Here is a 57671-nt window from a genome sequence, read left to right on the forward strand (position 1 = left end):
GCCGTGGTTATTTACAATAGCCTACAACGCCTTTATCGATTGGTATCGAAAAGAAAAAAAGTATAACACAACTACAGTGGAAGAATTCCATTTACCAAACGTGCCAAGTACAGAACATGAATATTTCGTAAAACATGAGATTGCTAGTTGGTTAGACAGTTTATCTTCTCTTCCGCTCGAAAGACGAAATGCCCTTCTACTACGAGATTACTATGGATTCTCCTATAAGGAAATAGCAGAAATGACTGGTCTCTCATTAGCGAAAGTGAAAATTGAATTACACAGGGGACGAAAAGAAATAAAAAGCATAAAGGAGTGATACAGATGGGCTGTGCAGAATTTAAAAAACTATGGAAGAAGTATGAAAATGGAACGCTCACGCATGATGAACAAGAACTGTTAGAAAGTCATATTGAGTCATGTGAAGAGTGTGAAGCTTACTTAGATGAGCTGTTAACAAAAACAGAACCAATTAAGAAAAAGTTACCTCCAAAAGATATTAAAATTCCTTTTTGGAGAATTAAGTGGAAACATCGTTTACAAACGTTTGGTTTTATATTATCAATTTGCATCGTTATCTATATAATCGGCGGGGTATTATCAGCCTTTTATTTTCAAGGTAATAATGATAAAAGGCTAAAAGAAATTAGAGAGGTTCCTTCTCTTGCACTTGAAGCAACTATCCCAAATAGCCGCGTTATGGGAGGCGGAACAAGTGTAGAAGCTTTTTTCCGTACGAATAGCCAATTTGATTTAGTAAGAACCGTCGGTAAAAAAGAAATGCCCCTCGGTACAATAGAAACAAAAAGCTTCTTATCATCTGTAGATATCACGAAGCAAACTTGGATGAATCCGTTCTATCAACCAAAACTCTTCTTTGTTCATCCAAAAACAGAGCAGGGTGATTATTTAAAGGATCCATCAAAAAAAGTATGGGATACACTTGCAAAAGTACATGATGGAACCGTTGCAGAAGTAGCAATTTCTTTTGATAAAGCTTACACTTTAAAAGAATTAGAACCGCTTTTATATAGCATATTCGAGGCACAAGAACTCCCTCCAACTCCTGTATGGTACGCTTTAGATACAGGACAAGAAAGAAAAAATGTAGATGACTATATCCTACATGGCGGAGAAGCTATAGGCTTTCCAGAACATGTAAGATTCCTCGATAATGAAACTGACGGGCAGAAAACGCAAGAAGACAAAGTAACCGAAATGATGCGCGTCCTTTCTATCCATAAAAAAACGGTAAGCAAAATAGCAGCGCTTTCTGAGAAAGAACTAAACTTAGATAAACGTTATCAATATGTAAAGGATAACGGTGTAAAAGTATACGGAATTGTTATTACTGGCCCATCGAAAGAGTTATTAAAATTACAAAACTCCCCGCACGTACGTTATGCGACTCTTGGAGATATTGAGATTTGGAATTGGTTTGATCATTAATAAAAAAGAAGTAGCGCTCTAAAAACGATGCGCTACTTCCTTTTTAATTCGAAATCACTTTCACATACATCCCTCTCACCGCTTTTTCATAAGCAATATCACTCATCTGTCTTATGTTTTCTGACACAACAGATGCTGGAATAACTTCATCTTCACGAAGTAACGGCGGATCAATAAGACGCACTTTATTTTTCTGATGTAAATCAAAATCGTTTCTATCTTCTTTTACTTTTACATTTCGATGAACTTTGCTTAATAAAGCTTCTACTTCGGGGTCATTACATTGTTGCAATTTCGAAATAAGCTCCTCATCTTCAAGAAGAAAATCATCTGCATGAATAATCCTTTTATGAAGAGCTACCTTTAACGTTTTCGCTAACATATCATTTCCGTAAATATTCATTGGTTCCATAAAGAAATCGATTACTTCCTTGTAATACGTTTCTGTAAACCATTCTGCCATTTCGACACTTTGAACAACCATTTTCCCATCTACAGCGATGACATCTTCTAAAAAACTGTGAACTTCTTCTAAAGAAACATACCCATATGTATACATATCTCGTAATGTATAATCCACTCTGTCTGCGCATAATTCTGGTGCTGACCTTTCGAGTAACGTCCATTTCGAATCATCTAACAAAATATCTTCATAGTTATAACCATACTTCGCAAGAATCGCTGGAATTTCTGAGTTTTTCACAACAGAACTAAATATCTCTTCATGATAACTTTCATCTTCATTATCAAAAACGTAATCAATCACATGAGAAAAAGCAGTATGTGATACGTCATGTAGTAAACTAGCGATCTGTTCTTCTACTGAACCACCTAGTTTTTTCACTAATAACATAACACCAACTGAATGATCAAAGCGCGTTACATTCCATTTCTCGTTCATTAAGTAACTTGCGCCTGCTTGATGAATTCCCTTTAGTCTTTGCATAGACTTACTTGAAATTAATTCTTCTACTACTTGATCCACTTCAAATTCTCCGTATAGTACATCTGATATGATCACTTACAATCCCCCTTTATTTTAATCGAGTCTTATAATCTTATCTCTTTTATGAAATTAGCACCAACATAAATATTTATTGTTATTTGTTTTTATTTAAAAAAATAGAGAGCCATCAGCTCTCTATTTCATAACCCCTATTCAAATGTAACTTCTACCTGCACAATTTCCGACCTACTACCAAGTCTAAGCGGTGGTCCCCAGAATCCAAATCCAGAAGAAACAATTGCGTGGAACGCGCCTTTTTGTGCGTATCCCCAGTCTAGCTCGTACATTCTTCTCGTTACAATATGATTGGGCGCCATTTGTCCGCGGTGTGTATGACCGGATAATAATAAATCTACACCTGCCGCTGCTGCTTGTTTCAACTCAAATGGCTGGTGATCCATTGCGATAACAGGCATCGATTTATCTACCGTACTCATTAATTGTTCAAAGCTTTGACGATCTCGCTCTGTTTTATCTCTTCTTCCAACGAGATAAAAGTCATCTTCAATTGTAATTACTTCATCTAAAAGAATACGAATATCAATCTTATCCATCTCTTGTAAAAACTCCGGAACCGCTCTACCGTAGTATTCATGGTTTCCTAATACGCCATATACGCCTAATGGTGCTTTCATTTGTTTCATGATTGGTCCCATATTCTTTTGAATGAACACACCTGGATGATCATCGATAATATCACCTGGTAGCAAAATAATATCGGGCTCCATCTCATTTACATGACGAACAAGTCTTTTTAAATGCGAAACGCCAGACAGTTTACCGAAATGCATATCAGAAGCCATCGCCATGCGTAAACTTTTACGCCCCTCTACCTTTTTCGGTATGTGCACCTCGTACTTTCTTACTACCGGACTATACGCATTAAATACTCCATACGCAAAGATAAAGATAAATGCAGCTATCACAGCCGCCCCTGTCCAAATAATTGCCGCTTCTTTCTCTACTGAAAACTGTAAAAGAAAGACCATAATATTAGCTAATGGCAACAGCATAAGCGCATATTGTATAACTGCAAACCAAATCGAACCTATCGTTCGCAGAAATGGCAAAAACTTAAACACTTGCACGAGAATGTACGCATATGAAATAAATGCAACTATGAAAGCATAATATCCCCAAGATTCCCAGCCAAATACCGCATGAAGCCAAACCCATCCGTTCCAGCCGATGTAAAACATAAGTAGTGTGTATATAATTAATATGGTAAATATATTGAGATAACGAAGATTCTTCACAGCCAGCCTCCTTATTGATTTCTTCTATTATAACTTGTTATGCACTTATAACGTAAATATTAAGCGCTTCAATCTTCAGAATAAGAACATTGATAAACATATTGTCTTAAAATTTTTAAGAACGGCTGTAATGGACATTTTTGAGTCTTAAGTGTTGGATGAAATTCTATTATCTTTATCCTTCAAAACTCATCTATGCAATTATGCATAACCATCCATTCCGTTTTATTTTCATGTTACGATATAAATGTAATACGACATATATCGACAAAGATAAAAGGAAGTGATTGTATGAAACGTTCTAAAACATACTTAAAATGTTTAGCATTATCCGCTGTTTTTGCTAGTAGCGCTGTAACTCTTTCAACACCTGCTGCTTATGCTCAAACAACATCGCAAGTTGTAACAGATATCGGGCAAAATGCAAAAACACATACGAGCTATAATACATTTAATAATGATCAAGCTGATAATATGACAATGTCTTTAAAGGTAACTTTTATCGATGACCCAAGCGCTGATAAACAGATTGCCGTTATTAATACAACTGGTAGTTTTCTAAAAGCAAATTCTACTATAAGTGATGCACCTATTGATAACTACCCAATCCCTGGCGCTAGTGCAACATTACGCTATCCTTCACAATATGATATTGCATTTAACCTTCAAGATAACAGCGCTCGTTTCTTTAACGTAGCGCCTACAAATGCTGTAGAAGAAACGACTGTAACATCTAGCGTATCTTATCAACTTGGTGGCTCTGTTAAAGCTTCTGCAACGCCAAATGGACCTAGCGCTGAAGCGGGTGCAACTGGCCAAGTAACTTGGTCTGACTCTGTAAGCTATAAACAAACTAGTTATAAAACAAATTTAATTGACCAAACAAACAAAAACGTAAAGTGGAACGTATTCTTTAACGGATATAACAATCAAAACTGGGGTATTTACACACGTGATTCCTACCATTCTTTATATGGAAACCAACTGTTCATGTACTCTCGCACATACCTATATGAATCTGATGCAAAAGGTAATTTAATACCGATGGATCAACTTCCAGCATTAACAAATAGCGGTTTCTCTCCTGGTATGATTGCTGTTGTTATCTCTGAAAAAAATACAGATCAATCTAACTTACAAGTCGCTTATACAAAACACGCCGACGATTACCAACTTCGTCCAGGCTTCACATTCGGAACTGCAAACTGGGTTGGAAACAACGTAAAAGACGTTGATCAAAAAACATTTAATAAATCATTTACACTAGATTGGAAGAATAAAAAATTAGTAGAGAAAAAATAAGTAAAAAAACGAAGGGACTATTTAGACTCTTCGTTTTTTTACTTATTCATAATAAGATCCCGCGAGTAATACCGTCGCTATGAAATTCCATGATATATTTTTAGGCATCTCTTCACCTTTATTTTGAAAAGCATCCATTAAAATATCAATGCTTTCGTCACTTATAATCAATTTATCCCCTTTTATTTCCTTTTTATAAAAAGACATATTTCCTCTCCTTTACTCTCTTATACATATCCCTTGAAGACTCTCTTTTTCTTTCTATCACACTAAAACACGTACCACTTCTTCTAATAATAAACCCAACCATTCATCCAATTTGTTTCAAAACACTCTAATACATTCAGCCTTCTTTCCATAGTACTATTTCAAGATCATACTCATTCTTTAGAAAAGTAAAACCACTTCTCATAGATTCATCTACTACAATAAGGCTAGAATAAATTAATGATCTTTGAGCATCATCATATCCAATGAAATGTAATACTTCTTTTGTATATAACATGAAATCTTCTAATTCTAATTGCACACCAAAGTCCCAATTTTCATGTGCATACCATACAATAATCTTCTTAGACAATAAACTAGTTAATTCACGTTCAAATTCTTTTATTTCATTGATAACTTGTTCAGCATTTAATTCACTCATAACTTTGATAGGATTCGGTGTTTCATCAATTAAAAAGTTTACTAATGAAGCAATTTTCTTCCCGCTAATAATCTCAAATTCTTTTATAGACGGACATAACATTAAAAACTTTTCTCTAGTAGCCTTTTCCTCTACCTTTTCTCTTAACATTGCAATTTTCTTTAGACGTTCATTCACATTTATCACCTCATACATTCAGTAAATTAACATAATAAAGCCTATCATCCGTTTGAAAATACATAACCGATCCGCGGCTATAATAATTAACAAATTGAATCGGCTCTCCAAAATGTTCATAGTACTTTTTCTGAATGTCACTTAATTTATTTTTTCGAAAAAAATTCATTTATGCTCTACAACCCTCTTTCTACTATACAACCTTGTTATTAAAGATAGATTTCTTCTTTCCAACTACTGGATTTAGATTGAACTACTATTAGATTTTCACTTTCCCATTTTAAGGTACCCAAAAATCTTGCATACACCATTTCATTCCCTACCTCTTCCACCAATAGTTGGTCTCGAATCTTTAATCCCTTTTCATCATACACTTCACATCGTAGTTGGAAACCTTTAACGCGATGAATCCCTTTTAGTATTGCTATTTTCTTACGGCTTGGACTTTTCTTAGGTGTCTTTCCAACTAAAAATATTCCTTCATAGTTTTGCTTCACAATTTCTTCTAAAGATTCTTCTGTATACCCTTTAACAATAGAGGGTGAAAGGATAGAGTTTTCTTCAAGTCCAGGGATAACATATTGGCGTACTAATTTACAAAACTCTTTGTATTTCTCTTCAACTGAATTTAATGCTAAAAAGTCCATAAAATCATATGGAACATATATACGAATTTCTCCCAAAGCTCTATTCACTTCATATGAAATATCAGTGTTTTCGTTAGCTAAACAAAAGATAGTTACTTTTTCAATCTCTCTTAATCCCATCTCAAACTCGCTAACTTTCTTTGAGAAAATTAGCTCAAAAATTCTAATTTCATGTACAAGCAAATAATGTTTTTTAGGACGTTTTTTTTTCCAATCGTAAAACTTTACTTCAAGCAATATAATTCACTCCTTTAAATTTATCACCATGGCATCGGGGACCTATGATACCTTTTATTAATTTATTAAACTGTACTCCTTTTTCATTCTACCTTATCTATATTTTTAATATGCTCTACTCACAATGCACGCGGTGACATAACAGCCATAAATACATCACTTCTCTCACCTGGTGCCATATACATTCCTTCTGCATCTAAATATTCAATCGAAAAGGCTGCTAGCTCATACGCCATTTCTTGAACGCATTCAAAAAGTGGATTTATAAAAACCTCACTTCCTGTAATCTTTTGTAAATCTTTCAAACAGTTAGACTTACTTCTTGCATAATCAGCCACATTCTCATTAGCCCAAGACCACATCCAACTGTTACTCTTTCCAGACCAAGACCCTATAAAAACAACACTAAATTCAAGTAACACTTGACCATTTTTTTTAAACTGTAATATACATTGATCTTGATCATACCAATACTCATCAAAGTTATCGATATTATAATCTGAAATGAATTTTTGCTGTTTACTTTCTAATTTGTCATAACACATAACAAGATAATTTTCGAATTGTTCATCCGTCATTGCCAATTATCACACGCTCCCTTCCTTCAAGATCTCCGCTACAAACAATATATCTTATATCTTACTCTCTCAAAACCTATATAAAGTGAAACTTTAATTAGCCCTTACCAATCGGGCTTTTACCAATAGCCCCCCGCCCACATATCATATACGTTTCTATCACTAAGATATCTTAATATATACAAAGAAAGAAGAACTTATATAAGCCCTTCTTTCCGTAAATAGTTTCTTTACTTCGTCTAATTTATTTTATCACGATAAATAAATTCAACATTACACAAATGCACCCCAACCATCTGTATATCCACCAAACTCTTCACCCAGTTTATTCAATTCCTTTTGCATCTCTACAATATCCTCATAAATTAAGAACATTTCTTTAGAACAAGTACACGTCCAATCTTCAAATTCTTCATTATAATCTAATTCACAATTTAAGCCCAGCTCTTGTAGTCTGCCAATTATTTTTTCTCCATTACCTTGATCAGGAATTGCAATAAAGAAATCTACTATATGTTTTTTATTAAAATCTATACCTTGTTTATATAATATATTTAATACTTGTCCATCTTCATCTTTTGGGAATTTCATTATTTCTCTCCTTTTTCTACAGCATATAATAAACCTTCATTTGGAACAAAAAATATTCCATTACTTAAAGTCCTCTTTACCCGTTATTTTTAAGTTTTTTCCATTCTGTATACCTAATATCAATCACTTCTTTTAATTTAAAGTAATTTTCCCAAGTATCTTGCACTTGATATAATGTATCACACTCTAAAAATACATCATCATAATCATCTAAATATAAACCTTTTTCAAAATCAAAATAATCTATTGCAAATTGATTCCCTTCATCATTTAACATGTCATCGCTTAAAACCCCATCCCAGAACATATAAACTTGAGTTCCAGTCATTTTTCTAAGCTTAAATTTATTAATTTCCTCTTCAGTCTCTTCTAAAAATTCATCACTAAATAAATTATTATCAATAATCCAACCTAAGAACATTCCAGTATGTACAAATGCTTGCTCCATCGGTAGTTCTTGTGGGAAATCTCCTTCATAATGATATTTAGCTTTATCGTAAATTATCGTTTGGAACAAAATTCTCACTCCTATTTCACATAATATAATTGAACTCAAATAAATTAAATTAATAAAAAGCGTCTCTCTAGCATTTTATAATAATACTTCTTTTTCATAATCGAAATAATGGTTCTTAATCATTTAATTTATAAAAATAAATAATTCTTTGATACACTCTTTAAAAAGGTAAGTTGACTAAACTCTGTGGGGGTTTTGCTATCAAAGGCTAAGTCTATCGCTACTGCTCAAGGTTACAGTGCACCATCATCACTCGCAGGCACTAAAATTCGATATGGACTTTCCAGCATTATAAAACCTGTAAATAAAAACCCCTATAAGTTACATTCGAAGTTTATGTCTAATCATAAAAACGTCGAATGTTTCCTTCTAGGGGCTACTAATATTTATAATTAATAGAAAATCTAGAGTTTAATGTTTTTCCAGCCAGAAAAACCAGATATAAACAATTAACCCCACTATACTCACGAAAATGAATAACTAACCTTGTTTATCCTAGATTCATATTAGAAAGAAAGTTTTCAAATAACTCCAATTCAAATTTATCCCTCGTCTTTAAATACTCTTTCTTTTTCTCAATGATTTGTTCTAACATCTCTTCTTTATTTAATAACAAGGCTAATCCAATAGCATTTTGTGCTCGAGCCCCATCAAATATTGTCCCTATTAATCCAGCCTCATCATCATCTCTTACACATAAATCAAATACATTTTCCATATCTACATACTTATCAATATATGGAATGAAGTATTCCTTAACTTCTTTTAAAATATCCATAGTAACAGGTAAAATATCTTCTTCCTTTTCAACACGCCACCTTTTTTGCTCCCTATGGACTAAATTCCCTAACTCAACCCCAATCGTATAGGTTTCCTTTTTCTCTTTAATTGTTAAACCTTCATCCCATTGATTTTTCATATTTTCTAATTCGTCAAACCGAATTCCCACATCCACCGTCACATGAAAATCTTCTGGGTGATTGATAAAGGCTAAATGTATACTGATTTTTCCTTTATCAAATTTTTTCACCAGGTCTTGTTGTGTAGTTCTAGTCTTATAACCGTTTTCTTTTAATGCTTCACCTAGATCTTGCAATAACTTTAATTTTAGTTCTTTTTTATTCATAATAACTATCCTCCTTACTTAGGGGTGACAACAACGGTTCGTATTTTACGAACTTGGTCTTTCAATCTACGAGGGGGCATTCTTCCCTATAATCTTTCCTCCCTGTTTCCTCATTAGCTTATCCTTTTTTAACTGCATCGCAGTTCTTCTAGCATTACCAGCTTTAACTTCTACTGCCAATAATTTGCCACGAGGTGTTCTAACTAAATGATCAACCCTTCTAATACCTTTAGAAGTACGAACACTAACTTGACTTCCTAATACATCATATCCCTTTTTCTTTAATGCCGATTTTGCAAGTTCCTCAGCCCTTGCTCCTGCTCTTTTTTTCGCTGCTAATGTAGCTCTTTTTTTCGCTTTTCTTGCTGCTTGTTTTGCTGCTTGTTTTGCTGCATAACGTGCTATATGAGGGGCAGCCATCCTTGCACCCGCTATTACAAGTGGAGCAACAGGTATATTACCATCTGGATCTATCAACATTACTGGATTATTATCTACATACGTATACCCATTCATTGTAACCGGATCATCTTCATCACCCGGATCTGGATCCACCGATAAGAACACACCATGATCTGGATTATAATAACGCGCAATTAGATAATACATGCCAATCTCTTTATCATACATGTATCCCGCATATCCAAATGGATTATCTGCTGCGATACCTTTTGCGCCGCTCTTTAATACGTTACCCCATGCATCATATTCATACGTTGCTACAACTTCTCTATTTTGGTCTGTCATCGCAACTACATCGCCACGTGGGTTGTAGTGATAGTATAGCGTTTGCCCTTTTGATTTCATCGCTAAGCGTGTACCACTTGTAGAGTATACATATTGACGTAGAACAGTTCCACTACCATCTGTCTCATACAACGGATTAATGCTATCTCCATCATAGAAATAACGTGTTACTTGACCATTTACACTCTTTTCAATACGACGATTATTTTCATCATATTTATACGTTGCGAATGCATTGCTCTCACCTTGTTTTGTGATAGCTACAATTTGATCGTTTTCGTTCCACGTATACTTGTACTTTCCATCTGATGTACGATTACCATTTGCATCATACGTTAATGATTCATTTCCGAACTTTACAAGCTGATTTCCATCATTGAATGTTGCCGCTATAGACTTTGTTTCTTTTCCATTCTCTACAACTTTCACACTCGTACGATTTCCAAATCCATCATATGTGTATGATTTAGTTGTTCCGTTTGGTAATGCTTCATTTAATAGTTGGTTGATCGGGTCATATACAAAGTTTGTTTCCGTTACTTTTCCGCCCGCACCTTCATGTTTAATCTTCGTACGGTTACCCGCTTGGTCATATTCATATCGTTCAGAAAGTAGAATACTATTTGACGTACCTACTACTAAATCTTTAATTTTGTTCGCATGATCATAGTTGAAAGTAGAGCCTGAACCATTTCCAGCTGTATACGTACGAACATTGCCTTGATCGTCATAATCAAATCGATACGTTTGAGAACCGTCTGTCACACGAATGTTTTGATCTAACGTGTTGTAGTCATACGATACTTTATTTGTGTATCCGCCTTGCGTTACTGTTTATTCTTTTAGTTTTTCTGTCTTACTGTTTGCTTTATCGTGATATGCCCAATCAATTTTTCCGCCTCGGCTATCTGTTGCACTTGTGACGCGGTCTGCCTTGTCGTATGTTTTTGTTCGTTCTACACCGTTGACATGGTCTTTCACTTTCGTAACTTGTCCATTTTGATCACGTTCAAATGTAAATGAATCTTTTCCGTTGCGCTTTTCACCAACGACGCGATCTGCTGTATCATAAACAGATTCTAGAACCGAGCCGTTTGGCATTTTTGTTTTAATCTTGTTTGCATTTTCATCATACGTATGTTCAATACGGCGATTTAACGCATCGATATACACTGTATTTTTATTATCTACATCATATTCATATTTGTGTGTTTGTGTTTTCCCACCAAACATGACAGATTTCTCTGTTGTATTTCCATTATGATCAAATACTCAATTAAAGAAATTGTAGAAGGAACTGATATATCACAAGGATCTCTCTATCGAACGAACAATCAAAGAAAATTTGAAGAAACACAGAGGTGACAAATTTCTATATTTTTACTTTATGGTCTATGACAGTAACCCTGTCACTCCCCAATTTACTTGGATAGCTTGATGTGCATGACGTGCTACCCCGTATATAAAAGAAACCGAAGTCTTGGCTCAGACTTCGGTTGTTCAACTTACAATGAATGACACCAATTACTAGTGGTCACATAATATTTAGTCATACATGTTTATTTATGGATATCTTTTAAGAAACCTCGCAACAAATCCACATAGTGTCTTCATTGATCTTACTAGTTATTTCTGTTAGCCTTCTTGAACTTATTATGTGTAGATGATTAAACAAATACCAATGAATACTGTTACTATACACAATATAATAGTTGTTGCTGTATCTAGCAAAATGCTTACGACCAGGAAAACTATTAGTTTAAGAGTAAAAGAAGGTCCTTTTTCTTTCCATTGTCGATAAATTTGTACCATTGCATAAATTAATGGAATCATACCACCTATAATCAGAATAATTCCTATTATTTTTTCCATGTCTCTCCTCCCGTTAAAGATTCGAATCAATAAATATAATATATAATTATACGTTCTCAAAATATATTCTTACATTTTTGAAGTTATTTATATCTGTAAAACTCTCTAATCAATTAACAATATTTTATTATCTTCTTTTTTTACTTATTTTTCTACTTATTTTTTTACTTGTTTTTTTACCTTTCTTTGCACCAAAGAGGAAAACCCCTACTCCATATCTAACTCCCCCTGAAATAGAACCACTTATTGCACCAGCATGCATTCCAAAAATCGTCCCACCTATTACTCCTACTTTACCGGCTGCTTGGTAGGTTGATGGTTTAACTCCCGTCATACCTAGTGAGGTAATGATCCCTCCTGTAGCTCCTCCAAATGCACCCCAGGTAATAGCTTTGGTTCTTATATGTTTTCCGACCCATTTCGAATCGTTTGGAAACACCTTCCTAAGTGTTTTCTTCACTGGCGCTGGAAGACGCTTAACAGTTCCTCGAACAAACTTTTTAATTGCATAATGTCCATCTGGATCCACCATCATCACCGGATTATTATCACCATACGTATATCCATTCATGGTAATCGGGTCATCTTCATCACCCGGATCAGGGTCCACTGATAAGAACACACCATGCTCCGGACTATAGTAACGCGCAATTAGATAATACATACCAATTTCTTTATCATACATGTATCCCGCATATCCAAATGGGTTGTCTGCTGCGATACCTTTTGCGTCGCTCTTTAATACGTTACCCCATGCATCATATTCATACGTTGCTAAAACTTCTCTATTTTGATCTGTCATTGCGACTACATCACCGCGTGGGTTATAGTGGTAGTATAACGTTTGTCCTTTTGATTTCATCGCTAAGCGCGTGCCACTTGTTGAGTATACATATTGACGGAGTACAGTTCCACTACCATCTGTCTCATATAACGGATTAATGCTATCTCCATCATAGAAATAACGTGTTACTTGACCATTTACACTCTTTTCAATACGACGATTATCTTCATCATACTTATAAGTTGCGAATGCATTGCTCTCACCTTGTTTTGTAATAGCTACAATTTGGTCATCTTCATTCCATGTATACTTGTACTTTCCATCAGATGTACGATTTCCATTCGCATCATACGTTAACGATTCGTTCCCGAATTTTACAAGTTGATTTCCTTCATTGAATGTTGCTGCTATAGATTTTGTTTCTTTTCCATTCTCTACAACTTTCACACTCGTACGGTTTCCAAATCCATCATATGTGTATGATTTAGTTGTTCCGTTTGGTAATGCTTCATTTAATAGTTGGTTGATCGGGTCATATACAAAGTTTGTTTCCGTTACTTTTCCGCCCGCACCTTCATGTTTAATCTTCGTACGGTTACCCGCTTGGTCATATTCATATCGTTCAGAAAGTAGAATACTATTTGACGTACCTACTACTAAATCTTTAATTTTGTTCGCATGATCATAGTTGAAAGTAGAGCCTGAACCATTTCCAGCTGTATACGTACGAACATTGCCTTGATCGTCATAATCAAATCGATACGTTTGAGAACCGTCTGTCACACGAATGTTTTGATCTAACGTGTTGTAGTCATACGATACTTTATTTGTGTATCCGCCTTGCGTTACTGTTTGTTCTTTTAGTTTTTCTGTCTTACTGTTTGCTTTGTCGTGATATGCCCAGTCAACTTTTCCGCCTCGGCTATCTGTTGCGCTTGTAACGCGGTCAGCCTTGTCGTATGTTTTCGTGCGTTCTACGCCGTTAACAAGATCTTTCACTTTCGTAACTTGTCCATTTTGATCACGTTCAAATGTAAATGAATCTTTTCCGTTGCGCTTTTCGCCAACGACGCGATCTGCTGTATCATATACAGATTCTAAAATCGAACCATTTGGCATTGTTGTTTTAATCTTGTTTGCATTTTCATCGTACGTATTTTCAATACGACGGTTTAATGCATCGATATAGACTGTATTTTTATTATCTACATCATATTCATATTTGTGTGTTTGCGTTTTCCCACCAAACATGACAGATTTCTCTGTTGTATTTCCATTATGATCATACAGATAATTTACAGAAGTACCATTTTTTAATGTAACCTTCGTTAATAGATTATCTTTGTTGTAATCATATAGTTTTGTATTTCCTTTTTCATCTGTTTCGCTCTTTTTATTTCCTGATGCATCATATGTGAAGGTGTTTTTCTGTCCTTCTTCATCATACGTCGCAACAACATTTCCATCGTTGTCGTACTCGTTTTTAATAAGAGCGTTTCCTTCTAATAGGCGTATATCATCAAACCAAACTTTTCCTTTATTCTCTCTTCTAAAGAGCATATAAACTTCCATACGTTTAATTGGTTTAGTGGCAGGGATTACAACCGCACTACGATTCCAATCATTTGTCCCACTTGGGAATTTCGCTTGGAAATTTTCCCCACTACCATCTTGATAATGTACATCTGCCCAAATAGAGTAATCTCGAGAGAGTTTATCTGGTGCAGTATTTTCTACATTTACTGATTTAGACATTCCTGTTAGCGTAATTGGTTCTGCTTTTTTCTGATTTATAGTGATATGCTTGCCATATCCTACATCTGAACCACCATATTGGCTACGCTCTAATACAATAGATGAATGTCCCGTAAAGCTCTCTTGCTGAGAAACATCTTTCGGATCACAGCTTGTTCCATCTCCTCTAATCCAACCTGGCATACAGCCATTTCCCGCCATATTTTCTAAACTACTATTTTCAATTGGGTTAAAGCTAGAAGAAACTTCACCTTTTTCTAGTTGAATCTTATCAAACCAGACTGAACCACTCGTAGCAGAACCGCCATTTTCTACTTGTAAATAGATTTTTACTTTTCTCGTTTGTTCTGTTGTTTTAAAAGTAACTTGACGGTTAACCCAATCCCTCGTTCCTTGAACTTTATTGTGACGAGTATCATGCCATCCACCATCTACACCAGCACCGTTTTCATTTAATAACTGTACATTGAAGAAAGCGGCACCATTGGCTAAATCCGTTTTCATCATACCACTTAACGTATACGTTGTATTTGGTTCTAACGTTACTTCTTGAATTGCAGCAATATAGCCCCAATCATTATTCGTTGCTTTTGTTGAAATTTTAAGTGATGATTCTCCGCCCAGACCACCTGGTGCTGATGTTGCATCTTTTGTAATAGCTCCGGAATTATTCACATTTACTGGTACCCATTTTTCCGTACCATTCATTTCAAAGCTTGGATTTTGAATCAGGTTTTCTCCTGTTCCCAGCTCTCTAGTTGTCGCAATTGGATTTCCAAACTGATCATACTGCATGAAAGATGATGTATTTGCTGCTTGGTCTGTTTCAGATACTTCTGTATTTGCAGCCTTATAAGCAACTGTTGTTTCACGATTTTCGTTATCTGTCGCTTTTATAAGCCCGTTGTCTTTATTGTACTCAAACTTTTCTGTTCCCATTTCATCAGTAACAGAAGTTACATTCCCATTACCATCATAGGTCGCTGTTTCTGTTTGATTTTTAGGAGTTGTTGTTTTTACTAAGTTATTTGCATTATATTCATATGTTGTTGTTAAATTTAGACGTCCGGAATCTTCAACTGTTTTGACTGGGTTTCCAGCATCGTTATACGTATAAACAGTTTTACGTCCTTTAGGATTCGTTAACGTAACTTCTTTCGTATCTGTATTATATGCTAATGTCGTAGCTTTTCCTAATGGGTCCGTTACTTTTACTAATCTATTATTCTCGTATGCATACGATGTTTTATATGGTTTGGCATCTGTATGTTGCGGATCATAAATAGATGTTAGTAATCCATTATCATATCCGTATTTATATACTTTTCCTTCTGGTGTTGTAGAAGAAACGAGTAAATCTCCATCATATTTAAATGTAATCGTTTTGCTATCTGGGCCGATTACTCTTGCTGCTTTTTTATTATTTCCATCATATTGTACGACTAACTCTTTACCAGAAGCGTTCTTTACTTTTGATAAACGGAATTCCCCATCATACTCATATGTCGTCGTATTTCCGTATTTATCTTTTGTATACTGGATACGACCTTGTGCATCTCCAGATTTATAGAAAGTAACCGTTTGGTCTTTATCTTTTATTTCATACCCGCCTGATACTTGTTTAATTTCTAAATATATACCAGTAGGGGCTTGATACGTATTATCTCCCGTTCTAGTAAAAGTAATATTTGCGCCATCGGCAGAAATTAATAGTAAGTTTCCGTTTCCTTCAGCCAAAATTCTTTCTTCTAATCTACTAGACCAACCCGTACCAAATAAACCTACTTTTTTACTTTGGCTATTATACGTTCTTTCCACTGATACATCCGGTCCGCGCCCAGATAACGTAATATCTTTCTCACTCATGATAAAGTTACCATTTGTAGCATTTACTTTACCATTTAGTACCGGAACTGATGCCCAGTAATCAAACATCCCTATAAACCCAAAGTCTTGAGCAAATTTAGGTACAAACTCATGCGAAATTTCACTTTCAGCATGTCCGGCTTTACTATACGCTGTTACACGGAACCAATAATTTTTAAAGCCAGCATAAATTCCGCCAGAATTCTTATACACAGGTGATGGATCAACTGCTAATTCTGCACCTTTTTTATCATGATGAAGTAAATATTGGCCTTTTGCAATTTCATCTTTCGTTGGCCAAATTTTCTCATTTTGCGTTGTCCAATTTGTTTTATTCCCTACATCGAACGCTTCGTAATCTTTTCCGTTATAAATCCAAACTTTATAGCCTGCAGCCGCTGGAACTGCATCCCACTTTAATGTGACATATCCTGTTTCTTTATCTGTCGCATTAATATAGGCCGATCCATCTGGCTTTTTCACTTGTTCTAATGGAATAAATGGAACTATTTCATCTGAAAGTGGACTATCCCCAAACGGATACTCTGCTACAATACGAATCCAGTAGCTACTTCTTCCGCTATAATCCCCGTACGGACCTCCTGACTCGTAAGCATTTTTATATATTTGTCCTGGGTTAGTAGGCGCTTCTGCACCTTTTCCATCATCATGTATCCAGTAACGCCCTTGTGCAATTTCTTCTGGCGTCGGGAATATTTTTTTATCTTTCGTCGTCCAGCTTGTCACATTCCCAACAGGAATATATTCATAGTCATATCCATTAAAAATGGCAACTTTATAACCTGTTGCTCCTGGAACTGCGTCCCATTGTACATTGAAGTGACCTGAACCACTCCCACTCCCATTTGAGTAAGCTTGTACTCTTGGCTTATTTGGTTTTGCGTAGGAATATTTCACTTCCAAGAATGGTGCATTCGTTCCATTTTCAGCTGCAATGAATTTCTTCCAATGGTTTTGACCATTACCATTTGCATGTAGCTTAAAGCCATTGTTTGGTCTCGCGCCTTCTACCCATGCTTTCACTGTATTCGTTACATTGAACTGGGCCCATTTTCCGCGGCCCACATCAGCGTGTGCAATGTTGTTAGAACCTGGTTTGTTATTCCAGTTTACACTTCCAACATTCCATCCACTTGTTACTTCATCTAACCAAACACCATTTGGTTGATTCGCATAATAATGCCAAACTGCATAGGCATGGAATGTTGCACTTTCAATCTTTGCACCCTTTAAGTTTGAAACATCTGGTTTAATAAATGAAAAGTTGGTGCCAATCGATGCGTCATAATACCCAACTTTTAACGTGTAAGCATTTTGGCCTGAATCCCAAAGTTTTCCTCCTGAATAATTAACATTAGCGAATACACTTGAAGCATAAGCATTTTCAAAGTTATCCAATTCAATTGAAGGATCTACATATACCGGATATTTTCGCTCTGGTGCTTGTAGCCACTGCGGGTCGGCAGTAACAGTTAATGTATATGTTTTTTCATCTTTCTTCTCAATATTGTAGCGAACCGCATCTGACGTTACAGCCTCACCTGATTGCTGATCCACATTGGAATCATTCATATATGGTTTCGGCAATGTGAATACTTTTTCTTTTTTCTCATCTTGGAAGTCGATTGAACCATCTTCCTGTAAGCTAGGTGTTAAATCTGTTTCTAATGCAAATGTAAAAATGTGGTGTCCTGTATACTCACGTAATACAAAATCTTCTTTTACATTTTCATTGAATGTCGTACTCTTTAAATCAATATTTGGGAAGACCCCTTTATACCATACTGTATTATTTTCATGTGTTGCGGTTACTGGTGATGGCTTCATTTCACCTTTTTCACCATTTGCACTTATTAGTTTATACTGAATAGTATGATCTTTTACTTTAAATTGAACGTACTTTCCATCTTTTGTCGCTTTCTCAAACTCTGGTTCTAATGTTGTATTTTCCGTTACAATTTTTTCATTTGGTGCTTCTACTAATTTTGGCGAAACCTCTTCTAGCTTTCCATCTTTCTCTGCATGAATCGGTTCCGTATATACCCTCTTTGTAAAAGTACCATCATTGTTATCAAAAACCTTTTCGGTTTCCGTTCTTTCTTCTACAATCTCAGTCGGACTCGCCTGTGTTTTAGCCTTATCCTTCTTTAATTGATCTGGATGTGGAGCTGGTAATTCCTGCTCCTCTTTCTTTTCCACTTCTGGAGTTTGTTCTGAATTTGGAGATGGTGTAAACGGTGGTGCCGTTTCTGCCAACCCATTCAGTGGTATAGAAGTAACAATTAATGCAACTACGATAAGTTGTATTAAATACTGATACCACTTTCTTTGTTTCTTACCTTCCATAAACTCACCTCACTGAAATATTTTTAACATATATAATGTTACATATCAAAATTTATATAAACTAAAGAGTAAAGTAAATACAGTTTTAAAGTTTTGAAGATTTTGTGCACAAAATACGACAATTCAATAACAATTTTTAAAATATCATTACAGATAATTATTTCTGTTATATAATTTAAGATTACAATAATCACATCTATTATTATTTACTAACGACAGAATATGAACATGATTCAACTAAACTTTTACATTCACTTTTGTTCTAGTATTCCAATGAAGCTAATACATTGAGTTTCATTGGAATAGCATAAATGTGGGTCTTCTAATTGTAATAACTGTGTTTAAGAAAGTAAGAGAAATATCTTCATTACTACTCGTATCAAATAGTTGAACACGCTCCGCTATTATATATACAAACTTCCTACTACATTTCATATGAGAAAAAGTTATTACGATAAACAAAGAAAAGGTCTCCTAAAAGATATTTTAGGAGACCTTTTCTTATTAATAGATTTTGTGATTTAAGAGTAAACACTCTTAAATTACAAAATCCTCCGGAATAAACACTTTCACTTCTTTCGGCTGTATGTATACGAAATCACCCGCTTGAATGTTCAGCTGCTTGAACTGTTCTTTCGTAATTTCTGCTTCTAAATATTCATCTGTTCCGTCTCGTTTTAATTCTACATATACGACAGGTCCGACTGCGTGAGAATAAGATACTTTTGCCGGGATTGCATCTATGCTTTGTTTCGTACGAGAGATTGATAAGTCATGCGGCCTTACGTAGGCTATTCCGTCTACGTTGGAAACGTGCTTATGCTCTGGTGCTTCTAGTTCGACCGATCCTACATTTAGCTTTCCTTTATGAACGCGGCCGTGAAATAAATTTACATTTCCTAAAAAATCGTAAACGAACGGGCTTGCTGGGTTTTCATATACTTCTTCCGGTGTTCCCATTTGTTCAATGCGACCTTCATTCATTACAACGATACGGTCTGCAACGTCTAACGCTTCTTCTTGGTCATGCGTTACGAATACGCTCGTAATTTGAAATTCGTCATGTAATTTTCGGAGCCATCTTCGTAATTCTTTTCTCACCTTTGCATCGAGTGCACCGAACGGTTCATCAAGTAATAAAATTTTCGGTTCGACTGCAAGTGCCCGGGCTAGTGCAATACGTTGACGTTGTCCACCAGATAATTGCGCTGGATAACGTTTAGCAAAGTCATCCATTTTTACGAGCTTTAATAATTCTGTTACCTTTTCTTCTATCGCTTCTGCTGACGGTCTTAAGCTTTTCTTTCTTACTTTTAAACCGAAAGCGACATTCTCAAATACATTCATATGTTTAAAGAGCGCATAGTGCTGAAAGACGAAACCGACTTGCCTGTTTTTCACGTGAATGTCTGTTAAATCTTCTCCATCAAATGAAATAGAACCTCCATCCGCTTCTTCTAATCCTGCAATAATGCGTAATAACGTCGTTTTCCCAGAACCTGACGGGCCTAATAAGGCAACAAGTTCACCTTTTGGAATATCCAAATGAATGTCTGTTAGTGCTTGAAATGTACCATATTGCTTTGATACACCTTGAATTTGAATACTCACCGTAATCCCACTTATTGTCGTTTTTCCATTCGCCATTCAATCCAGTTTTTTATAACGAGTGTAAACACTGCAATTAATGACATTAACGTCGCTACTGCAAATGCTGCTGAAAATTGATATTCATTGTACAAAATTTCAATATGGAGCGGCATCGTGTTCGTAATGCCACGCACGTGACCTGATACGACAGAAACGGCTCCAAACTCACCGATAGCACGGGCATTACATAGAATCATGCCGTATAAAAGACCCCATTTTATATTTGGAAGCGTAACGCGCCAAAACATTTTCCAGCCACTTGCGCCAAGTGATAAAGCTGCCTCTTCTTCACTTTTCCCTTGCGCCTGCATAACCGGAATTAATTCACGTGCAACGAACGGGAAGGTTACAAAGATTGTTGCGATAATAATACCTGGTACAGAGAAAATGATTTTCACTCCATGTTCAAGTAACCATTCGCCAAGAGCACCCCTCGGTGTGAAAAGTAAAACGAATACTAATCCTGCGATAACTGGTGACACAGCAAACGGCAGTTCAATAAGAGAGAGTAATACTTGTTTTCCTTTAAACTGAAACTTTGTAATAAGCCACGCGGCCGCTACCCCAAATATCGTATTAAGCGGCACAACGATTAACGCAACGAGAAGCGTTAATCTAATTGCTGAAAATGCTTCTTGATCTGTAATAGCGGCAATGTATACATCCATCCCTCTTTCAAAGGCTTTTAGAAAAATAGTTATGAGTGGCAGTAATAGAAAGAGAGATAAAAATAAAACTGTAATCGTAATTAATACGCCTGGTACAAGCTTAGATTCTTTTTTAGCTGATACGCTTTTTACTATTTTCTTTTCTAATAATGTTGGTTCCATTTTCTCTCCTCCTATTCACTTTTTAGTTCATGCCTTCTACTCCAGCTTTGAATCATATTAATAAGAAGAAGGAAAAGGAGGGAAATAATAAGCATCACGGTCGCTACAGCTGTTGCCCCCGCGTAATCATATTGTTCTAGTTTCGTCATAATCATCAGTGGTGCAATTTCTGTTTTCATCGGCATATTACCTGCGATGAAAACGACAGATCCGTATTCTCCTAATGCTCTTGCAAATGCGAGTGAAAAACCGGCAAGAAGAGCGGGAAAGATTTCTGGTAAAATGATTTTCACAAATATTTGTAAGCGGGATGCACCTAAACTCGAAGCTGCCTCTTCTACTTCTTTATCAATATTTTGCAGCACTGGTTGCACCATTCGAACGACAAATGGTAAACCGATAAAAGTAAGCGCAACGATAATTCCGAGTGGTGTAAAAGCTACTTTTATATGAAACAGACTAAATATTTTCCCAATCCATCCATTTTCCGCATAAAGCGTTGTAAGTGTAATACCAGCTACAGCTGTCGGAAGTGCAAACGGTAAATCAATGAGTCCATCTAATAGTCTTTTTCCTGGAAATTTGTAGCGTACGAGCACCCATGCTATTAATAAACCGAAAATGGCATTTACAATAGCAGCTGCAAATGAAGTTGTAAAACTAACTTGATAGGAATGCAACACACGCTCGTTCGTTATAACCCCAGCGAACTTCTTCCAACCTAACTGTGAAGTTTGAATAAATACGATAGAAAGTGGTATAAGTACGAATAAACTCATGTACAACATTGTAAATCCAAGCGATAATCCAAACCCTGGTAAAACACGTTTCTTCCTCATCCTCTTTCACCTCATCCCCCTTTAGCAGTACGCATTATTTTTGATAAATTTTATCGAATACGCCGCCGTCATTAAAGTGTTTCTCCTGCGCTTTTTTCCAGCCACCAAATAGTTCATCTACTGTAAATAATTGAACTTTCGGAAATTGAGATGTATATTTTTCTGCTACTTTTTCATTACGTGGACGATAAAAGTTTTTTGCCGCAATTTCCTGTCCTTTTTCTGAGTACAAATATTCAAGATACCCTTCTGCTACTTTTTTCGTTCCTTTTTTATCAACGACTTTATCTACAACCGCTACTGGTGGTTCTGCAAGTACACTAATAGAAGGGGTTACAATTTCAAATTTATCTTTTCCAAGCTCTTTTTGGGATAATAACGCTTCATTTTCCCATGCGATTAATACGTCACCAATTCCTTTTTCAACAAATGTTGTCGTTGCTCCGCGCGCTCCTGAATCTAATACTTCTACGTTTTTATAAATTTGGCTAACAAACTCTTTCGCCTTATCTTCACTATTATTATATTTTTTCAGTGCGTATCCCCACGCCGCTAAATAGTTCCAACGTGCCCCGCCTGATGTTTTTGGGTTTGGTGTAATGACAGACACACCTTTTTTCGTTAAATCATCCCAGTCTTTAATACCTTTCGGGTTTCCTTTTCGAACAAGAAATACAATTGTTGACGTGTATGGAGTGGAATTATTCGCAAGTCGCTTCTGCCAATCTTCTGCTAATTGTTTTTTCTTACTAATCGCATCAATATCATAAGCAAGTGCTAGTGTAACAACGTCTGCTTCTAAGCCATCAATAACAGAGCGCGCTTGACTTCCAGATCCCCCGTGTGATTGTTTTACATTTACTGTTTGCCCGTGCTTCTCTTTCCAATACTTCGCAAAATCTTTATTGAAATCTTGATATAACTCCCTCGTTGGATCATAAGAAACATTTAAAAGCTCAACTGTTTTTTTATCTCCACTTCCTTCAGAATTACTAGTGGATGTTGCCGAACCACACCCTGATAAAAGTACAACTGCTGATAATAAAACACCTGTACTTTTCATAAACGCTGTCTTACCCCACTTTTTCATCGTTAAGCCCCCTTAGTTTATACAATAGAAAAAGGCACACAATATATTCACAAATGTGAACATTGTGCGCCTTCAGTTTATCTGATTAGCTTCTAATGTATTCTATTCGATTTCTTTTCATTTTAATTCTGTAATTCACATGTGTCAACTTGGAATTTGAATTTTCTTATTAAACTAAAATATTGGCATACGTTGAGCCCAATGATTTTTCAAATCAGCAAATTCTTTTGGTAACTTACTATTTTCATTCCATTCTAATTTATATGCATTTACTAACACCGTAGCCATTGATTCACAGTCCACTACTCCATTTTGATTAAAATTACCGTTCTTATCACTTCCAGAGTTCATCCATAATTTAACAAATAAGATATTGCACCCGACGTAAGTGTTAATTTCTTCTGTTCTACGTATGTCCCCTCCTTGTTGGTCATATACAGGTTTAAATATATGGCACCACCGCTTAATCAATACAAAAAAATGAGGCAACCACCTCCAAAGATGGTTGCCTCATTTTTACACTTGCATCGCTTTCTCTCTCAATGCTCTTCTTAACAACTTACCCGTCGTATTCTTCGGCAATTCTATTAAAAACTCAATGCTTTTCGGCACTTTATATTTCGCTAAATGTAACCTACAGTAATGCATTAGTTCTTCTTCTGTTACGTTTGCTTGCTTCAAAACGACGTACGCTCGCACAGCTTCTCCTAAGTTTTCATCAGGAACACCGATTACGACAACTTCCGCTACTGATTCGTGCGTATATAATACTTCTTCTACTTCACGAGGGTATACGTTATAACCGCCAACTAAGACGATATCTTTTTTACGATCAACGATATAGAAGTAACCTTCTTCATCCATTTTCGCCAAGTCACCTGTATATAGCCAGCCGTCTTTCAATGTCGCAGCTGTATCTTCTGGTGCATTATAGTATCCTTTCATAACGTTAGGTCCGCGAACGATTAATTCGCCGACTGCGCCGACAGGTACTTCTTCCCCAAGTTCATTTACGATTTTATTTTCTACATGCCAAATATTTGTGCCAATCGACCCTGGTTTACGAGGACGATCTAGCGGATTGAAACAAGTAACTGGTGATGCTTCTGATAAACCGTATCCTTCTGAAACAATAACGTTAAAACGTTTTTCAAAGTTTTGCAGAAGAGCAACAGGCATCGATGCACCACCGGAAATACAAAGGCGAAGCGTCTTCACATCTTCTGCGCTTGCTTCTTCAAATAAATATAAATAATTGTACATCGTCGGTACGCCAGCAAAGATCGTTGGTTCGTACGTGCGACAAATACGGAATACTTCTTTCGGACTAAATTTCGGTAACATTAAAATCGTTGCCCCGTTCACAATCGGTGCATTTACCGCAACTGTTAAACAGAATACATGGAACATAGGCAGTGCCGCAACAACGCGGTCATCAGCCGTATATTGTAAATACGACGCCACATCGTTCGCATTACTATATAAATTTTTATGTGTTAACATAGCGCCTTTCGGTTTTCCAGTTGTGCCCGATGTGTATAGAATAACCGCTACATCTTCTTCATCTAGTTCAGGACCTTCGTAAGTTGTATCTCCAGTCCCCACAAAACTAGTAAACGTTTTCATTTTTTCGGTTTCTGTATGGTTAAAATCTGATGAGGTTTCGCATATGATGATGTTTTCTAATGAAGGAAGTCTTGTTGTAAGAGATTGTATAACAGGTAGAAGGACGTCGAGTACGATGATTGTTTTTACATCTCCATTTTGTAAAATATAATGCATTTCGTCTGCTGTATAAATTGGATTAACTGGAATAACAGTTGCTCCGGCTTTCATTGTTCCGTATAAACCGACCAAAAAATGTGGTGAGTTCCCAACAACTAATGCGACATTGTCCCCTTTTCCAATGCCCATTTCTGCTAAATTGCTAGAAAACCTTGTGACCATTTTGTTTAATTGGTCATATGAGACCGACTGATCCATAAATATATAAGCCGGTTTTTCCCCCTTCTTTTTTGCCGTTTCAGCCAAAGATTGAACGAGATTCACAAAAACCCCACCTTTATAAAATTTAGAATATTTAAAAATTCTAAATTAATTATATTAAAAGAAAATTAAAGTGGCAAGTGATATTCTATTAACTGCATATAGACAGATCACCTTCTCTTAGTTTACTTTGGAAAAATAAGGGGATTTTATTTGCAAGTAATTTATAACACTAGACCAAAAATCATTTTAGGATAATATGCACTCATCTTTTCTTTAAGCTTTTCAAGTTCCTCTTTATTTAAGTTCGTATACTCCCCATACAAATTCAAAACGTCCGCTCCATTTTCATGAAAATACACGGTAACATATAATGCCGGTAACCCTGTATTGTCTTCATCTATTGATAAGACGACATCTGGTGTTTTATTAACAGTGCTGAATGTTTCATTTCTTTTCCACTTCTTATTTTGAAACATGTCTTGTATATCATGTATCTTTCGTTTGTTATCTGTATGCGTAAAATATATAACATTATCCTCCGCTGGTTTTCCGATAGACAAAATTATACGACTTGAGGGCGATCCACTGCTACACGCTGTCATTCCGACGACGAAGCTGAGTAATAATACAACGTACATTACCCTTTTCATTTCGATTCGCCTCCTTTTGTATATATATATTCCTTTACGAGGAGCGAATGTCCTGTGATTTTATGTTTTGTGGTAAATGAAATTATATGAGCGATTTTTCAGTTATATCAGCGCAGCTCGATTTATATCGGCGATTTTTCAAATATATCAGCGCAACTCAATTTATATCGGCGATTTTCCAAATATATCAGCGCAACTCAATTTATATCAGCGATTTTTCAGTTATATCGACTTACCGACAAAACCTGACAATCTACGCAAAAAGAAAGAGGCTGCCCATTATCGCAACCTCCCTTATTTTTAGAAGAATAAATGTAAGAAATCTTCTGTTGTAATGTTACCGAAGTAGCGTGTGATATCTACGCCTTCTAAAGCTGCAGTGAATGCATCTTTATCGAACTGAACGCCTGTTAGACGCTCTTCGATATCATGAACATCTAGTGAACCGAAGAAGTCGCCGTAAACTTTACATTCTGTTACTGTTCCTTTTTTCACTTCAAGACGAACGTCAACTTGTCCAACTGGGAAGCGGTGTGAATGTTGTAAGTTGAACTTCGGTGATTTTCCGTAGTTCCAATCCCAATTTTGGTAACGTTCTTCAGAAAGTTTGTGGATCTCTTTCCAATCATTTTCTGTTAATTCATACGTTGGGATTTCTGTTTCTCCTTCGAAAATTGTTTCTAGAAGAAGTTGTCTAAACTCCTCTGTCGTCATTTCTTCGTTTAGGAACTCTGTAATGTTCGCAACGCGGCTACGGATTGATTTAATACCTTTTGATTGGATTTTATCCATTTTTACTTTTAACGCTGATACGACGTGATCGATTTCAGAGTCAAATAGTAACGTACCGTGGCTGAACATACGACCTTTCGTTGAGAACTGCGCGTTACCTGAAATTTTTCTACCTTCAGCTAAAATGTCGTTACGACCACTTAGTTCTGCCTTTACACCTAATTTACTAAGCGCTTTCGTTACAGGCTCTGTGAATTTTTTGAAGTTGCTGAAACTGTCTCCATCATCTTTCGTAATAAAACTGAAGTTTAAGTTTCCTAAATCATGATATACTGCGCCTCCGCCTGATAGACGACGAACGACATGAATACCTTTTTCTTTTACGTAATCTGCATTAATTTCTTCTACTGTGTTTTGATTTTTACCAATGATAATCGAAGGCTCATTAATGTAGAACAGTAAATATGTTTCGTTAATATCTAAATTCTTCACACAATATTCTTCGATCGCTAAGTTTATTCTAGGATCTGTAATTCCTTTATTATCAATAAATAACATCGTATCACCTCATGAGTTCCATACGTAGCCACTATGCGCTAGCGTAATATGGCCACTGAAAATTTGTTTTGCTTCTGTTACTAAATCAGATGGGTTGCCTGTATGCGGTAAGTGCGTTAATAAAAGTTCTTTTACATTCGCATCTTTTGCAATACTTGCTACTTCTGTACTATTCATATGCCCTGCTTTTGCAGCCTCTTGATGTGCATACATATTACACTCACAAATGAAAAGATCAGCATCTTTTGTGAATGGAATGAATTCAGGAATATAACTTGAATCAGCGCTGTATACTACGATATCACTACCTGCTGTAATGCGCATCGCAAAGCATGTAACAGGATGAACAGTTTTTAAGAATGAAATCGAGAACGGTCCAATTTGAAGTGTTTCTTCTGGATTGTACGCGATTCCTTTCGTATGCGGTTCATGTGTTAAAGAATGGAAACCATTCTCATCAAACGTATGACCGTATATTGGTAGTTCTGGTAGTTGCCTTGTTGTCGCGCTCGTAATTAATCTCGCATATTGCAATACCCCAATATCTGCAACATGATCGTGATGATAGTGCGACAGTACAACTGCATCTATATCAGACGGTGTTATATATTTTTGAAGCTGTGCTAGTACACCACTACCACAGTCTACAAGTAAACGAAAACCATCGTGTTCAAACAAATACCCCGACGTTGCTTCTCCCGCTTCTGGAAAGCCGCCCCAAAAGCCGACAACAGTCATTTTCATATGTATCCATCCTTTCTAAAACCGAGTAGAAATGCATGTTTTACTTACATCCTACATTGTTAACTATAATCCATTTCCTAAACTTTTTCATTAATTTTCAATTTTGTTATAAAACAGTTGTTGACTTTTATTTTTTGTACTAATACAATAATAGTAAGAAATGGAAATGGAGGGATTGACATGATCGATCAACCAATGGAGTTTTTCAGAAATTTACCGACGAAAACTTGTGCACACTGCGGGAAAGAAATTGATGAGCAGCACGAAGCATACCATAACAAATGTGATGATTGCGTTCACGAAGAATAGTAGTTTGTGAACATAAAAAAAACCTAGCAGACATAGTCTACTAGGCTAATAACATCTTATCCTTCATCGTTGAACCTTTCACCAAGAGCTCCAGTTCAAACTCATACAATTCTTTTTTTCGATAATTTTTCGTATGGATTTTATCCATCATTAGGTCGACAACTTTTCGGGCCATTTCATCAATTGGCTGTTCAATTGTCGTAATACCTGGTTCTGTAATCTGCGATAATATTTGATTATCAAAACCGATAACAGCGAGATCATCTGGAATGCTCCAGTTATGGCGTTTCGCCTCTGAGATAATTCCAGCTGCTACCTCATCGCCTCCTGCCAAAATCGCGGTAGGATTTTTTTTGTCCTTTAATACTTCATGGAATATTCGTTTTCCATCTTCCCAAGAGAAAGCGTTTTCAAGAAAGTCAATCGCTTCTACTTGGCGGCTCTTCTCAGTTATTGCACGTAAAAAGCCCATTTTTCGCTGCTGGCTAACGACTTTGGTTTCGTTACCACGGCAAAAAATAAGATTACGATATCCTTGATCTAACACATGCTTCGCAGCTATGTATGCTCCTTGCGCATGATCAAACTTCACTGTTGGAATATTTGCTTCCTCAATATATTCATTACACAACACGATTGGACCGTGCTGTAAGTATGGCTCTACATCTTCCCACGGATTTTCTAGTGAACATAGAATAATCCCATCTACTTGCTTCGTAGATAATAATTGTAAATACTCCATCTCTTTTTCCGGTAAATATCTTGTTTGACAAATAATCAGTTTATATTTATGTTCAGAAGCAGCAATCTCGATTGCTTCGATAAATCTACTGAAGAAAGGATTTGTAATCCTTGGAACTAGCACCGCAATTGTTTCCGTTTTTTGTTTACGAAGCCTTCTCGCCGCAGAATTAGGAACGAAGCCTAAATGCTTCATTGCTAATTGAACCCTTTTTTTCTTCTCATCTGAAACATATGGATGATTATTAATCACCCTAGAAACCGTTGTCCTTGATAACCCCGCTAATTTCGCCACGTCCTCTATAGTCGACACGAAATTCTCCCCCTTTGCATGAAAACGTTTTCTTAAATTGATTATATAGTATATTATTGGAAACTGCAATATCGGTTGTTATGATTTTACTATATTAATATTATACATAGGTAAAAGTCTGTTAATGCATGGGCAATATACTGCTTTTAGAAATTTACGTTATGTACATTCCTTTTCTTAATACCATATATTCTTTATTCAATATAAAAGCCCATCAATACATCATCTCCATATGATCCATCTTCATATTTAATTTGCTTTCGTTGTCTTCCTTCTTCTACAAAACCCATACGTTTGTACACTTTAATTGCCCGATCATTAACAGAAACTACACCTAAGCAAATTTTCTCTAAACCTTTCTGCCCTTTAGCCCAACTAATAAGAGATTCAATTAATTTCGTACCGATGCCTTGATTACAATACGCCTCTTTAATCCCCATTCCCATTGTGCCTGCGTGTTGTAACCGTTCTAGTTCATATCGGTTGAAAAGTAAAAAACCTACCACCTTATAATCTACTTCATACACAATATAAAGATTACCTTTCTCATTACTTTTCCGTATCTTTTCTCTTTCTGCATCAATATCATTCGGTAATTTCTTTGGAGATACTATGAAAAACTTTGTAGTATTTTCCGATAATATAATTTCTTTTCTAATGTTCATTATTGCTTCTGCATCAGCCTCTTTTGCTAATCGTATCATTGAATCACCTCGTACTTTTTCTTTTAAAAAATAATATTAAAACTATAAAACGTCCAATATGCAATATTACATATTGAGAATCTTTTTACTCTTGATACAATATTCATACATCAAAATAAAAGGAATGTATGCAATGAATCCAATCTTAACAGCTGCAAAACAACTATTACATAAAGAAGAAAAGATTTTATCTACTTTAAAATGTTCACTTACTGGCTATATGATTACGCATAAAGTTCCGTATCCTGGCATGTTACTTGCTACTAATCAAAGACTTCTCTTTTTTAGCCAATATAAAAACACATTCATTGCCGAATTTGATTATGAAAAAATTCTATCCATAGAAACGAAGAGAAGAATCTTTGACAAAAAAATAATATTTTACTATGAAGATGAATATATAACGCTTGGGTACATTACAAGTTCGAATGTTGAAGCGTTCATAGACTTACTACATAGAACGTAAGTATTCCAAATGCATCTTTCACACTTGTATATACTTCTTTATCAAACAATATAGGTGAAAGGGCATAAACAAGAAAGATTATTAGCGGATTTACGATAAAATAATAAGTAAGATTGCCTTTCATCATATCAACTCCTCTACCCTATGTTTCTCTGTAAATTGTTGTAATTCCTTTTCTTTCGTTTCTATAGCTTTTAGAAAGATTTATAGATGAACTAAGGAAAAGATGCCCTCTATTAAAATAAAAAAGCACCAAAAAGGTGCTTTTATCTACGCTTCAACCGATTGATTTTCAGCAACATTTTTAAATTGTCGTTTGTGCATCAAAGTTAAGGAAGCGATCGTTCCAAGTGATAATACAACGATAAAGATCATGAGCATTCCTATGTTTTGCCACATGAAGTCAAAGTCTCCACTCGATACGACTGCTTTCAATCCTGATACAGAGTATGTCATCGGTAACCAAGCATTGAATGGTTGTAAAAACTTCGGAATCAATTCTAGCGGGAATGTTCCGGCACTCGTTGTTAGCTGCATAATTAATGTGATGATGGCGATAAAACGGCCTGCATCACCGAATGCTGTTACTAAACATTGAATTAATGCGATAAATGCTAAACTTGTAATGATGCTAAAGAGTATGAAGTATGGAATGCTTTGTACTTCTACACCCAATCCGAACAGTAATATAACATCTGCTACTACCGCTTGAATAATGCCAACTGATAGTAACACGCCAAACTTACTAAGAAACCAACTAAATCCTGATTTCGGAACGCCTACTGTATCGCGTAATGGATATACGATTGATAAGAGTAATGCCCCAACAAATAAACCGAGTGATAAGAAATATGGTGTAAATCCAGTTCCATAGTTTGGAACTTCCGCCATTTTTTCCGTCTTCACTTTTACAGGACTTGCAAACATATCATACGTTTTATCCGTCCCTTTCACTTCACCAGTTTTCTCTGCCCCTTCGCCAAGTTTCTCAGCAAGTTCACCGGAACCATCATTTACTTTTACGAGGCCATCCGTTACTTTCCCTGATCCGTCTGCTAGTTTATTTACGCCGTCGATTAGCTGGGTTGAGCCAGTTGACATTTTGTTTAGGCCACCATTTAAATCGCCCAGACCAGTTGTTACTTGATTTGAGCCATCTGCTAATTTGGTTACTCCTACAGATAATGTACCTAAACCACCTGTTACTTGACTTGAACCGTCCGCTAATTGATTTATCCCACCTGCCATTTGATTTGCTCCTACAGATAACGTTCCTAAACCGCCTGTTACCTTTCCAGATCCATCAAACAATTGATTTACCCCATCAATTAATTGCCCTGATCCGTTTTTTAATTTATCTGCACCTACTTTAGCATTACCTAATCCTTCACCTAATCCATGAAACTTACTTACAAATTCGTTTTGTGCATTCGTTAATGTCTTAATACCACTCGTTAAATTTCCCACCTCTTCTGGATTCGGCATTTTGCTTTGCATCCCACTTGTCTTTTCACTGATTTCACCTTTTAATTGTTTTACTTCTTCATTTAATTTATTTGTTCCGCCTGCTACTCCAGCAGCTTTCTGTTGAACTGTCGCCGTACTTTTTACCGCATTTGTTATAAATGGCTGTAACTGCTCTTGATATTCTTTTGGTAAACTTTCAATTTGCTTTTGTAAATTTGCTACATCTTGCACTGCTGTTTTTGCATCCCTTGCTGTTGATTGAGTGAGTTCATTTAGCTGATTTACATTTTCTCCAGCTCCATCTATTTTCTCAGTTACTGTATTTAATATAGAAGGAACTTTCGACTGCATTTCCCCTAATCCTGCAACAGAGTTTTGTACTTTATTATTTAACTCTTGCAAACCCTTTTGAATCTCTTCAGAACCTTTCTCTAATTGACTTTGCCCTCCCGCAAGTTTTTCCATACCATTTGATAGTTCTGTTGTTCCTGTTTGTAATTCACCTGTTTTACTTACCAATATGCTCAGACCGTTCGTTACTTTCTCAGATCCATCACGCAATTCACTAATTCCTTTTTGCATTTCACCGGTTTTGCTATTTAACGTATTTAAACCTGCTGTCACTTTTCCGGAGCCATCTTGTAATTTATTAGATCCATCTGCTAATTTCTGAACTCCATCCTTCATCTCCCCAGACTTCCCTTGCAGTGTATGAAGGCCATCCGTCACTTTACTTGAACCATCATGCAGCTCACTTGATCCGTCGTGTAGTTTATTTGCTCCTTCCGCCCCATCTGCTAATCCTTTTGAGACGTCTTGAATGGAATCAAACATTTTCTCTGCATATGTTTTCGTTAACGTGCTTGATACTTCAGTTTTAATCTTTTCAATGGCTGTTCCTCCAATTTGTGAAGATAAGAAGTTTAAGCTTTCGTTTGGAATGTACTCTAAGTTTAATGGCTTTGGATTGTCTTTTAGTAACGTTGTAGCGTTACTTGAGAAGTCATCTGGAATGCGCACTAACATGTAATACTTTCTACCTTCCATTCCTTTCTTCGCTTCTTTTTCACTTACGAACTCCCATTTAAAACTTTTATTATCTTTTAAATTATCAACGAGCCCTTTTCCGACCTCAATTGATTTCCCATCAAATACTGCGCCTTTATCTAAATTGACTACTGCAACTGGTAAGTCATCTAACTGTTTATACGGATCCCAAAAGGCCCACAAAAACATCCCTGCATATAAAATCGGTACGAATAAGACCGCAATAATTGGAATTAATATTTTTTTACTTTTTATAATTTCCGTGAACTCTTTCCGAAGTAACTGATTCCCTTTCATAATTTCTCCCCCTTTTATAAAATGACCAAAATGTTCATATAGTCATTTTTACCCAAACAAAAAGGCTATACTTGTTCATACATATGCCTTATCCCCGAATTTATTACTATGCAACTTTTTCTTATTATGATTATAATTTTTCTATATCCCCCCTTAACTTAAATATATGACCGTATTGTTCATTTGGTCATTTTTTATAAAATTAAAAGGATTATCTTAGTTTGACAATCCTTTTAGTAAATAAAGTTCAAATAACTCTGCAATTTTTTCTTTTTCTAGCGGTTCGTGATTTTTTTCCCAATCAAAAATAAGCGATACATATAGACGAAGCATAATAAATGCTGTAATTTCTGGATCACATTTGCTAATTTCACCTTTTTCAATCGCAATCTTTAAATACGATTGAATAACAGAAACGATTTCCACATCAACTTGTTGCATCACTTCTTGTACTTCTTTCGTTCCCATATCGCGCTCTTCTTGAATTAATTTAATCATGAGCTGATGTTCTTTTCTAAATTCCAAGATGCTATATAATGCTCTATGTACATTTTCAAAAAATGAAACATCTGAACGAATTGCATTTTCTGCAACTTGCTTCATTTCTGTAATTAAATTAGAAATAATTTCACCAAATAACTCTTCTTTATTTTTGAAAAAAGTATAAATCGTTCCTTTCCCTACATTCGCTAACTTCGCTACTTGATCCATCGTTGTTGCTTTATAGCCGAACGCTGAAAAAGACTTTGTTGCAGCTTCAATAATAGAACGTTTTCGATCTATCGCCACATTGTCACCTCCAAAAATGACCGATTGGATAATATAGTCAATCAGTACATCTTTGATATTACCACACGCTTACATTCTATACAAGTTCTCTTTTTATTATTTCCAGTATAAAAAAATTCCAGTCAGTGTATATCATACTTTCCATAGTTTATCAAAAAGTATACTTGTATGGAAAGCTAGAATATATTCGTAAATAATTGCTGACTAGATCCCACTAGAAATTTAATAAAATAGACAGTGTTCTTAAAACCAACGGTTTAAGAACACTGCCTTTTATTTTGACATAGAAAGTAATATTTTCTCCATCTCTTTCTTAGTTAGATCATCATCAATTATCTCTTCGTATATCTTTGTATCTCTTGTAAAAATATCATTTACTATGACAATTTGATAATCACTATTCTTACCTTGTGCTGGTACAAACATTTTAAGGCCCCTTAACTTCCCCTCTCCATGAGAAGATTTATTATATACCATTCCTTTCCCATCTAAACTATAACTTTCTAGATTCTCTACTCCAGGCATCATATAGTGTAGCGGATCCTTACCACCATTAACATTACCATCCATATACATCCTTGACTGGTAAATTGTAAAACCATATTTTCCTTTTGTATATTCTGATTTAATAACTAATTCTACATCTCTTCCAAAATATGAGTCAGCCCATTCTCTCTTTAATTCATAACCTTCAGGTATATAAGTCGGCTGCTTAATTTGATACGGTACATGTTCTTTCGCTTCTTCTATAGTATATGTTAAAGACTTCTCCAGCTTATCTCCAAGCGGTTTTAATGTCTTCTCAATAGTAGCTAGTCTTTCTTGATCAGCTTTCTTCAAGCGTTCAGGTTTATATTCCTTTGTATCTCCATCATAATTCTCAGGCACATTTTTCTTAACCATTGCTTTTTTATGAATTTCTTGCGCTTCCTTAAATAATCGAACATACTGCTCAAATTCTTCTTTTGTAAAATTCTTTTCTGCCAAATACAAAAAATCTGTATTCTTTTTATATGACGTTATTGACATCCCCCATTCTCTACTTGCATTCTCCGGTGTACCTAATACTGTTTCTATCGCTTTTTCAAATGCCGCTTTAGATTGCTTTTTTTCTACAACTTTTTCTTTCTGTCTTTCATCTCCCTCAGTTATCCTTGCATTTAATAAAAATCCGCCCGCTATAGCTGCTATAGCAATCACTCCGAGTAAAGAAAGACGATACGATTTCTTTTGGAATTTTTTAATCATAATGATTCTCCTTTTTAGTGTTCGTTTATTTCTACTTAAATTTGCTAGGCTTGGTACTTGATAGGAATAGTCTTCTAAAAGGGTAATAATTGTATGACCGTATGCAATTTGTTCCTCTTTATCTATAAAAGTAAGTGCATATGCATCACAGGCTAATTCTTGATCTTCTCGCATACAAAAATAGGCGTACCAAAGAATCGGATTGAACCAATTTAATAGGATTAAACTGTACATAATCCAATTTACAGCTACATCGTTTCTCTTAATATGAGCTAACTCATGGTAAAAGACATATTGTAATTGTTGTTCATTTAATACTTTCATATGTTTTTTTGATAGTAATACTTTCGGGCGGAAGAAACTAAACACAGTTGGGCTCGCAATCTTTCCCGCTAAACGTAACGAAACTGCCTTCTTCATTTTCATAGACTGCTTACAGCGATTAAACACTGTAGTGACCTGTTCGTCCGTAATATCCGGTTGTTTCTTTATGTAAGAATATAAACGTCTATTTGTAAGAAACGTGATGGCTGCTAATATGATTACCCCAGCTAGCCACACATACAAAGCAAGTTTGTATAAAGAAAATGTAGTCTGTTTTTCCGAACTGACTTTTACTTCCGGTTCGCTAGTTTTTGTCACCATTTTAGAATTTGATTCCAATTCCACTTTTCGGTCGCTTTCTATGTTCACTATATTCTCAGTAGCCGGCATATTTTTTGGAATAACTTCCGATACGCTAGAACTATAAGAAAGTAATGAGTAAATGCTATAAGAGCTATCTGGCGACCACGGTAAAAGGAGTCTTATCATTAATACGATCCACAGCATATATTGCCACCGGGGGGTTAATTTATTTCTAAATAGAACTTTTATACATAAAATAAATCCGACTAATATGCTAGCCATAAGTGACGTTTCTATAAGCCAATCAAAAAAATGAGGAAGGTATACATTTATAAGCGTGTTTATCATTTTTATCAATCCTTCCTCTTATTCTCCTCTGTCTTCTCATCTAAAATGCGTTTTAATTCATTAATATCTTCTGAAGATAATTTCTCCTCTTTTAAGAAATTAACAAGTAATGGCTTAAACGCTGCACCGCAAAAACGTTTTAGTAAAGATTTCGTTTCCACTTGCAAATAATTATCTTGTGATACTAACGGGTAATAAGCGTACATACGCCCTTTATCTTGATGGTAAGAAACGGCTTCCTTTTGCACTAATCGATTAATTAATGTGCGGATTGTTTTCGGTTTCCAGTCCATTGCATCTTCCAGTTCTTCTATAATTTCATTCGCTGTTTGCGGAGAACTCGACCAAAGTACTTTCATAATTTCTAATTCCGCTTCAGATATTTTAGGTAATTGATTTGTCATCGTATGTTTCACTCCTAAGTATTACATTTGTAATCTATAATTAAGATTACAAATGTAATACTTAATTGTCAACCATATTTTAGAAAAATTAATTTCAGCTAAACCTTACTTACCAACAACAAATTTCCTCTTTTTCAAATAATCAAATAAAAAAACAAGAAAATCTTTACAATTAATAGTAATATAGAAAATAGACAAGTTTATCAAAACAGTGGAGGCTTTTTCAGTCATGATGCGTGCACTTCGTTTAAATATAAAGCAAGCTTTTTGTAGTCGTATTTCTTTAATTATGATGCTTAGTGGATTCGTTCTTATTTGCATTTATCACTATTATTATGTAATTCGTTATTTAGGAAACGCAGCAAATGGTCCTATATCAACAGATTTAAAATGGATTGGATTTCGCGACAATGAAATGGATGTTTATTTATTATTAATGCCCGTTATTGCGAGTTTCCCCTTTAGTACAAGTTACAATTCGGATAAGTCCGATGGTTTTAAACCGTTTGTGAGTAAGGGGATTTCTATATTTCCTTATTCAGTAGCGAAATATATCGTTACTTTTTTTTGCGGAGGATTTCTTTATACACTTCCATTCATCTTATCGTTATTATTTTGCAAATTAACCATTCCAGACGGAACACCTACGGTTGGTTCAGGCATCATAAATGCTGATGGAATGTTCGCAAACCTATATTTTGATGCGCCTCTCACTTACATTGCTGTATATATCGGAATTAATTTTTTATTTGCAGGTTTAATGGCCCTTTTAGGACTTGCTGCATCTGTATGGTCACAAAAAGACTATATGGCAATTCTCTTTCCATTTGCAGCCGCCTCCATTCCTTACGTCCTGCTAAATACAATACTTCCTTCAATAGGCGGAGCACCTTTTCATTTATATGATCCGAAACAACCATTGCAAGGCATGTCACCATATATTTTAATGACGCAATGTGCTTTCTTCCTTTTCCTTAGCTTACTTATGTATATACAAGGAGTAAAGCGGGATAGAAAAAAATATAAAAGAAGACTGCAAAAAAGAGAGCGGTGTAGAAAAGCGTTTCAAGTATAATAAAACCCTAATTTCCTTACTATATTGGAAATTAGGGTTTATTTACTATTCACTTATGGCGTACCTGCCACTCCCCATAAAATAACAACCGCTACAAAATAAATCACTTTAATACCTACAACTAAACATAATGAAACAATTGCATATTTACTTAATTCTCTTCTTGCACCTATTAAAGTGAAAATAACCGCCAAACTAAATGTTATATAAGAAGCTGCTGTATGTATTAAGTTATACGTAATATCTAGATTGCTTGTAAGTCCTGTTATATCAGCTACAAACTGAAGCATGATGATCGTACTAAAAAAAATTGCAAACTGATTCATTACCTTTCCATTTATTTGTAACTGCATTGTTGTCCCCCTTATTAAAAACTAAATATTCAATCAATTTTATCATTAGATTACAAAAAAAGGAATCATCTCTTTATACTATTCTATAACGATGCAAAAAAAGAACGCTTAGTCAACTAAGCGTTCCCTACTTTAAGAAGCCTTCTTCAAATCAATTTGAGCAAGTACTGGGTCGTGGTCACTTACACGTCCGTGTTCTTTCATAATGTTTGAGTTTAAGTGTACTGGGTCTACAATTGTGTGTGGTGCGATATTGTTTGTTACTAAAATATGATCTAACACTTGTGCATTTCCTTCATGAATGTACGTGTAGCGGTTCTCTTTCGGCACTGTGTTTAACATATCTTTTAAGATTGTTCCCTCTAGTGTTTTTAGTGGTTTAGAGAATTCGAAATCGTTCATATCACCTAACACAACAACTGGTGCATTTGTATTCTTTTTCTGAATTCCTTGCACGAAATAATTTACTTCTTGTGCTAACTGAATTCGTTTGTCTTCACTCTTTAATACGAGCGGCTGCACTTTTCCAAATGGCGTTGCATCTCCTAGTTTTGAGTTTAAGTGATTTGCAACGACAACAATGTTTTGTCCTTGGAACGTAAATTCTGCCGCTAGCGGTTTACGTGTACTTTCAAACAATGGATTTTCGTCTCCAATACGAACAACATTTTTATCAAGTAACTTCGGTACCGTCGCTAATTTCACGCGTGATGGATTATAGAAGAAGCCGACGCGAATATTCGCTCCTGGTGCTCCTCCATCTTGATTATTGTTTGGAGCGATTTCTACATACTCATACTTCGGTCCACGAATTTCTAGAACTGCATCAATGATACGTTTTGCGCTTAATGACGCATCTGTTGTACCGTCATTAATTGATCCGTTATTATCTTGCATTTCCTCTACACCGATAATATCTGGCATTTTTAAGTTGTATTTAATAGAATACGCTAACGCTTTTACTTTTTCATCTGTTGTTTCTTTTTTATTCGCTGAGAAGTTTTCAATGTTATATGTAGCAACCGTTAACTTATCAAGACGTGGCTGAATATTTGCCCCTACTTGCTTAAATCCACCATCCACTACAGCTGGCAGTTCTGTTATTGGAGAAATACGGAAAGAACCGTAATCATATCCTACTACCCCTGTTATATCTCCAGTAAAAGTATCTCCTACTTTTGCTACATAATCGCGAGGTACTTTTACAGAAAGGCGCTCTGGGTTTAATTGATTTTCATCTAATAGAGGTGTGCCATATTGTGTTACTATTTTATCTCCACCATTTTTTACTGTTACATATAAATTTCCGTTTTTCTGAGGTGTAATAATTTTTGGTGTTGGCATCGTAACACGCATACCTTCTATACTTTCATAGAAGTCGATTGCATCTTCATTTGGATCAAATAAACCAAATGCATCATTATCAATAATCTGGTCCGGGATTTTCACACCGTTTTCCCCAAGTACAATCGGTACTGGCAAAGATTGATCTTTTGCGATTACAGCAACGCGGCTCGCTTTAATTTCAGTCGTCGTTAAGTCTGTTTCAAATCGCTCTGCATATCCTGGTCCAACATATTCTTCTACTACTCCATCAACTTGAATAAGATCTCCTACTGCTACATTCGCATCTTTTTTATATACGTACATACCTTCTGAAGTAGCTGGGTCATTATCTGGCTGATTATCTTCTATATAAAAGCCGTTTTTATCAAGCGCTGTGACAACGCCTTCCACATTGTTTACTTTCTTCCCGTTGTAAGGAGACATATGTGATTTCCCTTGAATGTCATGAATACGAACTTGTTCATTATTTACGATAATAAATGAAAATGTCGAAATTGCTGAAGGAGTAAGTCCTTCTTTTTCTGCGATTGCTTTCACTACACTATTTTCATTCACTATAATTTGTCCATTATAACGAACACTTTTATTAGTAGGATTAGAGCCATCTAACGTATAGTAGATTGTTGCGCCTTCTGTATTCGTCGTTAATGTTACCGCTGTTCCTTTAGCAACTTCTCCACCGTTCGGTGAAGCTACTACATCGCTAACACGGTTTTGTCCTTCACCTTGAAACTTATAAGCTGTTACTGATTTTAGACCTGGGTTACTAAAATATAATTCAAGGGTCCCAGTCAAACTAACTTTCTTCCCGATATTTTCAGGGTGATCTTTTACATTCACTGCCGTTCTCACATCACCTTTCGGTAACTGAACGGGCATGATTTTGTCTGGATTCGTTTCGTTTGGCGAATCTGCAATTGCTACGTTTGTATCATCAAACTTAGCTGGATCCTTCGTATATTTAGAAGAACTTTGCGTATATCCAACAATATATCCTTCTACTATCCCCTTCGTTTTCCCTTGCTGCTTAAATACTTGAATTGCTTTTTCTACTGACATAGAAGCAGTTTCTTCTGCTTGCGCTAAAGTTCCAGTAAATGAAAGCAATAGCAAGAATGATAAAAAGACACTTAACAATTTCTTCACAGCCATTTTCCTCTCTCTATTTCATATTTTCTCAGCATTTCTATCATAACAAATGATTCGTTATATAGAACTATATTTCGACAAATTTTACAAAAGATTTATTTAATTTACAAGCTTTCAAACTATAATACAAAATAATAATTTTACACCTTCTACAAATACACTCTATAATGTTAGAGAGAGAAAACAGAAAATATCGACATTTAATTGGCATGTAAAATGGATTCATTTGAATAGGAGTGATTGGATGGAAGTGCAAACAGAAACATACCGCGCAGCTATGAATGGAACATTAGAACGTCATTTTTCAGATATGATTGCCGTTATACCAACTAGAATTACAATTGAGCAGTTAAAACAGCGACTAGAAACGATCGCTACTAAAGTTGATGATTTAAAAATTGTTTATAGTGATGAGACAAGCCCTATTGTTGAATTACATATGGGTGAAACAGTCATACCGTATGAACTGCATATTGATGAACCGAACGATCCAGAAGGATATAAAATGTACAATAGACAAGATGCTACAATCGTAGATCGTAATTTTGAAGATGCAGCTTTCGGCACTGAAATTTTCACTCGTACGCTATTTGTAGGCGATGTACTGGACTGCTTTTTCCAGCAGTTACAGTTCTTATGGAATCTCGCCCCAGATTTGTTATTTGTAATCGATTCAAGTGCAGCAATGAAAGTGATATCTAGAAGCTATATTGAATATCACGTTGAAAATGAATTATTACCTGACATTCCTGACTTATACGTTATTCATTCCGTTTATGAAGACGATAAAGAAGGCGAGCCTACGCAATATTGGTTTCATACACATGGTCTTTTAAGAGCAGGCGTAACTGAAATAGAGTTAATTATTCCAAATCGCATTTCTTCCTACTACGGCATTGGCGATCTCTTTCAAACATTTGCTAATAATGCCGTTGAGAATGGACAAGTCCCTATGAATGAGCCTATCGTTATCGCGCATAGTCAGCAAGGTTCTATACATACAGTCGCTGTTCCGTGGGAAAAAGGATTATCTTATATAGGGCATAAAACGTGTATGGACCAATTATCTTCAATCGAGGATGAAGAAGTGAAACTACAACCAATAGATGCACAAAATACATTCTTAGGCGGAATGGATGCCCGAGATGAATACCATCAATCTCCATCTGTTCTCTTATTCAAATTTAATACTTCAGGAGAATATATTGAAAGTTTTTTTAAAGAACACGAGGAAGCTACAGGGCTCATGTTCTATAAAACAAATAGTGAAACCGATCGTATGGCTTACAATGCGAAAAATACTTTTGGGTATTTCAGCAACATTTTTCAAATTGAAAAATCCAATGAAGAGTTTCGTTTTCTCGCTAAGTTTGGTGTTTCCTATGAAGAGGGTAAAAGCGAACATATGTGGTTTGAAATGCAACATATTACAGAAGACCTGATTCAAGGAATACTCATCAATGAACCATATTTTATAGAAGATATGAGTGAAGGAAATAGTTATCATTTAGATTTTGATAACTTAACAGAGTGGGTTATTTATGCAGGAGATGCTGTTATAAAGCCAAATAACTTATATATGTTTATTGGCGAATAAGTATTTTATATAATAAACGAAACGCCTTCAATATGATTGAAGGCGTTTCTTATAATTTATTGTGCGATTAATTCAGCATCTATTACTTTCTCCAAATGAGATAATACACGCTTTGCAGCTTCCTCACCTTGATTCATACAGTCTGGAAGTCCAGCGCCAGCATAGGAGCTACCTGCCACGTATATACCTGGCAACTCTTTCTCCATAAATGTTGTGAGCTGTTTCATTCGCTCGTTATGGCCTACTGTATATTGAGGCATCGCTTCTTTCCAGCGACTTACGATTGTAAACTCTGGATCCTCTGTAATATCCATCGTCTTCTTTAAATCTTCTAGTACGAGCTGAACGAGTTCTTCTTCAGTTTGTTCTACAACCGCTTCATCACCAGCACGTCCAACGTAACAGCGAAGGAGTGTTTTTCCTTCTGGCGTTGTATGCGGCCATTTTTTATGGGTCCACGTACATGCTGTAATGGTGTAATCGCTATTTCGTGATACGACAAATCCTGTACCATTAATATCACGCTGGATTGCAGACTTTTGGAAAGCAAGTGCCACATTCGCAACGGATGTGGATGGAATATTACGGAAGAAACGAAACTGCTTGTACTGAGCAAACATGGACGGCAATACTTTATGCGAAGTTGCCACTACGATGGCGTCCGCTTCTATTTCTTTTCCGTTACTAAGAGTAATTGTATAACCATCACCTTGTTTTGTAACTTTTTCAATGCGAGTTCCCTTTATTATCGTACCTTCATGCATCTTTGCTTCGAGAGATTTTACGATAGATTCTAAACCTGTTTTCACTGTTTGGAACATTCCCTTTTTCGGTTCAGCTTTCTCTTCTTTCGGAGCGAGCGTACGCATACCGAGTGAAATACTGCGATGTTTCTGCTCAATCTGATACATTTGCGGGAATGTTGACATTAAGCTCATTTCATCAATATCCCCTGCATAAATACCCGATAGTAACGGTTCTATTAAGTTTTCAACCACTTCGTTTCCAAGACGATGTCTGAAAAATTGTCCGAGTGATTGGTCAGATACTGGCTTTGACCTCGGCATTAATAGATCAAAACCAGCTCTTAGTTTACCAATTGGGGAGAACAGCCCGGAAAATAGAAACGGCGTAATTTGCGTTGGAATTCCCATCATTGATCCATTCGGCATTTTATGTAACCGATTGTTTACGAGGATAAATGATTGACCGGCTTGATTATTTACAAGTTCATCGCCAAGACCTAATTCTTTCACTAATCTAGCTGCACTTTCTTTTCGTGCTAAGAAAGAATCCGGTCCGCGCTCAATTGTAAATCCATCTTTTCGAACGGTTTGAATTTTTCCGCCAAGTTTACCCGATGCTTCTATAAGTAATGTATCAATCGGCAAGTTTTTTTCATGAATATTTTTTTGTAAGTTATACATTGCTGTTAATCCAGTGATGCCTCCGCCGACGATCACAACTTTTTTCCTCAAGCAGGCTCCCCCTTTCTTCTTACAGTACAGATTCTTTTTTCTTTAATACAACATCTGTTAAACAATCAATAAATGCGTCCGATGCATTTGGCATTTCTGGACGATAATATTTCGCACCAATTTCATCCGTTACAACTTTACACTCAAAGTCGTTGTCATATAAAACTTCTAAATGTTCCGCAACAAATCCAACTGGTGCATATACGAATGAAGTATAACCGTGCTTTTCATTTAGTTCTCTCGTTAAATCTTGTACATCTGGACCAATCCAAGGATCTGGTGTGTTTCCTGCACTTTGCCAGCCTACTGCATAGTTTGCTACTTCAGCTCCGCGCGCGATATAATCCGCTGTTTCATTTAATTGATCTGGATATGGATCGCCCATTGCAATAATTTTCTCTGGTAAGCTATGTGCAGATACGATTAATACTGCTTTTTCACGCTCTGCATCTGACATACCGTTATATATACCTTTCACTGCATCAACCCAGTACTGGATAAATTTCGGTTCTTTATACCAGCTATCGATGCCATGAATTGTTAAGTTTCCAAGTTTCTCAGCTTCTTCTTGTGCTCGTCCAACGTATGATTTCACGCTAAACGTAGAATAGTGAGGTGCAAGAACAAGTGCGATTGCATCTTGTATTCCGTCGTTATGCATATCTTTCACCGCATCTTCAATAAATGGTTCAATATGTTTTAAGCCAAGATACATATGGTACTCTACTTCATCTTGTACTTCATTTAAACGCTTCTCTAACTTCTTAGCTTGCTCTAATGTAATAGTAGCTAAAGGAGAAATACCACCAATTGCACGGTAACGCTCTGTTAAATCTTCCAGCATTTCAGGACTTGGCTTTCTTCCTCTGCGAATATGTGTATAGTAACGTTCAATATCTTCTTCTTTATATGGCGTTCCGTATGCCATTACAAGCAAACCAATTTTCTTTTTCATACAGCAATGCTCCTTTACTTCGCTAACTGCCCTTTAGAGTATTCATGAATAAATGTAGTTAAACGTTTTAATGTATCTGGATTTACTTCTGGGAATACACCGTGACCTAGGTTAAAGATATAACCCGGCTGTTTCATCCCTTGATCTAAAATACCTTTTACATGTTCTTCAATAACAGACCATGGTGCAAGTAAGAATGAAGGGTCCATATTACCTTGTACCGCCTTATGAACGCCACGTGCACGTGCTTCTTCAATCGGTAAGCGCCAGTCTAAGCCGACTACATCAAGCGGTAAGTCGTGCCACTCATTCACTAAGTGTGCAGCTCCTACGCCGTGCATAATCATTGGAACACCCATCTTACGAACTTCTGCAAAAATACGCTCCATTGCTGGTTTAATAAATACGCGATAATCTGCTACATTTACTGTTCCAACCCAAGAATCGAAAATTTGAACTGCTTTTGCCCCTGCGTTAATTTGCGCTTTTAAATATGTAATAACCATATCTGCTAGTTTATCCATTAAAGCAAACCAAGCTTTCGGCTCTGCATACATGAACGCTTTCGTATTATGGTAGTTACGAGATGGACCACCTTCAATCATATAGCTCGCTAATGTAAATGGAGCTCCTGAAAAACCGATTAACGGTACGTCTAACATTTCTGTCGTTAATAAACGAATTGTATCTAGTATGTACGGTACGTCATCTTCTGGATTGATTTCCCCTAGTTTTTCTACGTCTTGTAAAGAACGGATTGGGTTATCGATAACTGGGCCAATACCTGATTTAATTTCTACATCCACACCAATTGCAGGTAGTGGTGACATAATATCTTTATAAAGAATTGCTGCGTCTACGTTATACTGATCAACCGGCAATTTTGTAACGTAAGCACATAACTCTGGATTGTGTGTAATTTCAAATAAAGAATACTTTTCTTTAATCTTTCTATATTCCGGCTGTGAACGACCTGCTTGACGCATATACCATGCTGGTACATAATCGGTACGTTCCCCCCTACATGCTTTTAAAAATGTCTCATTTATAGTTCTTACCAAGACCCTTGCTCCCTTCCTTACCAATGCTTCGAATACGTTCGATATTTATCTTTTTTTACTATACAGCTTGTAAAAACAAAATGCATAATATTATGTACGTTGTTCATTAAATTGACACAAACATTCTTAAAAACGCTTACTATTTTCACAACATTCTTATTATAACACAGAGAAAAACTATGGTTTAGCTACTTTTGACTTTTCTCCTTCACGATTCGTTTGTGTATTATATGGTACAACGTAAAAGCTCGGTTTTGAAAATATGTTAACGAACTTTTCCTCATATTCCCCAGCACCATTTACAGTGCTAACATGCGTATGAATTCCGTTCTCCACTCTATAGATTCGGTACATAATTCTGTTATCTGGAAGTGGCGTCCAGCTTAATTTTGCTTTAAATAAACCGAAAGGGCTAAATGATAGTTTCATTTTTACATCTTCAATTTTGCGCAGCCGAATCGGAGCGCCGATTGTTTCCACACCTTCAGGCTTCATAAACTTCTCTTTATGTTCTACATTAGCCTTCGTTAAAATTTTCTTAAACAATTTTGTCGCAGATGCACTTTCTCCTTGCAATTGATGCTCCTTATCCGTACGGTCATAACCAATCCAAACAGCGCCTACTAAGTTCGGTGTATAACCAACGAACCACATATCTCTTGCTCCCTTATCGTCATTTGGCAATGAAGTTGTACCCGTTTTTCCAGCTAGCGCACCGTTATATACACCAACTCTCGCTGTCCCTTCCTTCACAACTCCTTCTAGCATTTTCGTCATATACCATGCTGTCTGCTTCGAGAAGATTTTCGTCTCTACTTTTGGAGATTCCCCAATGACTGCACCGTGTCTGTTTAATACTTTATCAATAACGTGCGGCTCGATAATATTTCCATTTGCTAAAAATGAACGATACATTTTTACAAGATCAAATGTTGAAACGCCATTTTTCAATCCGCCAAGCGCTGTACTTAAACCAGCATCTGCAATATGAACATTTCCTTTTTCTAAATATTGCTTTCCTTCTTCTACCCCTAACTCATTTAATAAAGAAACTGCCGGTACATTTGCCGACTCTAAAATCGCATCATACATCGTCATTTCTTTTGAATACTCATGATTATAATTTCGAGGTTCATACCCTTCAAAAGAATTTCTTTCATTCGTTAATAAAGAATACGGATTATACTTTTTCGTTTCTAGTGCTGGTGCATAAACGATAAGTGGTTTTAAAACAGATCCAGGCTGCCTTTTGGCAAAAACACGATTAAATCCTCTCGGGACGTACTTTCTTCCCCCAATCGCCGCTTTAATCCCTCCCGTACGATTATCCATTAATAAGAAAGCACCTTGCGCCCCCTCTTCTTTCCCAGGGAAATTCCTTGCATCTTGAAACTGGTTATATGCTACCTTTTGAATCTTTTCATCCATAGGTACGACAAACGTATATCCTCCGCGAAGTACTTCTTGATGAGACAATCCGTATAAACGAGCGGCTTCATCTATGACCATATCAATATACGGCATATATGCAAGCTCATTCTCATCTAAATTTTTATATAGAGCAATTGTCTTCCCTTGATAACGAACGCTTTCTTCTGCAGTCAAATAGCCTTGTTTATGCATAAGTGACAACACTAGATCACGGCGTTCCTTACTCTTCTCTGCAGAATAGTACGGTGAATATCCGTTTGGTGACTTCGGAAGGCCTGCAAGCATTGCCCCTTCCTCTACTGTTAAATCCTCAACATTTTTATTAAAATACAACTTTGCTGCCGCTTGAATGCCGTAAGCCCCATGACCAAAATAAATATGATTCATATACATTTCAAGAATTTGTTGCTTCGTATATTTTTGCTCTAATTGAAGAGAAATTGCGACTTCCTTCAATTTGCGCGTAAATGTTTTTTCACGAGTTAAAAAGACGTTTTTAGCGAGTTGCTGCGTAATGGTACTACCGCCCTCTACCTTCTCTCTAGCTAACGTATCTTTATAAAGAGCACGGAATATAGACGGATAATCAATCCCTTGATGCTCATAAAAACGAGAATCTTCCACCGCAACAAACGCCTGCTGCACATACTTCGGAATTTGCTCGATCGGTACGAGGTCTCTATTTTCTACGTATAATTTCGTAATTTCTTTCCCTTTCTGGTCAACGATACGTGATGAAGAGTGGAAAACGAGCTGCTTTTCATCCATCATATAGCCACCAGCTAACACGATAAGTTTATAGAGTACAATCGCTACTACGAACGTTGCGACGCCGCCTAATAAAGTCCACTTTACTTTCTTCATACATCGTCCTTCTTTCCAAATGATGGTACATTTATTATTTGAAAAAGAAGTATCTTTATGTATATAATCTTCGAAGTTTTTTAAGAGAGTTGATATAATAGAAACAAACTAGTAAGGGGGCATTAAAATGAAGGCTATTATTTCATACGAAACACCTCTAGAACAAGCACATTTCACTGCAAAAAATGATGAGAAAAATATGTTTTATAAAGAAAATACAGAAGAATCTGTAGAAGGCTCACTTCAGTATGACGTACTAGATGCTGTCGGTGAATTTAAAGGACAACCTGGCTATATCGTTTGTAACAATATTTCTGTAACAGACGAAGGTCGCCCTGTATTTGAAAACCGCTTTAAAAACCGCGCAGGCCTTATCGAAAACGAACCAGGATTCCAAGTGATCCGTGTTCTACGTCCATTAAGTAACGATACATATGTCATCTTAACGATGTGGGAAACAGAGCAAAACTTTAAAGACTGGACAGAATCACGTTCATTCGAAAACGCTCATAAAAAACGTCCCACGCAAGTAGAAGGAAAACCTCAGGCTCAAGCGCATCCACATGCGGAACAGCAAAAGAGTATTTTCTCTCGCCCTTCTTTTGTGACTACTTTTGATGTGTTAGTTTAATTTTTTTGAGTTTGGAGTTCGGAAACCGCGGTATGTGAAATTATATCGGCGATTCTTCGAATATATCAACGCAACTCGAATTATATCAGCGTTTTTCTGAATATATCGGCGCAACTCGAATTATATCAGCGATTCTTCGAATATATCGACTTATCGACAAATCATGACACAAAAAGGAAACACCATTACACACCGGTGTTTCCTTTTTCTTTGTACCAATTATATATACGAAGTGAATCTTTTTTTCTCATATGCTTTACTTCATAACCCCGCCCAGCTACCGCTACAAGAGTTGTACATAATTCATCCTTTCTTTGAAAATACGATTGATTATAACCTACTGCTTGAACATGTCTTCTTCGCATTATTCCTGTATATTTCGAAAAATTACGATATACAACCGTTAGTTGATTTTCTCTTAATTCATAACCGCCACTTTTATATCTAGCATACGCAAGTAACGAAAACACGATAAATAACGGTAAAATAAAAAATAACGCAATATATTGTTTTAAATATATACTTACGCTAGCAATTAGAACTGTGAGTATGATACTTATTAACCAGCCCATAATGAAATAACGACGCAACGCTGTTTTTGGTAAGTGAGCGATCTCCGCTTCAATTTCATAAGGTAACTCTAAATATGTGAGCAGGTGCTGTACATCTTTTTTCTTCATAAAAGGATGCAGCATCACTTCATTACTTGCTGCTCCAATACTGTGAATTGCTTCCACTTCAACAGCGCAATAACCAAATGGCTGGCGAAGCATACATTCTTTTACAGTAATCGCTTGAATTCGGTGCAATTTTAAGACAAACTCTTTCTTTTCAAATAACCCTTGAACGATACGAATTTCTTCCCCTTTTCGCTCAATTTTAAAGTTTGCATATTTCAACACATATCCAGCCGTGGAAATAATCCATGAAATTGCCATTAAAATTAATGCTATTACAATTAGTTTATAAACACCGTTTCCCATCACATACGCTTCTACTTTACTTGTGAATCCTTCAGGAAGAACAAAATCAAACTTTGTGTAAAGAAGTACCAGTCCAGAAAACACTAGTCCGAACCGACCAGATGTAATCGCTGCCGCTAAAACCTCTTTCGCTGTTAACTGATAAACCGTCTTGCTTTCTTCCTCTTCTATTTCTTCTTTTACAGTAGTTTCTTTCTTATGTAATAAAGAGATTAAATGTTTTGCCTCGTCTTCTTTAATACCAGCCAACATCACTTCTGGTTCACTACCACCACCCGCTACTTCTATATTTAACTTCATAAGCCCAAGCATCTGATAAATGACATTAGAAGACGTACTAACATTTTGCACACGTTCTTTATTTAAATAACTTTCCTTCTTTACAAAAACACCGTGCTTTATATGTAAAATATTATTCTCAATCCAATACACTTTGAAATACCATTTAATTGCTGAAAAAATAGCCATGATGAATAAAACAACCAGAAGGAAAAGATAAAATAAATACCAAGGTTCCACTTGTTCATCAGGTTTAAATAAAACAAGAATAATAAGTGGCAACAAACTCGCAACTCTAATACCTAACAATATCGTAATCGGATGTTGCCTCTTATACATCCTTATCACTCACTTTCGCAAGTTCTCCAATTTGTCTTTTTAGCTGTTCTGCTTCTTCTTTCGTTAAACCTGGAATACTATGAGAAGTTGCGGCTGTTGAAATGTGTAATTCTGCTAAATTATACTTTCTCATGATCGGCCCTTGCTCAATCGTTACGTGCTGCACACGGATCATCGGAATAAGTACGCGTTTTACAACGAACATTCCCTTTTGAATCTCAATCTCTTCTTCATTTAATCTGTAACTATAATAGCGCTGACGTAAATTTGGAAACACAAAATAATCAAGTGGAATAAATGTAATAGCTCCTGTTACTAATAGTCCAAACAACCAGCCCCACCAGTTAAAGTTAATCATAAAAAAGAAATACGCAATTACGACTGTTAGTATAACTGCCGCCCCAATTAAAGCGTGAATTCGCCACACTTTCAGCATATTAGAATGAATCTCTCTTTCTAACGGCTGCATCTCATCACTCCAATTCTATGAATTTATTACTTATATATTATCAAAAATAAGATTTCATATACATTTTTGTAAATTTATAGTCAAATAATAACATTTGAATCAAAAGCATATTAAAGAAAAACATACCTCAGTTTTGAAAATTATATATTATAAATATGAATTATATTGAACTAAAATAAACCTTACATGATTCATGTAAGGTTTATCGTTTTATACACAATATATTTCATTATTGTTGAGATATACTAGCATCGCTTTCAATTCGCTTTTCTTTTTGGCTCAGTTTTTTATCTTTAGATTTTTTTAATGTTAAAGTCATACCAATAAAAATAAAAAGAATTCCTGTTATTTGCATTAAAGTTGGACGGAATCCAGTAAGTACAGTATCTAATAATATTGCCACTGCCGGATCCAAAAAAACTAATATTGAGATTGTTTTTGTAGATAAATAGCGTAAACTATCAAAAAACAGATAATATACTATCCCTGTGTGAATAAAACCAGTAGCTATAATATATGTCCAATTACTTTGAGTGAGGCCACTAAAAGCATCTAAATCTATAAATGGTATTAAAAGAAATATCCCCAAGAATGTTTGTAAAAATGTCATTGCATACGCACTCATTTTGTTAATCCCTTTACCAAATAAAGTTGTAAATGCATAAAAGAGAGCTGCAAGAAATCCCCATATCATACCTGAAGACATTAATGAACCGACAGAGAAACTTCCATCGATACCAGCAATTAATAAAGCTCCTGCAAAACACACAACTATTGAAATGATAGATATGAATGTTAATTTTTCTTTAAAGACGATACTTCCAATTAACAGTACAATTACTGGTGCAAGATGATAAACCGAGATAGCAATTGTAACTGACATATTTTCAAAGGCTTTAAATAAGAAAACCCAATTAAATACTAAGAAAAAGCCACATATTAAAACTTGAATAACTTCTTTTCGTTCCCATTTATCTTGTTTATATTGCCCTGTAAGCAACCAGCATACACTTAAAAATATTGTCGCAAAAATACACCTTACAAACACTAATTCAAACGAAGGTAAGTTTGTTTGAACTGAAAAAAATCCAACTGATCCAAAGATAACCATTGATGCTATCATCTTTAAAGCCGGTACCGTTTTCTCTTGCTTAAAACTTTTTTGAAGCAAATTAATCCCCCTCCAATAAAAACTCGGTTTATAGTGAGAAAAACACCAGCCTAAAAAAGGACAGGTGCTTTTCCTCAAAAACACTCAATTATAAATTTTTCCCAGCAGTCCAACCACCATCAATTACAAAATTAGAACCAGTAATAAAGCGGGCCTGATCAGAAATCAAGTACTCAATACATGAAACAATATCCTGCGGCAACCCCCAAGTATCTAAAGATTGATTACTTTTTATCATAGACATCAAGGCTTTATTACTAAAGTATTCTTCTGTAAGTTCAGTTCTAATAACACCAGGAGAAATGCTATTCACCCTTATATTTTGCTTTCCAAATTCCATAGCCATCTGTTTAGTCAATCCGATTAAAGCATGCTTTGATGCAACATAAGCAGCTCGCTCTGGTTCAGCCATTAATCCAGAAACCGATGCTATATTCACAATACAACCTTTTATTTTCGATTCACACCATCGCTTAGCTACTTCCCTAGAAAGGATAAATGGGGCTACTAAATTTACATCAATTACTTTTTTAAACATATCATCGGATAAATGTAAAACAGGTGTTATCTCTCGAATACCAGCTGCATTTATTAATATATCAGGAGAAAGCTTTTCTAAATCTAATTGAGTAAAAAGATTATGAATCGCTTCGCTATTACTTAAATCAATTTGCACTACTTTCAAAGGCATATCTGTTTTCATATAATCTATTAAATTATTATTATTAATATCAAGCGCTATTACATGAAATGATTTTTCTAAAAAGTATTTTATACAAGCATGACCTATACCGCTATTGGCTCCAGAAATCATAATTTTTTTATTCTCTCTCATTTTGTCTCCTTATAAGAAAATGTTACTAATAAAATATCACGAAAAGCCTCCGTACTACATTCTGTTCCAAGTGGCGTTACGGCATGGAAGACCTTTTGTCCAAATACTAAAGTTTCTAAAGGCTCCTTCAAACTTATAAACTGATTAATTTCCCGAGGAGAATTAGCTATTAAATTATCTCCACCAATAGCTGTATTACTTAAATTCATAAGGTGTAAAAACACTACTGGTTCATCATCTTTATGTAACCAAATAGGTGAACTAAAAGATGGTCTTTCTTTAGTAGCTTTATATCTTACTTGATGTAAACCTATAATTAAGTCTTTACTTGTATCTATTATATTTGTTTTAAATGCAAATTCAGTATCGAAGCGCACGATATTTTGAATTAAAGGATTACATAAAAAGCTATCATTTATGCTATTGAACTGTCTAACTTTCCCGCCATCGTCATAGTTATATTCTTTAGATTGGAAGTAATCATTACTATTATCTAAAATATAATCTGGTGAATCAACATACTTTATATACCTTGAATAAGATCTAGCACGGCATTCACCGTATGCATCATCTTCCAAATTATAATAATCTAACTGTGCTTGTGTTAATAAACGATGATTCTCTTCCTCTTGTAAAAAGATTTCATTTGAGATTTCAAGGAATCCTTTAGATTCAAATTCATGTACCTTTTCTTCTATGCTAAAGCCACTCATTTTACTAAGAACAAACGTCATTATAAAAACCTCCACACTATTGTATTTTTCTATCTCACCCTATGTTAGAAATGCAATAAGTAACCGAGATTCTTGCTTAATAAAATTAAAAATTATGATATTCAATTAATACACCAAATGAAATATACGTAATTCATTAAAATTATTTATTAAGCAATATTATATATCCTTTTGGTTATTTTTTCTAATTATCTGAAGATTTATCAACATTAGTCTTAATATTCAAAAATAAAGAAATAGATTTTTCAGAAAGATAAAACTGCGCGTATTGCAATTATTTATGTATATAACTTTTTAAAAATTATATTTTAAATATAGCTAGTTTTTTATAAATTTTTTGATATAATTACATACGGGAAAAGGGAAGAACTTTGTCTTCCCTTGTGTTTTTATTTGCATCTAGTACTTTTGCTAGATGCTTTTTTTTATGCTAAAAAGGGTATCCTCAAATACTTTGAGGATACCTTTTCCATCAATTAGTGCAGTTCAATAATTGTACCATCTTCGAATACTTTGAATACTCCAGTAAATCCTGGTCCAGCTGCGCCTTCTATTTTATATGTCGTACGCACTCTAATTTGATAATATTTCTTTCCATTCTCCACTTGCGTATTCTCTAGCGTGTAATCATAGTCTTCTTTATATTCATTTTTAATATATTCTTTAGCTTTCTCAAAAGTAAATGCATTTTGTTTTTTTTCTGTCTCAGTTTTTTGATTTTTTTCTGCCTCTACCTTCTGATTCTTTTCTGTCTCAGTTTTTTGATTTTTTTCTGCCTCTACCTTCTGATTCTTTTCAGTCGCTAGCTTTTGATTTTTTTCTGTCTCTGCTTTTTGATTCTTTTCTGTTGCTACCTTTTGAGTCGTTACTGCAGTGGTTTTTTGTGCCTTCGTTGGTGATTCACTTTTTGCATTTTTTTCTTCTTCATTAATTTTAGTAACTAATCCTACCGCTTTTTTATTATATTCTTCAAGTTTCTTGTTATCTTTTGTTTCTGCAACTAGCTTATTTAATATCTCTCTTGCTTCTGCATAATTTTTCTTACTTATTAACTCTTCACTTTTCGTCAGTTGCTCGCTATACTTCTTTTTTTGTTCTAAGATGGCTAGTAATGCTGTCCGTTCTTCCTTCGCTTGTTTTATAAGCGTAGTATTTCCATTCTTCATGTTCTCTACTTTTTCAAATGACTTGATTGATTCTTCTATCTTTGTTTCTTCTTTTAACTTCACAGCTTCAATCATTGCTTTCGTTTGTTCTACAAGAACTTTTGCATCTGAATCATCTTTTTTCTCATCTAGCGCTTGTTCAAATGATGATAAGGCATTTTTATATTCTTTATTCGTTAACGCGGTCTTTCCTTCATCCATTGCTTTTTCAAAATTACCATTACTACATCCAGCTAACATTAAAAACGTAAGTCCAATTACCATTAATAACTTTTTCATTTTCTCTCCTCCTATATATCCCTAAAATAATAACAGCATATGTATAAAAGTCTGTGTAGTAATTAGACTGAAAGTAAATATGTACTACGTTGTGTGTGGGAAAGGAATTACATTTCATTTACTATCATTACTTAAAACTCCTAAATAGTTGGTTTTCTTCTTCTTTTAAGACAGAAAGGAGTTTTAATAATGTGCGTAAATCTCTCACCAGGCTCTTTACTACACACACTCTTATACACATAGAAAAACTATTTTTAGGTTGCTATTTTTTTAACTTTACATATTCTCGGTTGATTGATACGAACCTCATTTTGTAACATAACGAAAGACAAAAGAAAACAAACCGTAACATAAGTTACCGTTTGTAACGTTAATGTAATATAAATGTAACATAAGAATTTTGAACATACAATAGTTTTTTTACATTATTTTCCCCTATCTACATTTTAAGGTGCTACTACAGTGCTAAAACGATTTTCATCTCCCACCTGTTATTGGACTATCATCCTTTGAGTACTTTAGGAAATAGACTTCTTTCCTAAAGTACTCAAATTAATTACAAAGATAACTCTTTTTTCATCCAAACATTACGAAGACCTTTAATCTTTTACTTTCACATTAAATATATATAGCTAACTTTTTTGATATAGTCACATTAAGAAAATAGGGCAAACTTTGTATTCCTTTTTGTTTTTATTTGTATCGAGTTCTTTTGCTAAATACTTTTTTATTTGACATAAAAAAGGTATCCTCAATTACTTTGAGGATACCTTTTCACCTTTATTATCTCTGCTGTTTTCTACCTAATATGAGTAATCCAAAACTCATCATTACAAGAAGTGCTCCCATATATGGTTCCACAGGCATTTTCTGCCCTGTCTTCGGTAATTCTTTTTCAAGTTTCTCTGGATTCGGTGTTCCAGGCTTTTCTGGATTTGGTGTTCCAGGCTTTTCTGGATCTGGTGTTCCAGGCTTTTCTGGATCTGGTGTTCCAGGCTTTTCTGGATCTGGTGTTCCAGGTTTTTCTGGATTTGGTGTTCCAGGCTTTTCTGGATCTGGTGTTCCAGGCTTTTCTGGATCTGGTGTTCCAGGTTTTTCTGGATTTGGTGTTCCAGGCTTTTCTGGATCTGGTGTTCCAGGCTTTTCTGGATCTGGTGTTCCAGGCTTTTCTGGATCTGGTGTTCCAGGCTTTTCTGGATCTGGTGTTCCAGGCTTTTCTGGATCTGGTGTTCCAGGTTTTTCTGGATCTGGTGTTTCTGGGCCTGGTGGCGCTAAATGATTCAATTTGTTTAATACTTCTAATTGAACTGCATTTATCATTCCATTTGTAATTTCAAATGGAATTGGATTAGTTAATTTTTCATATCCTTTTGGTGCTTCTACTTCTACTAGTGTGTAGTTACCTACAGATAGATCTGTGATTTTTGCCTTTCCATCTTTATCTGTTGTTACTTTCACTACTACTTTTCCCTTTTCATCATGAACCTCAAACACAGCTCCTGATAAGACTTCCTTGCTTTCAGCGGCCATTTTTGTAATCTCCACTGAACCTTTGTCTAACTGTTCATTCTCTACTTGCAATGATAAGACTTTCGTCATACCTTTTTCAATTTCGAATGAAACTGGCTTTCCTAGTGGTTTGTATCCTGCTGGTGTTTCTACTTCTACTAACTCATACTTTCCAATAGATAAATCTAAAATGTCTGCTTTTCCTTCTTTATCCGTTGTTACTTTCGCAACTACTTTGCCTTTTGAGTCACGTACTTCAAATACAACATTTTCTAATGGTGCTTTACTGTCTTTATCTATTTTTGTGATTTCTACATTCCCCGTATCTACCATTTCATTTTCTACAGTGAACGCTAAAGATTTTGTCATACCTTTTGTAATTTCAAATGGTACAGGCTTTTCTAATTTTTTGTAGCCTGGTAAACTCTCTACTTCTACTAACTTGTACTTTCCTACTGATAAATCTGCAACTGTTGCTTTTCCACCTTTATCTGTCGTTACTTTCGTTACTACCTTGCCTTTGTCGTCTTGAACTTCAAAGACTACACCTGCTAACGGTGCCTTATTATCTTTATCTATTTTTGTAATTTCTACATTTCCCGTATCTACCATTTCATTTTCTATTTTTAATGATAGAACTTCTGTCATACCCTTTTTAATTTCGAATGATACTGGCTCTGTTAGTTTTTTGTAGCCTGGTAAGCTCTCTTTCTCTACTAATTTGTACTTTCCTACAGATAAGTCTGAGATTTTTGCTTTACCATTTTTATCTGTTTTTACTTCCGTTACTACTTTTCCTTGTTCGTCTTGTACTTCGAAGACTACGTCTTCTAATACTTTTTGACTATCTTTATCTACTTTTGTAATTTCTACTGAACCTTTGTCTAACTGCTCATTCTCTACTTTTAATGATAAGACTTCTGTCATACCTTTTTTGATTTCGAATGATACTGGTTCTGTTAATTGTTTGTAGCCTGGTAAGCTTTCTTTCTCTACTAATTTGTACTTTCCTACAGATAAGTCTGAGATTTTTGCTTTACCATTTTTATCTGTCTTTACTTCCGTTACTACTTTTCCTTGTTCGTCTTGTACTTCGAAGACTACGCCTTCTAATGCTTTTTGACTATCTTTATCTACTTTTGTAATCTCTACTGAGCCTTTGTCTAACTGTTCATTCTCTACTTTTAATGATAAGACT

Annotated in this window: 49 protein-coding genes and 3 pseudogenes (2 of these 52 cut by a window edge); 10 read left to right on the forward strand and 42 right to left on the reverse strand. The window is 35.5% G+C overall.

Annotated features, from left to right (window positions below; translation table 11 throughout):
- A protein-coding gene (locus ACTFR8_RS17720; RefSeq protein WP_061113667.1) for an RNA polymerase sigma factor crosses the window boundary here: on the forward strand, positions 1-319 show its 3' portion. It extends 167 nt beyond the left edge of the window; the window shows 319 of its 486 coding nt (coding positions 168-486); its start codon lies beyond the left edge, outside the window; it ends in the stop codon at positions 317-319.
- Between the two features lie 5 nt (positions 320-324).
- A complete protein-coding gene (locus ACTFR8_RS17725; protein WP_252209870.1) occupies positions 325-1449 on the forward strand; it encodes an anti-sigma factor in 1125 nt (374 codons plus the stop codon).
- A gap of 43 nt (positions 1450-1492) precedes the next feature.
- On the opposite strand, the gene ACTFR8_RS17730 is transcribed toward ACTFR8_RS17725, so the two are convergent.
- Positions 1493-2470 carry an HD domain-containing protein gene (locus ACTFR8_RS17730; RefSeq protein ID WP_252209869.1) on the reverse strand — a complete coding sequence of 326 codons (978 nt, stop codon included), beginning with the start codon at positions 2468-2470 and terminating at the stop codon, positions 1493-1495.
- Between the two features lie 134 nt (positions 2471-2604).
- Positions 2605-3711 (reverse strand): metallophosphoesterase, encoded by a 1107-nt coding sequence (locus ACTFR8_RS17735; protein ID WP_097855563.1) that lies wholly within the window; start codon positions 3709-3711, stop codon positions 2605-2607.
- 34 nt (positions 3712-3745) lie between these two features.
- Between ACTFR8_RS17735 and ACTFR8_RS17740 the strand changes: the two are divergent.
- Positions 3746-3859 (forward strand): annotated as a pseudogene (locus ACTFR8_RS17740) (TetR family transcriptional regulator); the annotation flags it as partial.
- Positions 3860-4002: 143 nt separating this feature from the next.
- A complete protein-coding gene (gene cytK2 / locus ACTFR8_RS17745; RefSeq protein WP_100619410.1) occupies positions 4003-5013 on the forward strand; it encodes a beta-channel forming cytolysin CytK2 in 1011 nt (336 codons plus the stop codon).
- A 42-nt stretch (positions 5014-5055) separates the two neighbouring features.
- Here the strand turns inward: cytK2 and ACTFR8_RS17750 are convergent, their stop codons facing one another.
- The 9 genes and pseudogenes from ACTFR8_RS17750 to ACTFR8_RS17790 all read right to left on the reverse strand — a co-directional run.
- Positions 5056-5220 carry a hypothetical protein gene (locus ACTFR8_RS17750; RefSeq protein ID WP_000011711.1) on the reverse strand — a complete coding sequence of 55 codons (165 nt, stop codon included), beginning with the start codon at positions 5218-5220 and terminating at the stop codon, positions 5056-5058.
- A 136-nt stretch (positions 5221-5356) separates the two neighbouring features.
- Positions 5357-5839 (reverse strand): YxiF family protein, encoded by a 483-nt coding sequence (locus ACTFR8_RS17755; protein WP_100619409.1) that lies wholly within the window; start codon positions 5837-5839, stop codon positions 5357-5359.
- A gap of 209 nt (positions 5840-6048) precedes the next feature.
- The gene (locus ACTFR8_RS17760) at positions 6049-6723 is read right to left on the reverse strand and encodes a hypothetical protein (RefSeq protein ID WP_139338549.1); all 675 of its coding nucleotides are present in this window, start codon (positions 6721-6723) and stop codon (positions 6049-6051) included.
- 119 nt (positions 6724-6842) lie between these two features.
- The gene (locus ACTFR8_RS17765; protein ID WP_252209867.1) at positions 6843-7307 is read right to left on the reverse strand and encodes a DUF6882 domain-containing protein; all 465 of its coding nucleotides are present in this window, start codon (positions 7305-7307) and stop codon (positions 6843-6845) included.
- Between the two features lie 267 nt (positions 7308-7574).
- On the reverse strand, positions 7575-7892 hold the full coding sequence (locus ACTFR8_RS17770; RefSeq protein ID WP_144608158.1) for a ribonuclease E inhibitor RraB: 318 nt from the start codon (positions 7890-7892) through the stop codon (positions 7575-7577).
- 76 nt (positions 7893-7968) lie between these two features.
- The gene (locus tag ACTFR8_RS17775) at positions 7969-8409 is read right to left on the reverse strand and encodes a DUF7832 domain-containing protein (RefSeq protein WP_000487868.1); all 441 of its coding nucleotides are present in this window, start codon (positions 8407-8409) and stop codon (positions 7969-7971) included.
- A 490-nt stretch (positions 8410-8899) separates the two neighbouring features.
- On the reverse strand, positions 8900-9535 hold the full coding sequence (locus tag ACTFR8_RS17780) for a DUF4304 domain-containing protein (RefSeq protein WP_252209865.1): 636 nt from the start codon (positions 9533-9535) through the stop codon (positions 8900-8902).
- A gap of 66 nt (positions 9536-9601) precedes the next feature.
- Positions 9602-9955 carry a nuclease-related domain-containing protein gene (locus ACTFR8_RS17785; protein ID WP_432759778.1) on the reverse strand — a complete coding sequence of 118 codons (354 nt, stop codon included), beginning with the start codon at positions 9953-9955 and terminating at the stop codon, positions 9602-9604.
- A 29-nt stretch (positions 9956-9984) separates the two neighbouring features.
- Positions 9985-11455, reverse strand: a pseudogene (locus ACTFR8_RS17790) (RHS repeat domain-containing protein); the annotation flags it as partial.
- Positions 11456-11548: 93 nt separating this feature from the next.
- Here ACTFR8_RS17790 and ACTFR8_RS17795 point away from each other — a divergent pair.
- A pseudogene (locus tag ACTFR8_RS17795) lies at positions 11549-11647 on the forward strand (recombinase family protein); the annotation flags it as partial.
- 288 nt (positions 11648-11935) lie between these two features.
- Here the strand turns inward: ACTFR8_RS17795 and ACTFR8_RS17800 are convergent.
- The 12 genes from ACTFR8_RS17800 to ACTFR8_RS17855 form a co-directional block, all read right to left on the reverse strand.
- Positions 11936-12154 carry a hypothetical protein gene (locus ACTFR8_RS17800; RefSeq protein WP_000411163.1) on the reverse strand — a complete coding sequence of 73 codons (219 nt, stop codon included), beginning with the start codon at positions 12152-12154 and terminating at the stop codon, positions 11936-11938.
- 127 nt (positions 12155-12281) lie between these two features.
- Positions 12282-18926: a DNRLRE domain-containing protein gene (locus ACTFR8_RS17805; protein WP_252209864.1), complete on the reverse strand. Its 6645-nt coding sequence runs from the start codon at positions 18924-18926 to the stop codon at positions 12282-12284.
- Positions 18927-19220: 294 nt separating this feature from the next.
- Positions 19221-19388, reverse strand: a complete 168-nt coding sequence (locus ACTFR8_RS17810) for a hypothetical protein (RefSeq protein WP_170950089.1) — start codon at positions 19386-19388, stop codon at positions 19221-19223.
- A gap of 75 nt (positions 19389-19463) precedes the next feature.
- Positions 19464-20537: a sulfate/molybdate ABC transporter ATP-binding protein gene (locus tag ACTFR8_RS17815; RefSeq protein WP_100619691.1), complete on the reverse strand. Its 1074-nt coding sequence runs from the start codon at positions 20535-20537 to the stop codon at positions 19464-19466.
- An 11-nt stretch (positions 20538-20548) separates the two neighbouring features.
- A complete protein-coding gene (gene cysW, locus ACTFR8_RS17820) occupies positions 20549-21406 on the reverse strand; it encodes a sulfate ABC transporter permease subunit CysW (RefSeq protein ID WP_000433831.1) in 858 nt (285 codons plus the stop codon).
- Positions 21407-21417: 11 nt separating this feature from the next.
- The gene (gene cysT, locus ACTFR8_RS17825; protein WP_001227879.1) at positions 21418-22245 is read right to left on the reverse strand and encodes a sulfate ABC transporter permease subunit CysT; all 828 of its coding nucleotides are present in this window, start codon (positions 22243-22245) and stop codon (positions 21418-21420) included.
- Positions 22246-22279: 34 nt separating this feature from the next.
- Positions 22280-23335 carry a sulfate ABC transporter substrate-binding protein gene (locus ACTFR8_RS17830; protein ID WP_000758703.1) on the reverse strand — a complete coding sequence of 352 codons (1056 nt, stop codon included), beginning with the start codon at positions 23333-23335 and terminating at the stop codon, positions 22280-22282.
- A 174-nt stretch (positions 23336-23509) separates the two neighbouring features.
- Positions 23510-23686, reverse strand: coding sequence for a hypothetical protein (locus tag ACTFR8_RS17835; RefSeq protein WP_043328703.1), 177 nt, complete (start codon positions 23684-23686; stop codon positions 23510-23512).
- 165 nt (positions 23687-23851) lie between these two features.
- A complete protein-coding gene (locus tag ACTFR8_RS17840; protein ID WP_044584217.1) occupies positions 23852-25384 on the reverse strand; it encodes a fatty acid--CoA ligase family protein in 1533 nt (510 codons plus the stop codon).
- A gap of 161 nt (positions 25385-25545) precedes the next feature.
- Positions 25546-25974: a hypothetical protein gene (locus tag ACTFR8_RS17845; protein WP_100619689.1), complete on the reverse strand. Its 429-nt coding sequence runs from the start codon at positions 25972-25974 to the stop codon at positions 25546-25548.
- Between the two features lie 300 nt (positions 25975-26274).
- The gene (locus tag ACTFR8_RS17850) at positions 26275-27264 is read right to left on the reverse strand and encodes a lipoate--protein ligase (RefSeq protein ID WP_100619688.1); all 990 of its coding nucleotides are present in this window, start codon (positions 27262-27264) and stop codon (positions 26275-26277) included.
- 9 nt (positions 27265-27273) lie between these two features.
- The gene (locus ACTFR8_RS17855; protein WP_000784668.1) at positions 27274-28008 is read right to left on the reverse strand and encodes an MBL fold metallo-hydrolase; all 735 of its coding nucleotides are present in this window, start codon (positions 28006-28008) and stop codon (positions 27274-27276) included.
- Positions 28009-28188: 180 nt separating this feature from the next.
- On the opposite strand from ACTFR8_RS17855, the gene yhfH reads away from it, so the two are divergent.
- A complete protein-coding gene (yhfH, locus tag ACTFR8_RS17860) occupies positions 28189-28317 on the forward strand; it encodes a protein YhfH (protein WP_000567010.1) in 129 nt (42 codons plus the stop codon).
- Between the two features lie 40 nt (positions 28318-28357).
- Here yhfH and ACTFR8_RS17865 read toward each other — a convergent pair whose 3' ends face one another.
- Positions 28358-29371, reverse strand: coding sequence for a LacI family DNA-binding transcriptional regulator (locus ACTFR8_RS17865; protein WP_000103715.1), 1014 nt, complete (start codon positions 29369-29371; stop codon positions 28358-28360).
- A 194-nt stretch (positions 29372-29565) separates the two neighbouring features.
- Positions 29566-30075, reverse strand: a complete 510-nt coding sequence (locus ACTFR8_RS17870; RefSeq protein ID WP_252209863.1) for a GNAT family N-acetyltransferase — start codon at positions 30073-30075, stop codon at positions 29566-29568.
- A 133-nt stretch (positions 30076-30208) separates the two neighbouring features.
- Between ACTFR8_RS17870 and ACTFR8_RS17875 the strand changes: the two genes are divergently transcribed.
- The gene (locus ACTFR8_RS17875) at positions 30209-30541 is read left to right on the forward strand and encodes a PH domain-containing protein (RefSeq protein WP_001068219.1); all 333 of its coding nucleotides are present in this window, start codon (positions 30209-30211) and stop codon (positions 30539-30541) included.
- A 270-nt stretch (positions 30542-30811) separates the two neighbouring features.
- On the opposite strand, the gene ACTFR8_RS17880 is transcribed toward ACTFR8_RS17875, so the two are convergent.
- The 4 genes from ACTFR8_RS17880 to ACTFR8_RS17895 form a co-directional block, all read right to left on the reverse strand.
- On the reverse strand, positions 30812-33352 hold the full coding sequence (locus ACTFR8_RS17880; protein WP_252209862.1) for a YhgE/Pip domain-containing protein: 2541 nt from the start codon (positions 33350-33352) through the stop codon (positions 30812-30814).
- A gap of 216 nt (positions 33353-33568) precedes the next feature.
- Positions 33569-34141: a TetR/AcrR family transcriptional regulator gene (locus tag ACTFR8_RS17885; protein ID WP_000963378.1), complete on the reverse strand. Its 573-nt coding sequence runs from the start codon at positions 34139-34141 to the stop codon at positions 33569-33571.
- 273 nt (positions 34142-34414) lie between these two features.
- Complete coding sequence (locus tag ACTFR8_RS17890; protein ID WP_252209861.1) at positions 34415-36364, reverse strand: M56 family metallopeptidase; 1950 nt, start codon at positions 36362-36364, stop codon at positions 34415-34417.
- Positions 36365-36369: 5 nt separating this feature from the next.
- The gene (locus tag ACTFR8_RS17895) at positions 36370-36768 is read right to left on the reverse strand and encodes a BlaI/MecI/CopY family transcriptional regulator (RefSeq protein ID WP_251186611.1); all 399 of its coding nucleotides are present in this window, start codon (positions 36766-36768) and stop codon (positions 36370-36372) included.
- A gap of 229 nt (positions 36769-36997) precedes the next feature.
- Between ACTFR8_RS17895 and ACTFR8_RS17900 the strand changes: the two genes are divergently transcribed.
- Positions 36998-37843 (forward strand): hypothetical protein, encoded by an 846-nt coding sequence (locus tag ACTFR8_RS17900; RefSeq protein WP_252209860.1) that lies wholly within the window; start codon positions 36998-37000, stop codon positions 37841-37843.
- A gap of 53 nt (positions 37844-37896) precedes the next feature.
- Here the strand turns inward: ACTFR8_RS17900 and ACTFR8_RS17905 are convergent, their stop codons facing one another.
- Positions 37897-38196: a hypothetical protein gene (locus tag ACTFR8_RS17905; protein ID WP_252209858.1), complete on the reverse strand. Its 300-nt coding sequence runs from the start codon at positions 38194-38196 to the stop codon at positions 37897-37899.
- Between the two features lie 132 nt (positions 38197-38328).
- Positions 38329-40695, reverse strand: a complete 2367-nt coding sequence (locus ACTFR8_RS17910; RefSeq protein WP_252209856.1) for a DUF6359 domain-containing protein — start codon at positions 40693-40695, stop codon at positions 38329-38331.
- 241 nt (positions 40696-40936) lie between these two features.
- Here ACTFR8_RS17910 and ACTFR8_RS17915 point away from each other — a divergent pair, with 241 nt between their 5' ends.
- On the forward strand, positions 40937-42289 hold the full coding sequence (locus tag ACTFR8_RS17915) for a DUF4026 domain-containing protein (protein WP_252209854.1): 1353 nt from the start codon (positions 40937-40939) through the stop codon (positions 42287-42289).
- 56 nt (positions 42290-42345) lie between these two features.
- On the opposite strand, the gene hemY is transcribed toward ACTFR8_RS17915, so the two are convergent.
- The 4 genes from hemY to ACTFR8_RS17935 form a co-directional block, all read right to left on the reverse strand.
- The gene (hemY, locus tag ACTFR8_RS17920; protein WP_252209852.1) at positions 42346-43767 is read right to left on the reverse strand and encodes a protoporphyrinogen oxidase; all 1422 of its coding nucleotides are present in this window, start codon (positions 43765-43767) and stop codon (positions 42346-42348) included.
- 19 nt (positions 43768-43786) lie between these two features.
- Positions 43787-44722 (reverse strand): ferrochelatase, encoded by a 936-nt coding sequence (hemH, locus tag ACTFR8_RS17925; protein WP_000726775.1) that lies wholly within the window; start codon positions 44720-44722, stop codon positions 43787-43789.
- A gap of 14 nt (positions 44723-44736) precedes the next feature.
- Complete coding sequence (hemE, locus tag ACTFR8_RS17930) at positions 44737-45783, reverse strand: uroporphyrinogen decarboxylase (RefSeq protein ID WP_000252605.1); 1047 nt, start codon at positions 45781-45783, stop codon at positions 44737-44739.
- Between the two features lie 177 nt (positions 45784-45960).
- Positions 45961-48078: a transglycosylase domain-containing protein gene (locus ACTFR8_RS17935; RefSeq protein ID WP_000756297.1), complete on the reverse strand. Its 2118-nt coding sequence runs from the start codon at positions 48076-48078 to the stop codon at positions 45961-45963.
- Between the two features lie 127 nt (positions 48079-48205).
- Here ACTFR8_RS17935 and hmoB point away from each other — a divergent pair, with 127 nt between their 5' ends.
- Positions 48206-48709, forward strand: a complete 504-nt coding sequence (hmoB, locus tag ACTFR8_RS17940; protein ID WP_100619683.1) for a heme-degrading monooxygenase HmoB — start codon at positions 48206-48208, stop codon at positions 48707-48709.
- A gap of 185 nt (positions 48710-48894) precedes the next feature.
- On the opposite strand, the gene ACTFR8_RS17945 is transcribed toward hmoB, so the two are convergent.
- From ACTFR8_RS17945 to ACTFR8_RS17975, 7 genes are all read right to left on the reverse strand, one after another.
- A complete protein-coding gene (locus ACTFR8_RS17945; RefSeq protein WP_000278148.1) occupies positions 48895-50310 on the reverse strand; it encodes a PH domain-containing protein in 1416 nt (471 codons plus the stop codon).
- Positions 50303-50779: a PH domain-containing protein gene (locus ACTFR8_RS17950; RefSeq protein WP_001182722.1), complete on the reverse strand. Its 477-nt coding sequence runs from the start codon at positions 50777-50779 to the stop codon at positions 50303-50305. The genes ACTFR8_RS17945 and ACTFR8_RS17950 overlap by 8 nt, the downstream gene beginning before the upstream one ends.
- Before the next feature lie 229 nt (positions 50780-51008).
- Positions 51009-51950 (reverse strand): DMT family transporter, encoded by a 942-nt coding sequence (locus ACTFR8_RS17955; RefSeq protein ID WP_000939627.1) that lies wholly within the window; start codon positions 51948-51950, stop codon positions 51009-51011.
- A gap of 88 nt (positions 51951-52038) precedes the next feature.
- Positions 52039-52785: an SDR family NAD(P)-dependent oxidoreductase gene (locus ACTFR8_RS17960; RefSeq protein WP_144608338.1), complete on the reverse strand. Its 747-nt coding sequence runs from the start codon at positions 52783-52785 to the stop codon at positions 52039-52041.
- Positions 52782-53519, reverse strand: a complete 738-nt coding sequence (locus tag ACTFR8_RS17965) for a 2OG-Fe dioxygenase family protein (protein WP_000144819.1) — start codon at positions 53517-53519, stop codon at positions 52782-52784. Before ACTFR8_RS17965 ends, ACTFR8_RS17960 begins: the two co-directional genes overlap by 4 nt.
- 476 nt (positions 53520-53995) lie before the next feature.
- Complete coding sequence (locus tag ACTFR8_RS17970; RefSeq protein ID WP_044584211.1) at positions 53996-54964, reverse strand: hypothetical protein; 969 nt, start codon at positions 54962-54964, stop codon at positions 53996-53998.
- A 783-nt stretch (positions 54965-55747) separates the two neighbouring features.
- On the reverse strand, positions 55748-57671 hold the final stretch of the coding sequence (locus ACTFR8_RS17975) for a SpaA isopeptide-forming pilin-related protein (RefSeq protein WP_252209851.1). Its footprint extends 3899 nt past the window's final position; the window shows 1924 of its 5823 coding nt (coding positions 3900-5823); its start codon lies beyond the right edge, outside the window; the stop codon is at positions 55748-55750.

It is taken from the genome of Bacillus cereus group sp. MYBK15-3, assembly GCF_051916765.1.
GTDB classification, from domain to species: Bacteria; Bacillota; Bacilli; order Bacillales; family Bacillaceae_G; genus Bacillus_A; species Bacillus_A cereus.

What these genes read in the sequence shown, in the direction of transcription:
- ACTFR8_RS17855 (WP_000784668.1), bottom strand. Translation starts at nt 28,008, where the DNA reads ATGAAAATGACTGTTGTCGGCTTTTGGGGCGGCTTTCCAGAAGCGGGA.
- ACTFR8_RS17785 (WP_432759778.1), bottom strand. Translation starts at nt 9,955, where the DNA reads ATGGCTGCCCCTCATATAGCACGTTATGCAGCAAAACAAGCAGCAAAA.
- ACTFR8_RS17950 (WP_001182722.1), bottom strand. Translation starts at nt 50,779, where the DNA reads ATGCAGCCGTTAGAAAGAGAGATTCATTCTAATATGCTGAAAGTGTGG.
- yhfH (WP_000567010.1), top strand. Translation starts at nt 28,189, where the DNA reads ATGATCGATCAACCAATGGAGTTTTTCAGAAATTTACCGACGAAAACT.
- ACTFR8_RS17910 (WP_252209856.1), bottom strand. Translation starts at nt 40,695, where the DNA reads ATGGCTGTGAAGAAATTGTTAAGTGTCTTTTTATCATTCTTGCTATTG.
- ACTFR8_RS17805 (WP_252209864.1), bottom strand. Translation starts at nt 18,926, where the DNA reads ATGGAAGGTAAGAAACAAAGAAAGTGGTATCAGTATTTAATACAACTT.
- ACTFR8_RS17960 (WP_144608338.1), bottom strand. Translation starts at nt 52,785, where the DNA reads ATGAGAGAGAATAAAAAAATTATGATTTCTGGAGCCAATAGCGGTATA.
- cysT (WP_001227879.1), bottom strand. Translation starts at nt 22,245, where the DNA reads ATGAGGAAGAAACGTGTTTTACCAGGGTTTGGATTATCGCTTGGATTT.
- hemH (WP_000726775.1), bottom strand. Translation starts at nt 44,722, where the DNA reads ATGAAAAAGAAAATTGGTTTGCTTGTAATGGCATACGGAACGCCATAT.
- ACTFR8_RS17890 (WP_252209861.1), bottom strand. Translation starts at nt 36,364, where the DNA reads ATGATAAACACGCTTATAAATGTATACCTTCCTCATTTTTTTGATTGG.
- ACTFR8_RS17870 (WP_252209863.1), bottom strand. Translation starts at nt 30,075, where the DNA reads ATGATACGATTAGCAAAAGAGGCTGATGCAGAAGCAATAATGAACATT.
- ACTFR8_RS17965 (WP_000144819.1), bottom strand. Translation starts at nt 53,519, where the DNA reads ATGACGTTTGTTCTTAGTAAAATGAGTGGCTTTAGCATAGAAGAAAAG.
- ACTFR8_RS17770 (WP_144608158.1), bottom strand. Translation starts at nt 7,892, where the DNA reads ATGAAATTCCCAAAAGATGAAGATGGACAAGTATTAAATATATTATAT.
- ACTFR8_RS17900 (WP_252209860.1), top strand. Translation starts at nt 36,998, where the DNA reads ATGATGCGTGCACTTCGTTTAAATATAAAGCAAGCTTTTTGTAGTCGT.
- ACTFR8_RS17970 (WP_044584211.1), bottom strand. Translation starts at nt 54,964, where the DNA reads ATGAAAAAGTTATTAATGGTAATTGGACTTACGTTTTTAATGTTAGCT.
- ACTFR8_RS17905 (WP_252209858.1), bottom strand. Translation starts at nt 38,196, where the DNA reads ATGCAGTTACAAATAAATGGAAAGGTAATGAATCAGTTTGCAATTTTT.
- ACTFR8_RS17895 (WP_251186611.1), bottom strand. Translation starts at nt 36,768, where the DNA reads ATGACAAATCAATTACCTAAAATATCTGAAGCGGAATTAGAAATTATG.
- ACTFR8_RS17935 (WP_000756297.1), bottom strand. Translation starts at nt 48,078, where the DNA reads ATGAAGAAAGTAAAGTGGACTTTATTAGGCGGCGTCGCAACGTTCGTA.
- ACTFR8_RS17750 (WP_000011711.1), bottom strand. Translation starts at nt 5,220, where the DNA reads ATGTCTTTTTATAAAAAGGAAATAAAAGGGGATAAATTGATTATAAGT.
- ACTFR8_RS17880 (WP_252209862.1), bottom strand. Translation starts at nt 33,352, where the DNA reads ATGAAAGGGAATCAGTTACTTCGGAAAGAGTTCACGGAAATTATAAAA.
- ACTFR8_RS17830 (WP_000758703.1), bottom strand. Translation starts at nt 23,335, where the DNA reads ATGAAAAAGTGGGGTAAGACAGCGTTTATGAAAAGTACAGGTGTTTTA.
- cysW (WP_000433831.1), bottom strand. Translation starts at nt 21,406, where the DNA reads ATGGAACCAACATTATTAGAAAAGAAAATAGTAAAAAGCGTATCAGCT.
- ACTFR8_RS17945 (WP_000278148.1), bottom strand. Translation starts at nt 50,310, where the DNA reads ATGTATAAGAGGCAACATCCGATTACGATATTGTTAGGTATTAGAGTT.
- ACTFR8_RS17845 (WP_100619689.1), bottom strand. Translation starts at nt 25,974, where the DNA reads ATGAAAAGGGTAATGTACGTTGTATTATTACTCAGCTTCGTCGTCGGA.
- hmoB (WP_100619683.1), top strand. Translation starts at nt 48,206, where the DNA reads ATGAAGGCTATTATTTCATACGAAACACCTCTAGAACAAGCACATTTC.
- ACTFR8_RS17875 (WP_001068219.1), top strand. Translation starts at nt 30,209, where the DNA reads ATGAATCCAATCTTAACAGCTGCAAAACAACTATTACATAAAGAAGAA.
- ACTFR8_RS17850 (WP_100619688.1), bottom strand. Translation starts at nt 27,264, where the DNA reads ATGTTATTTATTGATAATAAAGGAATTACAGATCCTAGAATAAACTTA.
- cytK2 (WP_100619410.1), top strand. Translation starts at nt 4,003, where the DNA reads ATGAAACGTTCTAAAACATACTTAAAATGTTTAGCATTATCCGCTGTT.
- ACTFR8_RS17800 (WP_000411163.1), bottom strand. Translation starts at nt 12,154, where the DNA reads ATGGAAAAAATAATAGGAATTATTCTGATTATAGGTGGTATGATTCCA.
- ACTFR8_RS17835 (WP_043328703.1), bottom strand. Translation starts at nt 23,686, where the DNA reads ATGAACTCTGGAAGTGATAAGAACGGTAATTTTAATCAAAATGGAGTA.
- ACTFR8_RS17780 (WP_252209865.1), bottom strand. Translation starts at nt 9,535, where the DNA reads ATGAATAAAAAAGAACTAAAATTAAAGTTATTGCAAGATCTAGGTGAA.
- ACTFR8_RS17725 (WP_252209870.1), top strand. Translation starts at nt 325, where the DNA reads ATGGGCTGTGCAGAATTTAAAAAACTATGGAAGAAGTATGAAAATGGA.
- ACTFR8_RS17915 (WP_252209854.1), top strand. Translation starts at nt 40,937, where the DNA reads ATGGAAGTGCAAACAGAAACATACCGCGCAGCTATGAATGGAACATTA.